The sequence below is a fragment of the Colwellia sp. BRX9-1 genome, from assembly GCF_014077195.1.
GTDB lineage: Bacteria > Pseudomonadota > Gammaproteobacteria > Enterobacterales > Alteromonadaceae > Colwellia_A.
Map to the genome: position 1 here is coordinate 1 of NZ_JACGVM010000011.1, position 57,671 is coordinate 57,671.

Here is a 57,671-nt window from a genome sequence, read left to right on the forward strand (position 1 = left end):
ATTTTATTCTGCCAAAGCAGAAACGCCCTAATTATCCTAGGGCGGTAAAAATGAGGATGGGGAAGTTCCCGGTGAAGCGTTCACAAAAGCGAAAAGAAATAGCTTAAACGAACAGCATTGGAACTTGTTTCAGGATCTCGTTGTTGACAAAACAAAAACAGATACTGAAATAAATTCAGCATGACGATCTTAAGGGCCAGTATTTATATACTTAAATACAACTCACAAAGACACTGTCATCCTGAACTTGTTTCAGGATCTCGTTGTTGACAAAACAAAAAACAGATACTGAAATAAATTCAGTATGACGATCTCAAGAGCCTGTATTTATATACTGAAATACAACTAACAAAGACACCGTCATCCTGAACTTGTTTCAGGATCTCGTTGTTGACAAAACAAAAACAGATACTGAAATAAATTCAGCATGACGGGATTGAACATCGTCACTCTTTGCCATCCTTGGCACCGTGACATACCGTTCTTCCTGAACATCGTCACTCTTTGCCATCCTTGGCACCGTGACATACCGTTCTTCCTGAACATAAAAAAACCGCAATTAAGCGGTTTTTTATTACTTTTAATAATTACATCGGCTAACTAAAGCCTAAGCTATTATATTAAAGCTTGTCAGCATTGTTAGCTAAGTAAGATGCAACGCCTTCAGGAGAAGCAGTCATACCTTTATCACCTTTGTTCCAGCCAGCTGGACAAACTTCGCCGTGCTCTTGGTGGAATTGTAATGCGTCAACCATACGGATCATTTCGTCAACGTCACGACCTAATGGTAAATCATTAATTACTTGATGACGTACATTGCCTTCTTCATCAATTAAGAAAGAACCACGAAATGCAACACCCGCTTCAGGATGTTCAACATCGTACGCTTTACAGATTTCATGCTTTGTATCAGCAACTAAAGTATATTGTACTGGGCCAATACCGCCTTCGTTTACTGGAGTGTTACGCCATGCGTTATGAGAAAATTGTGAATCGATAGAAACACCAATAACTTCAACACCACGGCTTTTGAATTCTTCCATACGGTGATCAAAAGCTAATAACTCAGACGGACAAACAAAAGTAAAATCTAGAGGGTAGAAAAACACTACGGCTTTTTTACCTTTAATTGCTGTCGATAACGTAAAACTATCAACAATTTCGCCACTACCTAAAACTGCTGCTGCAGTAAAATCTGGTGCTGCACGGCCAACTAATACACTCATTCTTTTCTCCAATATTTTTATTAAATTGATTTAAATCATAAAACTGACGTACATCTATTATTGAGACGATAAGGTGATTTTCAACTTACTTTTCATCTTTTTTAATAAATAATTTAGCTAACGTCAGTTTCTAAAATGATATTAAGCTTTTTCTTCAGAATTATTTTTTTCTGCAGCTTCTTTGATCAAGGTTTGTAATTCACCTTGTTGGAACATTTCCATAATAATGTCACAACCACCGACTAATTCACCGTCAACCCATAATTGTGGGAATGTTGGCCAATCAGCATACTTTGGTAATTCGGCACGAATATCAGGATTTTGTAAAATATCAACATAAGCAAATTTTTCACCACACTGCATTAGTGCTTGTGATGCTTGTGAAGAAAAGCCACAGCTAGGCAATTTAGGAGAACCTTTCATATAAAGCAAAATAGTGTTTTCAGAAAGTTGTTCTTTGATACGTTCAATAGTTTCCATGGGATACCTCTAATTACGACCGAAAAAACCTCGATCTTTACAATATAAAATTTAATGTTTATTACTTTAATTAATGGAGTCTGACACTAAAATAATCAAGGTAATAAAGACTAAAAAGCACTTATTTAGTAGAATAAACAATAACAGGCTTGATATTTACACTGGCAAAACCTATATAAATGGGTACACTAGTCAGGCTTTAATAATACTTGACTAGTTTACTAGGTTTTAACTGGTTTTTAAATAAAAGCACACAACTTCTTTATTTTTGCGCAAAAATAAATTTGTATAACCCATTTCTGGAGAAACTAATGGCTATTGAATTACCCGCATTACCCTATGCACAAGATGCACTTGTACCACATATTTCAGCTGAAACACTTGAGTTTCACTACGGTAAGCATCACAACACTTATGTTGTAAAGCTTAATGGATTAATTGAAGGTACTGATTTTGAAGGCAAGTCTTTAGAAGACATCGTGAAGACTTCATCAGCAGGCATTTTCAATAATGCAGCACAAATTTGGAATCACACATTCTACTGGAACAGCTTAAGCCCTAACGGCGGCGGTGAACCAACAGGCGCTTTAGCTGACGCAATCAATGCAAGCTTTGGTTCTTTCGCTGAATTTAAAACAAAATTTACTGAAAGTGCAATCAACAACTTTGGTTCAAGCTGGACATGGTTAGTGAAAAAAGCAGATGGTAGCCTTGCTATCGTTAACACTTCAAATGCTGCAACACCATTAACTGATGAGAGCGTTACACCGTTATTAACAGTAGATTTATGGGAACATGCTTACTACATTGATTACCGTAATCTTCGTCCAAGCTACATGGCTGGTTTTTGGGCATTAGCTAACTGGGATTTTGCTGCGGCAAACTTCGCTTAATTTATATTCATTAAAGATTAATTTATTAACCTTTAAGTAAGAATTTTATTGAAAACCAGAGTACCTACTCTGGTTTTTTTATGCTTAAAATTCAATAAAAGTGTCCTTTCTCTTTTTAATTCAATATAAAAGATTTTTATATTTTCCTCTTTGCTTACAAAAAACTTACAAAAAAATCTCTATTTATTCTCAACCTTAAAAAATACCGTCTAGACTTAATGGTAGACATATTCGTTTCAATGCAAAGTTTAGTGTCTTGTTGGGGCGAATATCGATAGTTTCTCGGTCTTATTTGAATGAGTTAAACAATATCGACTTTGTACTACGGTAAGTTTTTACTCATCTGCAAATTTTTTCCTTATGGAGGCAGTTATGAGTATTTTTCAGCATTATCAATCACGTTACGATGAAGCTAAAGAAGAGAACTTTAGTATTCAAGCATTTTTAGCTATTTGTCAAAAAGACAAACTTGCTTACGCCACCGCTTCTGAGCGCTTATTGAAGGCCATTGGCGAGCCTGAAATGATAGACACCTCAAATGAACCTACCTTAAGCCGTATATTTTCTAATCGGGTAATTGCTCGCTATCCTGCATTTAAGGAATTTTATGGCATGGAAGAAGCTATAGAGCAGATTGTTGCCTACCTTAAGCATGCTTCACAAGGACTGGAAGAACAGAAACAAATACTCTATTTATTAGGGCCTGTGGGTGGAGGAAAATCATCATTAGCTGAAAAATTAAAAGCATTAATGCAGCAAGAGCCTATCTATGTGCTCAGTGCTAATGGCATAAGAAGCCCGGTAAATGACCACCCTTTTTGTTTATTCGACGCAAATGCAGATGGTAAGATATTAAAAAAAGAATATAAAATACCAGAACGTTATTTAAAGACCATTATGTCGCCTTGGGTGGCTAAAAGGCTGCATGAATATCAAGGTGATATTGCAAAATTTGAGGTCGTTAAGTTATATCCTTCAATTCTTGATCAAATAGCCATTGCAAAAACAGAGCCTGGCGACGATAACAATCAAGATATTTCAGCCCTGGTTGGTAAAGTTGATATTCGACAGTTAGAGCACTTTTCACAAAATGATCCTGATGCCTATAGCTATTCAGGCGCATTGTGTCGAGCGAATCAAGGCATGATGGAATTTGTCGAAATGTTCAAAGCCCCCATTAAAGTATTACATCCGTTGTTAACAGCAACACAAGAAGGTAACTATAATCCAACAGAAGGATTATCAGCCCTGCCCTTTAATGGCATTTTGCTTGCGCATTCTAATGAGTCAGAATGGCAAACCTTTAGAAATAACAAAAACAACGAAGCCTTTTTAGACCGCGTTTATATGGTCAAAGTCCCTTACTGCATGCGTGTTTCTGAAGAAGTAAAAATTTATAAAAAATTACTCGAAAACAGTGAATTAAAAAATGCACATTGTGCGCCAGATACGTTAGAAACCTTAGCGCAGTTTTCTGTACTATCACGTTTAAAAGATCCCGAGAACTCTAGTATTTATTCTAAAATGCGCGTTTATGACGGCGAAAGCTTAAAAGACACCGACCCAAAAGCTAAGTCGTATCAAGAATACCGTGATTATGCGGGCATGGATGAAGGTATGTCTGGGCTATCAACACGTTTTGCTTTTAAAATATTATCACGCGTTTTTAATTTTGATCATTTAGAAGTTGCCGCAAATCCAGTACATTTATTTTATGTACTCGAGCAACAAATTGAACGAGAGCAATTACCCCAAGAAACAGCCGAGCGATATTTAGAGTTCATTAAAGGTTACTTGTCAGCTCAATACATAGAATTTATTGGCAAGGAAATTCAAACGGCTTATTTAGAGTCTTATTCTGAATATGGACAAAATATCTTTGATCGCTATGTCACTTATGCTGATTTTTGGATACAAGACCAAGAGTATCGCGATGCTGAAACTGGACAGCTTTTCGACCGAGAAGCCTTAAATAATGAATTAGAAAAAGTAGAAAAGCCTGCTGGCATTAGTAACCCTAAAGATTTTCGTAATGAAATTGTCAATTTTGTATTACGTGCTAAAGCCAATAACAACGGTAAGAACCCCAACTGGACAAGTTACGAAAAACTGCGCACGGTTATTGAGAAAAAAATGTTCTCGAATACTGAAGATTTATTACCCGTTATTTCGTTTAACACTAAAACATCAAATGACGACCAGCAAAAACATGACGATTTTATAGAACGCATGATGAGTAAAGGTTATACAAAAAAACAAGTGCGGTTACTGTCAGAGTGGTATTTACGGGTAAGAAAGTCTTCTTAACTTGTACTTTATTGTTTTAAAAAGCCAATAAAGTAGGAGGATAATATGGCGAATTTTATTGATAGACGTTTAAATAGCAAAAACAAAAGCACGGTTAATCGCCAGCGCTTTATTAAACGCTATAAAAGCCAAATAAAGAAATCCGTTGAACAAGCGATTAATAAACGCAGTGTTACTGATGTTGATCGTGGTGAAGACATTACCATCACCAAAAAAGATTTATCTGAACCTGTTTTTCATCAGGGCAAAGGGGGTGTTAAAGATAGAGTTCACCCGGGTAATGACCAATTTTCAACCGGCGATCAAATCAAACGCCCTCCACAACAGCAAGGACAAGGTAGCGGTAAAGGTGATGCCAGTAACACTGGTGAGGGAGATGATGATTTTATTTTTTCTATTTCTAAAGATGAATATTTGAACTTACTTTTTGAAGATCTTGAATTGCCAAATTTAGAAAAGAACCAATTGGATACGTTAATTGATTATAAAACTGTTCGCTCGGGTTATTGTGCTGAAGGCGTCCCCTCAAATATAGATATTGTAAAATCGCTACAGGGATCAATAGCAAGACGTATTGCTATGACATCAACCAAGCGTAAAGAGTTAAAACTCCTTGAACTCGCCTTAGCGGCATTAATGGCTGATAAACATGATCATGTCCAAAAAATTAAAGACCTAAACAATCAGATCGACATGCTTAAAGGTAAAATCAGTAAAGTCCCTTTCATTGACACCTTTGATTTACGTTTTAGAAACTATGCAAAACAAGCCCTACCTACATCAAAGGCGGTGATGTTCTGTTTAATGGATGTTTCTGGCTCTATGGACCAAGCCACTAAAGATATTGCCAAACGATTTTATCTCTTATTGTATTTATTTCTCACCCGCACCTATAAAACGATTGATGTGGTCTATATTCGACACCACACGCAAGCAAAAGAGGTTGATGAAGAAGAGTTTTTTTATTCGCAAGAAACCGGCGGCACTATTGCTTCAAGTGCATTAGATTTAATGATTAAAATAATGGATGAGCGTTATAAGGAAAGCGAATGGAATATTTACGCCGCGCAGGCCTCTGATGGAGATAACTGGGCCGATGATTCTCCTCGTTGTCAAAAATTACTCACAGAGCATATTCTACCTAAAGCACGCTACTTTAGTTACATTGAAATATCACAACGACCTCATCAAACACTTTGGCAGCAATATCAAGAAATTGCAGCATATACAGAACATTTTGCAATACAACATATTAAAAGCATTGAAGATATTTATCCTGTTTTTAGAAAGCTTTTCAAGAAAAATCAGAGTAAAGCAGCCTAAGTTAATAACGGCAAAGGAGGCAAATAATGGACAAACGTAACCCCTTAAGTGACCAGTGTGACTGGAACTTTGATTTACTTGATCAATATCAAACTGAAATTGCACGGGTTGCAAAGCATTATCGATTGGAGACTTACGCCAACCAAATTGAAGTGATCACCGCAGAGCAAATGATGGATGCTTACGCTAGTGTCGGTATGCCTATTGGATATAACCATTGGACATTTGGTAAAAAATTTATTCAAACAGAGCAAAACTATAAACGTGGTCAAATGGGATTAGCCTACGAAATTGTTATCAATTCTGATCCTTGTATTTCATATTTAATGGAAGAGAATTCTATGACCATGCAAGCACTCGTTATGGCACATGCTTGTTACGGACATAATTCTTTTTTTAAAGGTAATTATTTATTCCAAACCTGGACTGATGCGAGCTCAATAATTGACTACTTATTGTTTGCTAAAAACTACATTAGCGAATGTGAACAAAAATTTGGCATTAGTGAGGTTGAATCATGCTTAGATGCTTGTCATGCATTAATGAATCACGGTGTTGACCGCTATAAACGTCCACAAAAGATATCATTAGAGGAAGAGTTACAACGTCAAAAGGACCGTGAAGCATATTTACAATCGCAGGTGAATACATTATGGCGAACATTACCCAAAAACAAAGATGATGCTAAGGATAAGAAACCGACATTTCCAAATGAACCGCAAGAAAACATTTTATATTTCATTGAAAAATATGCGCCCTTACTAAAACCATGGCAAAGAGAAATTGTACGCATTGTGCGAAAAATCTCGCAATACTTTTATCCGCAAAAACAAACACAAGTCATGAACGAGGGCTGGGCCTGCTTTTGGCATTACACACTGCTCAACCATTTATATGATGAAGGCTTAGTTACCGATAAGTTCATGATGGAATTTTTACATAACCATACCAATGTTGTCGCTCAACCCAATTACAACAGTCCTCATTATTCTGGTATTAATCCTTATGCGTTAGGCTTTAATATGTTTATAGATATTAGAAGAATATGTGAACAACCAACAGAAGAAGATAAACGATGGTTTCCAGAAATAGCCAATAGTAATTGGTTAGATACTTTACATTTTGCCATGAAAAATTTCAAAGATGAAAGCTTCATTAGTCAATATTTATCACCAAAACTAATGCGCGATTTCAAGTTATTTTATTTACACGATGATGAAAAAGAAAATTTTATTGACGTGGCGGCTATTCACAATGAAAGTGGCTACAAAAAAGTAAGAAGCGCGTTATCTGAACAGTATAATTTGAGTAATCTGGAGGTTAATATTCAGGTAACAAATGCTGATGTTGATGGTGACCGATCGCTAACATTGAAATATACACCACACCAAAATGTTCCGCTAGACGATTCAAAAGATGAAGTGATGAAACATTTATATACCTTATGGCAATTTGACGTGCGGTTAGTACAGAACAATGAAGAGGGGGATGAAGAAGTTATTGCACAATATCCAGAATGAGAGAGCAGTGAAGATAATTAAAAGGCAAGTTAACTCTTGCCTTTTAATCACTATAGATAATTTATTCAGATAGCTCTTTTAATACGTCATCTTTAAGTTCTAGCCAAAGCTTACCTGACTCGATACCATATTTACGTACGGCAAATATAGACTCATCAAACTTATCTTCGCTAGCTAATTCAATTAATTTCTTATAATAGACTCGAGATATCTCACGACCTTTAGGATGAGAAAAATATAAAGTACCTAGACGAGAATATAAGCCTCTAAAGCCATTTAAGATTAATAAATAGATAGAATTTCCAGAGGCAACCACCAACTCTTTATTTAATCGATAATCAAACTCGGCAAAGGCTTCTCCGTTATCTTCTACATCTTCATAAGCTTTAATGAGCTCAATCACCTTTTCAGCATTATTTTTAATCGCGCCACGAATATAAATGGCGCTAATATTTGTCCGAGCTGACATTAAATTGTCAACCAGATCAGGTATGCCTTCTTGATCGAGTTGAGCCAAGGTTTCAAGAATATTTAAACTAGAGGTTTCCCAAAAGTTATTCACTTTGGTGGGTTTACCGTGCTTAATAGTCAACCAGCCATCTCGTGCTAAGCGCTGTAAAACTTCACGTAATGTTGTACGCGTAACGCCAATGAGTTCAGATAACTCTCGTTCAGCCGGAAGTATAGAACCGGGGGGGAAACCACCGTTCCAAATAGACTCAACAATATATTGCTCTGCAAACCCTGCTGGGCTATGTGCTTTGATAACCATACTGCTCCACACAATATCTTAATCTTAAAATTTTAACTGATTGTACCAGAACATCTATTTGGCACAAGCGGATAAATTCGACGTTACTGTCAACGTTGGTCACTTATGTGGATACTCAGTGGCAACCTCACACTATATTTTGTGAAAAACAACAGAGTTAACCCCTGTTTATTAGCGGCTGTAGAGAGATAAGCCTTTAATTTATGAATAATAAATAATTTTATTTGTAGATAAAGTCAGTAAGTCAAAATGAAATTTACTATTTTATTTTTAAGTCAATACTGAACTAGCGTCTAAAAAACTATTAATATTTAAAGCTAATGCCTGATAAGAAGCGATGAGTTAAGTCACGAAAGCACCCGCTAATAAATTTTTATCTTATTAAAGTACTTATTATGCATAAATATCGATTAACTCAATAATTTAGCAATATTAACATGCTATATTCTGCGAAATAGCATGATAAATCTAGAATTAGCTTACTCATTGTGAATTTATAGCTCAATCGATGGTGTTTAACGCGGGGCTAAAGTGTGTATTTATAAAGGCAATATTTAATTTAATACTGCAGAGTCGAAGCATTTCAAGCAAAACGGCAATTCAATAAATATCACTGCGGCTAAGTTATTAAATAATATAAAGGACTCATGCCTTATATTCTCAGAAGAAAAGGCCACGATTACGCTATAAAGATGGATTATTTACAAGCTTTTCAATGGTACTTAAACTACTATGCATTTTTTATCAAAATAACAGAAACAAGATCCATTCAAGGCGAGACACAATTCGTCATATACTTAAAATAAACAGGTCAATTATGCAACAATCCTTCATGAGTGCATTTTATAAAAACTTTCTTGGCAACTCGCCTGAGTGGTACAAGCTGGCAATTATCTCATTCTTAGTGATTAACCCTATCCTCTTTTTCTATGTTGACCCCTATATTGCAGGTTGGGCATTAGTCATAGAGTTTATATTCACTTTAGCAATGGCATTAAAATGTTACCCGCTGCAACCCGGCGGTTTATTAACGATTGAAGCTATTGCCATAGGTATGACTTCACCCGCTCATGTAAAACATGAATTAATGATTAACTTCGAAGTACTTCTGCTGCTGATTTTTATGGTTGCTGGAATATATTTCATGAAGAGTTTGTTGCTCTTTTTGTTCACGAAAATAGTCACTAAGATCCGTTCAAAAATAGTGGTGTCATTATTATTCTGTTTTTCAGGGGCATTTTTATCAGCCTTTTTAGATGCATTAACCGTCATTGCGGTAATTATCAGCGTTGGCCTAGGTTTTTATTCTGTCTATCATAAAGCTGCCTCTATAGGTGAAGACCATCCACATGACAATCCCGATGATGATGATATAAAAAGCGATTTACAAAGCTTTAGAGGATATTTACGTAACCTATTGATGCACGCGGGTGTTGGTACCGCTTTAGGTGGTGTATGTACTATCGTGGGCGAACCACAAAATTTGATTATTGGTCAGCAAGCCGGTTGGGATTTCATTGAATTCACCATTCGGATGTCACCCGTTACTATTCCTGTATTTGTTTCAGGTTTAATCACATGTGCTTTATTAGAAAAGTTCAAATGGTTTGGTTATGGTTTTGCACTGCCAGAAAATGTTTATCAAATATTACGTGACTTCGACATTGAAGAAAGTAAAAAACGCAATAAAAGTGATAATGTAAAATTAGTCGTGCAAGGATTAATCGCGGTTTGGTTGATTGTTGGTTTAGCATTACATTTAGCGCCAGTTGGCTTAATTGGTTTATCCGTTATTATACTTGCAACCGTTTTCACAGGTGTAACTGAAGAACATCAAATTGGTCATGCTTTTGAAGAAGCATTACCTTTTACCGCGCTATTAGTGGTGTTTTTGTCCATCGTTGCCGTTATTGTTGACCAACAATTATTTACGCCCGTCATCACTTGGGTATTAACTTTTGAAGGTAACATGCAATTAGTCATGTTTTATTTAGCTAATGGCCTATTATCTATGGTCAGTGACAACGTATTTGTTGGCACGGTATACATTACTGAAATTGAAAAAGCACTTTCTTCAGGAATAATAAGCCGTGACCAATTTGATTTACTTGCTGTTGCTATTAACACAGGCACTAACTTGCCGAGTGTTGCTACGCCAAATGGCCAAGCTGCGTTTTTATTCCTATTAACTTCAGCGCTTGCTCCCTTAGTTAGATTGTCATATGGCCGTATGGTTATTATGGCTTTCCCTTATACTATCGTATTGACCATTATTGGTTTACTTGCTATTTCTTCAGGTCATTTGGAGCAATCAACACAAGATTTTTATGACTCGGGGTTAATTCAGCATCACATGACTGAAGGTGGGACTTCATCTTCACAAGAGCACTAAAGTTAACATCTAGTAGTTTTACTGTTAAATTTTATCAATAAAGCGCCCTTATGGCGCTTTATTGATACTAATGATAAAAGTCATTTTTGTGCAACAAACTAAGTGCTAGCAACTATCACGCTAATGTCACTATCACACCAATTTAAGTGTCAATATGTGATGATGCCTATAGTTAACTAGATAACAATCTAAAATAACAATCTAAAATAACAATCTAAAATAACAACATTGAACATGATTAAGGAAAACTTTTGAAATTTTTAAGTGATTTATCGGTAAACACTCGCGCTTGGCAATTACTTAGCCTAACCGTTTTTGGTTTAGAATTATCGGCTCTTTATTTTCAATACGTAATGGGCTTAGCTCCTTGCATTATGTGTATTTACCAACGTACAGCACTATGGGGAATATTCTTTGCTGGCATAGTTGGCAGCATGGGCAATAAAAATACTGTCTTACGCTCAGTCGCATTTACACTCTGGGGTGTTAGCGCTATATGGGGGTTATTGATTGCCATTGAGCACGTTGAAATTCAATCAGCTACATTATCATTTCTCTATAGTTGTGAGTTTGTACCTAACTTCCCAAGTTGGGCCCCTTTACACGAATGGTTACCTTCTTTGTTTGAAGCAACAGGAGATTGTGGTGATATTAATTGGCAATTCTTCGGTTATACTATGCCACAAATGATGATTGTTGTTTTTGGTGGTTTTACTGCTGCGCTAGTGGTTATTGTATTAGCTCAACTGATCAATAAAAAATCACTGTGATCATTTAAAATGTCGATTTACTCGCTGCTTTTAATAAAGGGTCACAGAACACAGTATTCAAATTATAAGGCCTTTAACGGCCTAACTAATCTCATTGTATTAAACAATAGCCTCACAATGGGGCCCTTACTGCTTAAGTGATAAAAATCATGTCTATATTACTCACTGTTATCGTATCAACATTTCTTGCTGGTTTGGCTATGCCACTTGGTGCTGCCCTTGCCTGCTTCGAAAAAATTGGCAATGACTGGCTTGAACAAGAGCTCAGACATAGCGTTATGGCTTTTGGTGGCGGAGCGCTGTTGTCGGCAGTTGCCTTAGTGTTAGTACCTGAAGGAATGGGAAATCTTGATATATTACCCGCATGCATTTGGTTTATTGTTGGCGGGCTTAGCTTTATGGCACTAGATATTTATCTTAAAAAAATAGATACACCTGCCAGTCAACTAGCAGCAATGCTTGCTGATTTCATTCCAGAATCAATAGCACTTGGAGCAGCATTCGCAACAGGAAGTAGTAGTGCATATTTGCTAGCTGGTTTAATTGCCTTACAAAACTTACCTGAAGGATTTAGCGCTTATCGTGAGTTAAGTGCATCTTCAAGTTATAAACCGCGAAAAATCATCATGGTCTTTGCTTTAATGGCAATACTTGGGCCTATCGCCGCAGTTTCTGGCTATTTATGGCTATCTGAGTCCCCCAAGATTATTGGCGCGGTTATGCTTTTCGCTTCAGGCGGAATTCTTTATTCAATATTTCAAGATTTGGCACCACAAGTAAAATTAGAAAATCATTGGGCTCCACCGATGGGCGCTGTGTTAGGCTTTACTCTCGGCATGTTGGGGCTAATGTTAACGGCAACATAAATCATAATGGCGTTATAATAGAAGCATAATTTGCCATTACATTTATGCTAGGTAATTAAGATAAAGGGGCTAAAATTTAGCCCCTTACTTTTGTTATAACAAAAGTAAATAGCAAACAATTGCTATTAAACAAGACAAGATAAAACTTAATATTGCCCCTTCTTTCACCATATCTTTAATTTCAAGTTCACCGGTACCATAAGCAATTGCATTAGGCGCAGTAGCAACAGGCAGCATAAAAGCGCAACTCGCGCACATAGCGGCGGGCACCATTAATACCATAGGATCGTAACCAGCAGAGGTGGCAACGACAGCCAAAATAGGCATAAGTAAGGTTGCTGTCGCGGTGTTACTGGTAATTTCTGTGAGGTAAGTAACCACTAAACAAATTGTCAGTATCATCACAATTACCGGTAAATTAGCCAACGAAGACAGCCATTCGCCTAGTATCTGGCTTAAACCTGATTCAACAAACCCTTTAGCAATGGCAATACCGCCAGCAAATAACAGCAACATTCCCCAGGGTATTGATTTAGCAGTGTCCCAATCAAGCAGGCGCGAGCCCTTACCATTAGGGATTAAAAACATTAACACCACGGCAAATAAAGCGACGGTGCTGTCACCCGCAATTTGAACATTTAATAGGTCACTCCAGCCACCAAAGGGCTCTGAGCGAGTGATCCATGCGAGTGCTGTAAGGCCAAAAACCCACAGTGTTCTTTTTTCTTCACTTCGCCATTCGCCTTGCGCGGGTAACTTTATTTCATGGTCGAGTTTTACCTTTCTTGTTAGCCAGAATGCCATAATAGGTAAAGCGATTAACACTATCGGGACGCCTATTTTCATCCATGATAAAAACCCAAATTCTCGGCCAGTATTTTCTTCATATATGCCCATAAAAATAACATTGGGTGGTGTACCAATAGGGGTACCAATACCGCCAACCGACGCAGCATAGGCAATACCTAAAATTAAAGCGACTTTAAGTTCTTTGTTATCTACATGAGTAAGTATAGCTAATGCAATCGGCAGCATAATTAAAGTCGTTGCGGTATTTGAAATCCACATACTTAATAAAGCAGACGCTAACATAAAACCAAAGACTAATCGCCGCCCACTTGATACGCCAACTAACTTAACCATGTAAACAGCAAGTCTTTGGTGTGCTCCACTTTTCTCTATCGCTTTAGAGAGCATAAATGCCCCCATTAACAATAAAATAACGTGACTACCTAATGATGAAGCTACTGTTTTATGATCAACAACCCCCAGTAGTGGCAGCAAAGCAAAAGGGACTAAAGATGTTGCAGGAATGGGGATCGCTTCACTAACCCACCAAATAACGGTGAGTAATGTTATTGCCGCCGCAGTTGCGGGTTTTTCTGCTAAGCCTAACCAAAGTAGCAAAAAGTAAAAACCAAAGGCTAGTGCGGGTGCTAAGACAATAAAACTTTGTTTAGTTAACTTCATTTAACTCTCTATTTTTATTATTTTTAAGAGGACGATAAAATTATTTTATAAGTATTCGGCTAATGCTTGTCGAGCATGTTGCCAATGAGTATTCGCCTTTAACTCACTGAGCCCACTCGTAGACGTTTTCAATAAACGTAATAAGCGCTGATTACTTTTTTCATCAATAGTGATATTGGCATGGTCAATGACATCTATACAGCTATCTCGGTTATTACACAGTAATAGCATGTCGCAACCTGCTTGTTGAGCTGCTTCAGCACGTTCAACATAACCACCAACACATGCAGCACCTTCCATCGATAAATCATCACTGAAAATAACGCCACTAAAACCAAGTTGCTTACGCAAAATATCTTTGAGCCAGTAAGGAGAAAAACCGACAGCTTCGCGGTCAACGTCAGGGAAAATAACGTGGGCAGGCATTAATGCATCGACCTTATTGCTATTAATTAACGTTTTAAAAGGTAACATATCAACAGCGAATATTTCATCACGTGAACGAGAGTCAATAGGTAAAGCAAGGTGAGAATCAGCTTCAACACTGCCATGACCAGGAAAATGCTTACCCGTAGCTTTCATACCAACCAAATGTAAGCCATCGACAAAAGCACTAGCGAGTTGACAAACAATTTCTGGATTTTTATGAAAAGCTCTATCGCCAATAACAGCACTAATATCGTTAATATCAAGAATAGGTGCAAAACTGATATCAATACCGACGGCTTGAACTTCTAATGCCATTAATATTGCACTTTGTTTAGCCAGCTCTTGCGCCACACTAATATTTTCTTCGGCAAAGTGCCAAATCTTACCCATTGCCGGAATAAGAGAGAAGCCATCACGAAATCGCTGAACTCGACCACCTTCATGGTCAACGGCAATAATCAATGGCTTTTTAGCGGCACGGCGGATATCAGCAGTCAATTCTGCTATTTGTTCAGGGGATTCATAATTACGAGTAAATAAAATTAACCCGCCAACAAGAGGATGTTGCAGAAGCTCTTTGTCTTCTGCCGTTAAAGATGTGCCAAGCACATCTAGCATAATAGGACCCATATACACACTTTGAAGATGATAAGTTTTTGATGTTGCTACTTTACCTAAATCAATAGTAATTACAAAGGCTGATATTGATATATAACGGTGATACCTGAAAATTATCGCTGACAGATCGAAGTATCACGGATATATCATATCAAAATGATAAAAGAGTAAGATTAAAGTAAAGGAGCAGCAACACCTGCGGCGACATAAGGGATAACTTGTTTAATCACGCCGGCAATGTCCATATTACGATCAAAATCACTTTTAGCGATATCAATTAAAGCATCACTCGAAGACATGGTAAAAACCACTGTGCCCATAGTGAAGTGCAAACGCCAAAACATTTCTTCAGCAGTAAGCTCTGGATAAGCTTTTTGCACCGCTTTAACAAAGTTATTAATAACGCCGGGGTATTGTGTCGTTAAGAACCAACGCAAAAAGCCTTGGCTATCGCTATAACCTCGTCCTAATAATTGTAAAAAATTACTGGTACCATTTTCTTTAAATTCATTTAATGATAACAAGGGTTCAATAAAAGCTGAAAACACTTCAAGTAAGGTTAAATCATCTTGTTCGCATATATTCACTAGCGATAATTCTAAACGAGGTGAAAGCTCGTTCATATAACGAGACATTACTGATTTTATTAACTCTTTTTTAGAGCCAAAATGGTAATTTACTGCGGCTAAATTAACTTCTGCTTGGCTAGTAATTTCTCTTAATGATGTACCATTAAAACCTTGCGTTGCGAATAATTTTTCTGCTGCATCTAAAATTTTGTTTTTTGTACTCATGTGCCAACGGTACCTCTTACCTGCGCCCTAAATGAAAATATTCATCATTAATTAAGCCTAGTTTAAACAAGCGTTTGAAATAACGCAACAATGAATATACAAATCAATAAATTTACATTTAAATTCAACAAGATAGCCTTTGTTTTGGTATAGCCACCTCCTCTATTACCTATTCACAGCCAGATGAATATGGCAACGATCACAATACAGACCAAACGTTGTTATATTCGTAAAAAACGCAACGTAGGCCTTTACGTTTTATTGAAGAGAATATTGAAGCGCACAAAGTACTGGAGATGACGATCAGTTCAGTCCAAGAATAAAAGTTAAGCCCTAGCATTAAATTCTACGCTTATAAGCCTAATTTAACCTTAATCACATTCGCTAAGGTTAAGTTTACACACTGAAAGTAAAGAGCATAATATGGCGATATAAAGCACTCAACGTAAAAGTGTTTAGTGCTTTTTATCGAAACAACTAAAACGTTTAGATACGTTGATACTTCCCTACTGGTTTATCTGATTTAATCTACATCGGTTATCTTTAATCTCGACTTTTATTTAACGTTAATCGCGTTAACGTTTGCCCGTTAATTACCTAGTAAGATAATGGTCAAACTTACTTAATCACAGAGTATTGTAAAAGTTTGATCAGTTTTTGCGGTCAAAGCTTTAAGCTGACTAGACAATTTTATATACTGGCGATTCATTATCTATTAATAATAAAAATATAAGACTGTTATGATAAAACTATTCAAACAAACAAGCGTAGCCTTGTGTGTATTGGCCTCACTTACTGCATGTAATGATGAAAATTCTACACAAACTGAGCAAGCACAAACGCAAGTAGCTCCAGCATTAACAGCAAAAGATGCGAATGTATTTCTTAACGCTACCGAAAAAGAATTAATCGCTCTAGGTATTGAGGGGAGCCGCGCCGAATGGATTTATTCAAATTTTATTACCGATGATACAGCCGCCCTATCTGCGGCAGCAAACCAAAAATCAACAGAAGCTGGCGTTCGTTTCGCTATGGCAGCGGCTAAATTTGACGATGTCGATGTTACAGAGACACAACGTAGAAAATTAAATACCTTAAAACAAAGCTTAGTTATGCCAGCGCCACAAGATTCTGAAAAGTCAGCTGAACTGGCAAAAATTGGCTCTGAACTTGGCGGCATGTACGGTAAAGGAACATACACGACCCAAGCTGGAAAAAAATTAAGCTTGGGTGAAATGACTTCGACGATGGCAACATCACGTGATTACGACGAATTGCTAGAAATGTGGCAAGGCTGGCGAACAATTAGTCCAGAGATGAAACCTTTATTTGTTCGTCAATCTGAATTAGGCAATGAGGGTGCACAAGGGCTAGGCTACAAAGACTTAGGCGCCATGTGGCGTTCAAACTACGATATGCCTGCTGACGATTTCGCTAAAGAACTTGACCGTTTATGGGGACAAGTAAAGCCCTTGTACGATGACCTTCACTGCTATGTTCGCAGCGAACTAGGCAAAACCTATGGAGAAGATAAGGTAGCACAAGACCAACCTATTCCCGCTCATTTGTTGGGTAATATGTGGGCACAATCATGGGGGAATATCTATGAGTTAGTTGCTCCTGAAAATGCAGATCCAGGTTATGATGTTACCGAGCAGTTAGCTGCAAATAACTATGACGAAATTAAAATGGTTGCAGGGGCTGAAACCTTTTTTACATCTTTAGGGTTCGAAGCATTACCTGAAACATTCTGGACGCGATCATTATTTACTAAACCAGCAGACCGCGATGTTGTTTGTCATGCTTCCGCTTGGGATCTTGATGCAAAAGATGATATTCGCATTAAAATGTGTATTCAAAAAACCGGCGAAGAGTTCAACGTTATTCACCACGAACTTGGTCATAATTTCTATCAGCGCGCTTACCAAGATCAACCCGTTTATTTTCAAAATAGTGCCAACGATGGTTTTCATGAAGCGATTGGTGACACCATTGCACTTTCAGTAACACCTAAATACTTGAAAGAAATTGGCTTAATCGACACTATCCCTGACGAATCAAAAGATATTGGTTTATTAATGAAAATGGCGTTAGAGAAAATAGCCTTTATCCCCTTTGGCTTAATGGTTGATCAATGGCGTTGGAAAGTCTATTCAGGAGAAATTACACCAGAGAATTACAATACAGCTTGGTGGGAATTACGTCAAAAGTATCAAGGCATTGCTGCACCCGTAGCTCGTGAAGTTGATGCATTTGACCCCGGTGCGAAATACCATGTGCCTGGTGGCGTACCTTACAGTCGATATTTCTTAGCGCATATTCAACAATTTGAGTTTCATAAAGCGCTTTGTGAAATATCAGGTAATACCGATCCCATTCATCGCTGTTCAATTTACAACTCTAAGGCTGCCGGTAAAGCACTTAATACCGTGTTAGAAATGGGCTCTAGTCAGCCTTGGCAAGAAGCTTATAAAGTGTTGACTGGGAGTAAACAAATGGACGCAACCGCAGTACTCGATTACTTTGCTCCTTTACAAGTCTGGTTAAAAGAGAAGAACAAAGGCAAGCAATGTGGTTTCTAATCTTTTAATGCCATTATAATTTTTTATGACAAAAGCCTGATAATTGACTTATCAGGCTTTTTTATTGGGGAGAATGGGAACTAAAATAATTACTTAAAGTATTGGATGACTTCATAGGTAACATTTAACAACGTCGCTTGCTTGATTTTTATTTCAGCGCCTTTGAAATTAAATAGGATATGCGCACCTTGTTTATTTTCTATAGAAAAATCTTGGCTAAAAGTCGCTTTAGCCATGTTTGCTGAGTATTCAGCATAGTTAAAGTTAATTTTACCGTTTGATAATCCTTTATAAGAGAGTGTTTTTCTGAAATAGCCTTTCTCAGGGGTCTTACTGTTATCGCTAAAAATATTATAAGGGATATTTAAAGTAACACCTTCATCGCCAGCAAAAGTTCCCAATTCAAAATACCCATCTTTGTTTTCATCAAATAAACAAAATTTAACCAAACCATCATCATATTCAGCGTCATTAAAACAAGCGGCATTGCCCCCTGAGCGACTCATGCCTAACAGGGTGGTTTTTCCTTTGCTTAATCCTGGGTGTTCATCGTAAATAAATTTAATATGAGTAAGTAAACTAACAGACTGCGTTTTTTTTTCTAAGTAGCTACCTGACACTTTAGTTAATAAGTTATCACCTATGTCTACTGTAAATTCATCGGCTAACTCAGGGCTGTTTTTTTTAGCATTAACCACTATCGCGTCACTAGACAAGTTCTGATAAACAGGTAAAGAAGAACAAGCACTCACTATTACACTACCAGCAACCCAACAAACAACAGGTAAAAAACGCCTCTTTATTCTATTCATCCATAACCCTTTATCCAAAAATAATAATATGATGAGTAAGGTAGCTTAAACCTAAACTTTACGTCAACCAATCTGTACAAGTAATTGCCTTAGATATATTTTATCAACACAGAAAGTAATATTTCAACCGACAGGTCTAAACTTAATAAAGGGAAGGTTTAATTGTATTAACAAAAACTAAAAAAAAGCGCTAATAATGAATAGCATTGAAAATTTTATCTGGAGTTGAGTTATCACAAAGAAATAACCGCACTAGTGCACGGTTATTTAACAAGTTATCGCTTACTTTTAAGTATTGGTTAATACTTTTATTATTGCCCTTCAGGTCTTAAATAAGCCAAATCATCTTCATCGTCAGCATGAAAGTCATAGCCACCGTCAAAGTCGCCATTGAGCTCATTAGCAACAGTGATAGGCAATTCTAATATCTCCTGAATATAAATAGAGAGATTTTCCTGTTGATCAATAATGCCCTTAAGTTCAGTGAACGTTAATAACTTTATATCTTGCAGGTAACCTTTAGTTAAAACTGATAATTGTTCAGTAAAACTGGCAATACAAGTATCGACTTTAGTCAGTAGGGCCTGTTTATCTGTTTTGGTCAGGTAAGTATTCAACTGCTCGTACAAACTTGTAGTAAAAACTTTTTTATCACTATCAATAAGTAATAATGCAATGGCGGTGTTTAGAAATTTTTGTAATTCAAACAACAATACCTCTTCATCATCGTCAACAAGTAAACTGGTTGCACAATAATCTGTGGCAATGCTTTTATAAACTTGTAATAACTTGGCACTTTTATACCCTTCATTAACTAACGCTGTATGCATTACTCTGATATCAGTTGTATCATTGATGGCTAAAGCGTAACGGCGAATAGATATTTCTTCGAAGTATGAAGGGGATATTGTTTTTAATTGAGCATACTTCGCCCAGCCTGCCCGAAAGCAATAAACAACACCTTGGCTTTTTAAAATTTCTTTTGCCTTATCTGTGTCGTTATCACAAAGGTCTAACAAACCTAAATTACTCATTCCCAGAACAATTTCACAGCCTTTTTTAATTTGATCAGCATAAATTATTGATAGATTATCAGACGCTATTCTCAAAGACATATCAGATAACTGTTGCTTGGTTTTATGCATAAATTCAGGCGTAAAAAAACCTTCACTTTCGCCGTCTCTTAATACTAAAAGTAAAAACGGATAATTTCTTAACTCTGCAATGTTCATTGATGAATTCCAATCAATTAAAGCGGTTATTATAAGCTAAATAAATACGGTGGCAGTTTAGCGTTAAAGAGGCGCAAACATATCGTCGGTATCCATTTCTACAGCAGTCACTCTTTGTTTATTTGCATTTTGCTTTAATGCATTCTCTATATTATCGAGTGTGCCATTGGTACTAACCGTCATTACTTCACGATAAGCTTCTTCGCTTAAGGATTTTATTTTCATTAATAATTCTTCAATACTACCAGAGGTTTGTTCTTCATCTTCTTCAATTTCTGAAAAATCATGGCCGATGAATGGTAAAGACAAGTATAAAAGACCAAAGTCGTCTTCAACTATCGCCGTTAATACTTCTCGTTGTTTTTCTTCATCATCAGAAGAAAGAAATATTTGCGTTAACAAACTATGCGCTTCTGTTTGTGCACAAAAGACGTGGTCTTCATCAATATTTTGCCAGTAAGATGGTTCAACATTTAAGAGTTGTTTTATTGACTCAGCATCCATTAACCATGTGGCAATAGAGGGAATGGTGGCATCGTGCTCTCTGACAATTTTTGCTACCGTTAAAATATCCATCTCGGTTAACACTGCCAGCATTTTTTCGTCGCCGTGCTCAGAGGCAATAGCCTCTAATGAAGTGCCTGCACGTCTACCGCTGTGTTGTGCTTGTTCTATAATATCGCTAGCTAGAATTAATGCATTTTTTGTCAAGTTGATTCCTTAAAACTTATATTTATTTGTCGATTATTTCGGTTTTTAATGGTGAGTTAAACTTAATTACACTCTTATTGATTAAGCTTAGTAGTTCTCATCATAATCATTAGATTCATCGTCATCATCGACTTGAGCGTAATCATCTTCTTCGGCTTTTAAGGGCGTTGCATCATAACCATTATAGAAATGAATCAGCAAAACAGCTTTTTTCAAGTCGTCTTCAGCATGCGCCATTATTTCAGTAATACATGCTCGAGCATCAGCATGAACGCCGACAAAAGGCTTAACGTCAGCCCACTCTGGTTCATCGTTAAGCTCGATTGTCGATAAATTTTTACTATCGATTCTTACCTTAGTTGAGATAGCCATCGCCAACTGATCAACCATGCCATTAAATAATAAAGGCATTTGCTTTAATTGTTCAAACAAATTTGATAAATAATTTGATAATAGATCAGGATTTTCTGGATCCGATAATGAATTCATATTCTCTAAATACATAGAGAAATCATCCGTTAAATATTCTGGTAAGTTAGTTTGGGATTGCATACAAATCTCCTAGTAAAAAGGCTAATTCTGCGCTTGATTAAAAGCACTTTGCCAAAAAGAATCAGCAATTTCTCGCGGATCGGTTATTACCGTATAGTTACTTTTTAAATATAATGACCGTTTTTTTGGATCAGAAATAACATCATATGCTTTTTGAATAAGTTGAAACTTTTCTTTGGCTTCAACATTATCATTTCTATCTGGGTGATATTTATTGGCAAGTTTTCGATAAGCTTTTTTAATTTCGATGGTGGTTGACACCCTACTCACGCCTAACTGTTCAAAATAATCCATAAAATTTCAACTACCTTTAGCAAGACAACATAAAAATGACTGTTGACACAATTGGCGCAATTTTACCTTCGCTATTACATAATTAACATCATTATGTTTGCTTATTTTTCGTTTATATTAAGGTATAGAGGTAATCGATTAAAACTAAACGCAAATAATGTTGTTAGGGCTAACTTAAGCAACAGATAGAAACAGTTGCCGACTTTACATTTTTATTATCTCTGGTCTCAAAACAGCTAATTTAACCAATATTTTATTTTGGGACTGATAAGAGATATCAACATCTTCCATCGCCTCTATTAACAACTCTACCACACGATTAAAATCAGCTTCATTGATATTCATGCCGGTATGAATATCAATCATGCTATCGCCATTATATTTACAGGGACCATTAACCACACCACACAGATGGTTGATAAAACCGTGCTTGAAATGTTTGACGCTCGACTTGGCAAAATAAGGCAGTATTGCTTTATCCTTGACAATTCTTTTTACAAAAGCATCAACAAGTTGTTCTATCCCTTGATGACCGCCAATATCTTGATAAAGTTCATCACTTGGTATTAAATTCTTACTACTACAGCCAAGGCAAAGTTGCAGGACTAGGACAATAAAAAAACCGTTAACATATTTAATCATTAATAAGATCCCGACAAAGATAAATACCAACCCTTTTGATCGGCTAATGCAGCTATAGTGCCTAAATTAAGATAGGCGAGAGTAACGTTCAAATGTTTGTTTGGGAACCAAGCAACAAAAACATCTTGCCAGTCGTCTTCTCCAAGACCTAAATTGTCTGGTTTATGGCGATATTCAGTGCCAATCGCCAAGTGTTTATTCATTAATACGGCTACTGACATTTCGGTTTGTAATGCACCATTACCTTTTGGGCCACTAAAACCGAGTAACCCCATTTCATTTGCTTTTGTGTAACGAGCAGTGGCATTCCATAACACGTTATAGCCGGCCAACAAACCTAAATGAAGCTTGCTCGCTGCTAAATAAATATCGGTACCTGTGTCATCTTTCGCGCCTAATGAAAAAGCGATATCGGCAGTTGATAGTGATTTGTGCTGTATACCTACTGATAATTGTGGCCAAGTGCTATAAACCAAGTCACCGTACAAACGTACTTTAAGACCTAAAATTTTTTGAGATAAGGTTAATGATAATGGGTCGACCTGAAAATTTTGCTTAGCAAATGAAAACTCGACACGGTCATAAAAATTAATTTGCCCTCCGCAGCTATTTAATTGAAAGTCTTTCACGTTAGCCTGCGAACAAAAGGCAGAAAAGGCTATTTCGTCTTCCGTTGCATAACCCGCTAATTGCGCCCAAGGCACTAGACCACCGCCTCCTGAGCCCTCGATTTGAGAAACACCAGGGGTTGCTAATATTTTACCATTAGCGAAGCTAGTCAAAGGTAAAAGGAGTAATATAAGGCTAAAGAGGCGATTCATAAGTTTTATACCATTCTATAAATTTTTCAGCGCTAACAGGTCTTGATAAATAGTAACCTTGTGCATAGTCACACTGAAAGTCATTTAATAACATTAAGCTTTCTTTGTTTTCAACACCTTCAGCGACCACACTCAGCCCAAGTTTATGACCAAGAGAGATAGTTGAGGCAACAATATCTTGATCTTTCTGGCATTGTTCTAACTTTAAAATGAAGGTTTTGTCAATTTTCAGTTCATCGACGGGTAAACTTTTTAACTTAGCTAATGAAGATTGACCAATACCATAATCGTCGACTGAAATCAGAAAACCTAATGATTTTAGGTGAGATAAACGCGCAACGACTAATGCTTCGTTTTCGGCAATATCTCTCTCTGTTAATTCCAAAGTGATTTGCGATGTTGACACTTCGTGATTATTTACTGTGTTAAGTAAATAATCAACAAATTGCTCATTTTGAATATCTTGTGCGGATAAGTTAATCGCTACCTTAAAACGGTAGCCCATCTTATTCCATTGTTCAGTTTGTTGAATAACTTGTAGGATCACCCAGCGTGTTAAGGATACAATCAAACCGGCCTTTTCAGCTAAATCAATAAACAATTCTGGGTTTACAAAGTTACCTTCTTTATTTATCCAACGAATTAACGCTTCAAGTTTATCAATTTTACCGGTATTCATATTTAATTTTGGCTGATAATTCATGAAAAGTGGACTTACTTCACACTCAAGTGCCTCTTTTAACTCTTCTATTAAGCGCAACTTATAAAGGTAAGCCTCGTCTTCTCCATCTTGATAAAATCGCAATAAGACCTGGTCTTGATAAGCTGAAGCAACTGCCATGGTTGATCGCCTGATCAATCGCTCCGCATCGACACCATGCTCTATAGAGTTGGCGACACCAAAATAAAGTGATAAATTAATTTTAATGTCATCAAGCCAAAAAGGACGATTAAGTTCACTCTGCAGCAATTCGATAAAATGTTTTATTTCATTGGTTTTCTGTATAGGAACAGCCAATAAAAATTCATCTGAATTAGTGCGCGCAGCAATAATATCGTGCTCTAAGTTATGATTTGATTTTTCAATATAGACTAAAATACGGGCAGCAATTTCTTTTAAAATATTATCACCATTAGTCAATCCTATGGTGTCATTAAGTGCCTTAAAGGCTTTAATATTAAAAGTAATCACCACTAAGTGAATATCTTTATTAAAGTAGTCAGCTACTTTCGTTAATGTTTTATGACGGTTGTATAAGCCGGTTAATATATCGCGCTCTGCCTGATAAACAATTGACTGCTCACGATTCTCAATAGCCGCGCCCATCAATGAAAATCCTTGATAAAGTTCGCTAAATTCAACAGGCAAACGGTTGGCCAATTTAGGCACATTAAGTTCACCGCGGCCAATTTTTTTCGTAACTTCCATTAAAATATGTAACGGCGTAGATAAGCCTCGAGATAACAGGCGAGAAAAGGTGATAGCAATAACGATGACAATCACCGCTATTATTAACATAGAAAAAATCAGCCGATTAAAATCACTTTGAATTTGTGTTAAAGGCACAGACAAGGTTGCTTTTATATCTTTAGAACCACCGAAGTTGATGGTTTTGTGGAAGTAATCTGCTCGTGTTAGCAATAAGTTTGGCGACTGTTGTTTAGTGCCTTGTAACAATTGTTTTATAATGTCTTCACGTTCGATACTTGACTCAATCAGTTGATTGTTTTGCACTAATGTTAAGTCTAAAGCGATGAGATCTTTCAGTTTTAATAGTGCAACTTGGTCAAATTCAAAGCCAATCACGGTGTAAGCAATAACTCTTGGCGCCTTAACCGGGACAACAATAACTTGGTAAACTTTATTTTCGATACTCAGAATTTGAGCATGAACCTCCCTAAAAGGAAGTTTAGTAATATTTGCTTGAATTGTTTTTTCATCGAATGAGTGTAATGAACTGGTCGTCGATAACTTACCTTCTAAGTCTAGAATCAACATCAAATCAGCATTGATACGTTTACCGTGATTAAAGAGAACACTCTCCACCGTGTTTTTGTCGCGAGTCGCTACCGCTTGTTTAAAACCAAAGTCTGCGGCTAAAACACTGGCGGTAGTCGTTAACACACGCTCTTGCGACCTTAATGTTTGGTCGAGTACGTTTTGAGCAAAATACATTTGGCGTTCGATTTGGTTTTCTGCATAATCAGCAAACCTAAACCAATTACTCCCCGTTAAAATAATTACGGTTAATAAAATTAAACTGGTTAATAGCCAAGTAATTTGTGCTTTAAAACTAAACCTAGTGTTCATGGAAAGCTAACTCTTCAAAACTGCCTCTTGCTTGAGGTGCATTTACGCTTATGGTGATAAAAATTTCATTGTTATCAATCATTTTTTGATCAACGGTTAACAGGGTATGTTTTGTTAAACCTACAGTGCTATTAGGATGCCAAATTTTTAACTGGGTATTTAACGCTAATGGTTGCGTTAACAAGACCTCTCCGTTGGTATCACTTAAGTAGGCATTATTTTCATCTGAAACATAAATATAGCCGACCATAGCATCATGGATATTGCAGCCCATGACGACAAGACCTTTATCTTCGAAACGAACCGGACTTTTAGGCTTACCTGAATACAATTTTAATTCAAATGTTTTAGCTAGCGAAAAAGAATAAACATGATGTCTAATATCATCTTTATTGGGAAAGCTAACCTGACTATTAACCGGCACAACTAAAACATGAGGGGAAAATTGTTTGTTTATTTGATCCATCACGTAGATACGATCATCGATTGATTGATTTATAACGGGTTGAGGTATGACATACTCAATAACAGCATCGGGCAGAGGGTCGTTATTTTGATCAACAATTTTTATAAGTGTTTGGCTAAAAGCAGTTTCAAGGAATACCACTGAACAGAAAGATATAACCATAAACAATCGAAACGTAAACATTATCATGATGACCTTAAATGATTTTTTTTCGGTTTTAAATAATACCTGTACATATGACAAGAGTCTAATTTTATTAAAGTAATATTCAATCCCACTCCATTGTTAACGGTGTAATAACTTATATTTAACGATAATAGTAAAGTTAAAAGACTTAGCGCTTTACCTGCTAAGCATCAGTAAAAAGAATCGTTGCCAATAGTTTAATGAGTCGATGTAAAAATGAACAATATCCTTTGCACAAGTATAAATATAAGTAAAAGAGCATTAGGGGATCACTTGGGGAGTAATCATAAGCTATAGCAAAATAAGGGGATCACTTGGGGGAGTAACCATAAGCTATAGCAAAATAAGGGGATCTCTTGGGGGAGTAATCATAAGCTATAGCAAAATAAGCGAGTTACTTAGCTATAGCTTGTCTGGTGATTTTTACTTACACAGTTGCAACACAAACGTCTAAAGATTATTGGCCGTTTAAAATGACTTAATTATCAATTAAACCCAGCAAACCTTTTTTGACAAAGCTAGGTAAGGCGAAGGCAGCAGAGTGAAGCGGTGCATTATAATAATCAAAACTTAAGCCTGATTTTTCAACCCGTTCAGCGTTAAAATCATTAATAGGATGGTATTGCTTAGACGCAAAAGTAAAACTCCATAAGCCGCCTGGATAAGTTAAATTACTGAAACTATATAAGTAAGTTTTAGGAAAGACATTGTTTAATACTTTCAATAGCGATTGTTGAATATCCATGGCATACCAAGAAGATTCTCCCTGAGCAACAACGATACCGTCATCGGCTAAACAGTTAAAAACATCTTTATAAAATGCTTCGCCAAATAAAGGTTGAGCAGGTCCAATCGGATCAGTGCTGTCGACAATAATAACATCAAACTTCTCAGTGGTTTCTTTAACAAATTGCACACCATCACCAATAATAAGATCTATACGTTCATCATCGAGGGCTGAAGCTGTTTGTGGAATGTGCTCTTTACAGGCGTCGACAACCATCACGTCGATTTCAACCATAGTACATTTTTTTACTGATAGATGACGAATGACTTCTCTTGCCGTTCCACCATCACCACCACCAATCACTAAAACATTTTTAGGGTTAGGATGCACAAACAAGGGCACATGGCTTATCATATCGTGATAAGCAAATTCGTCTCGCTCAGTAACCATAATCAAACCGTCATTTAGTAACATTTTACCATGACCTTTAGTTTCAACAACATCTACGGTTTGAAATTCACTTTTCCCAGAGAAAAGTACTTTTTCTACTTTAAATTTAATCCCCAAAAAGTCTTCAAACTTTTCTTCTACCCATAAATTAGAGTGCATGGTTTTCTCCTGAAATATCAATCATAATTGGCTCAGCAAAGACTGTCTGTGGCAGAATATAGTTGGCAAAGTTTACTAAATAGCCATTATCAAGCTTTTTACAAACACGTGATTTACTCACATATTGTGTTGGAATTAACACCCTTAATTTTTGCTCAAAAGCTTGTTCATTAAAGCTCATTAAATCAAAAGATTTTGGTGCCAGTATCTCTAAAAGTTTTGGCGCAAGCAAAAGTAAATATATATTCGATTCAAAGCTAATATAACTACTGTCCATTTGAGGCGTCACATGAATGGTTAAATATTGCTGTTCGTTAATCGCATTGAGAGATAAAGAATCAGCCCAATGGGTTAAAGTAAAATTACTCTTTATTCGCTCAATAAACGAGAATAAGCAGCAGACAAGTAAGCATGATTGGGCGTTTTTTTTAACGACAGATAGTCAGCTAGATGATGAAAAAATACTAGCGGTTTATGCCTTACGTTGGGGTATTGAAGTTTACTTCAAAGAAGCGAAACAAAAACTCAGTTTTTTAAAAGAGCAAAGTCTTCATTACAGTGTTTACATCGCCTCAATTAATCTAACAGGATTAAGGTTTTGTCTCTTATTATCAGCCAAACATGAAGAAGGGGTGGCAAGGATTAGTGAGGTAATAAATTATTTTGAAGAGAGTCTAAGTTGTTTGAACTTTGCCAGTAAACTATTGCGATTATTTAAAGCATTAATGACTTTAGCAGTAAATAAATGGTTAATTTAACAAGCGTTGATAAATCTGATGTACTAGCGAAAATTGAGCAAACGGTGATTGATTTTTTAAGCAAGTCATGCAAATGGATAGTTTCACCTTACGTCAAGAAGGGATAGAGTGATGTAGAGTTCACTTTTATTAGATATAAGTGCCCCCCTAAACTTGAGTTAAATAATTAAACTAACCAGTATCAGTAAAAAAGAAATTCGATAGCGTGAGAATGAGAAACTTTCCGCGCTATAAAGTAACTTATAACTACCATCCCCTAGCAGTATTAAATTCAGACAAATACGTCCTTGTATAAACAGAATATTGTTGCTACTTTTTATGTGTACAGAAGTACAAAAAATAATAATATACAGGGATAAAATAATGGATAGTTTTTCATTAATAGGAAATAAAAGGCTACTACTTAGTGCTAGCTTGTCGTTTTTACTAATTTCATGTGGCGGTGGAGGAAGTGAATCAAAATCAGATGTTACTATAACCCCACCAGCTCCAATACCCACTGCAACACATCAAGATATTACCGTTATCGATGGATATATTCGTGGTGCTATCGCTTATATTGATCTTAATAATAATAAAACTTTAGATGATGGGGAACCATGGATTGAAACAGGACCTAGCGGTTTTGGTCAAATAGATACAACATCACTAGGACTTCCACCTGAAGATATAAAAGTGATTGTAATTGTTCCTCCAGGGGCGATAGATGAAAATACTATTAGTGATGAGAATCCCGATGGTATTCCTATTACAGAAGAAACAGCTTTTCAAATGCTTTCTCTACCAGGAGAAAACATTGCTACTCCTTTAACAACTCTTGTTTCGATCTCTGCTGAAAACAATGGTGATCTTAAAGCGGCTAAAACAGCAGTAGCGGAAAGTTTAGGCATATCTATAGCAGACCTTTCAACTGATTATTTAGAAACGGGAAGTCAAGAGCTAACGGTGTTATCTGAGCTTATGATTAAAAACCAAGTTATCCCTAAAGACTTAACCAATGCCGTTACTGCAGGTGAATTATTAGTTGCGAAAACTGTCTCTTCTCAAATATCCTCTATTATACAACAAGCGAATGAAAGTGGAGTATTAGTTCAAAATACAGAAGCAATTGGCGCGCTTGCAAATGCTACCGCATCATCTGTTATTAGTTTTGTTGAAGAAAATGCAGAATCATTAACGACTGAAACTAGCAAGAACTTTTCCGCTGTTATCGAATTAATTAATGAAACAACTTATAACTCTTTTGAAGCAATTATAACCTCTACCGAAGCAGTTTCAGCTGAAGTCATCGCTCAAACTAGCCAACAGGCAAGCGTAATGGGAGATGTCATTATTGATTTAATGGTAGATAATATCAATTCAGCTGATGGAATTACAGCAGAAGAAATTGCTGATGCTACCGTTATTGCCAATGTTATAAGTGAAGTTATTGAAGCTATGATTGCTGAAGATTTGGACGGTACTCTAGATATAAACGTATTAACTGAGATTGCTATAATTACAGCGGAGACTACTTTACAACAATTAACTCAACTTGAAAATAGTGGCTTAACTGACGAAGAAATCGCTGAAGCACTTGCTGTTGCCGCCGCTGAAACTGCAGCTAATTTAGAAGAAGCAGCAGAAGTTGGTATTGAACTTGATGATTTTGATGGCGATGGTATTGCAAATGATATTGACACTGATATTGATGGTGATGGCGTTTTAAATGACAACGATGCTTTTGATTATGATGCAACAGAATCTATTGATACAGATCTCGACGGTTTAGGAAATAATTCTGATCCAGATATTGATGGTGACAGCTATTTAAATATTAATGATGCTTTTGTTTTAGATGCTACAGAGTGGGTTGATAGTGATAACGACAATGTAGGAAATAATGCTGATACCGATGATAATGGTGATGGGCACAATGACACAGCATATAAAACTATTGCTCAAGAAAATGATGGTTTAATTGAGTGGGCTCAAGACTTTGTAGTAAGTCCTGATAGTAAGTTTATGTATATCGGTAGTGAAAATGGTCTATTGATTGTAACCTTAGATGAAAATGGCAAAGCGACTGATAGAACAGAACTTGTTACCCCGTCTGATTTAGGTTCTCGTTGGAGAACTTCGAGCTTTTATATAGATTTTTCTCCTAATGGTAAGTTGTATTGGGGAACGCAAGTAGAAATTAACTATGTTCAAGCTAATGTCATGATGGTTTTTGATGTCAACGAAGAAACAGGTAGTGTTGTAAAAGCACAAACCATTTCCTTTGAACAATCATCAGGTATTGCAGCCAATCAACCGGAAATATTCAAGTTTTCATCGGACGGCCAATTTCTTTACACAACTATGCATTATGGCGATGCCGGAAATGAATTACTTATCTATAAAATTGATGCTGACACTGGTCATTTAAGTTATGTAAGCAATTACGATTTAGATACTTTTGGTAATCCAGATTATGAACATAACTTTGATATTTCTTTTGATAATAAATATTTATATTACGGTTATACCAATTACGACACCTCCCCTTCATCCGCCGCCTTAGCTGTAATGATGCTTGATACTGACAAGGGATTTGTCATAGATTCTTGGGTACAGGAATTTGATATAGAATCAACGGGTTTATCTTTTGTGACATCTAAAACAAGTGATCGAGCATTTATGACTGCCGGTGGCGACTTTATGGTGCTAGATGTAGAAGCTAATGGTGGTTTTTCTGTTGAAAGCTCAATTGCTTATGACTCAACAAAACCAGCGTCTATGGCACTTAGCATCAATGAAGCTGAAAATTCAGCAATTGTTTTTAGCTCTGACTATGACACAAGCCTTAATCGAGTTGACCATATAACTATTGATGAAAGTTTTATTCCTGAACTTCAATATTCAAAAGTTGGTCTTAAAGAGTTTTCGTTATCAATAAGTTTTTCAGGCGATGGTAATCAAGCTAATTGGCTTGGATATTATAACGATATTTTATACACCTTAAATCTAGCCGATGAAACAATTAATGAAACACTATTTGGTGCGAAATACCTTGGTGGATTACAAAGTACAGTATTAACAGAAAACAGTACGTTATCATTGGATCGTCAAGCGAACTCGGTAAAAATTACTGATTCCGGTAGTGACCAAGGTTTAGTCACTAACCACTACGACAAGCCTGATTTAATAGGTACGCTAAGAAGTAGAGTTGCCCTAGATGTATCGACATTGCTTTTTATTACCAATGATTATGATACGGGGAACTCAAGAACTACTTATGTAACCGCAACTATTCCTGAAGAAGGTACCAGTTTATTAACTCCTATTACGCGTTATTTAGGTAATGGTGAAGAACTATATCGTATTTATACTGGCGTTAAAGTGCCACGGAAAAATCAACTTTTAGCTTATGAAAGAAGTGTTAATACCAGCCAAACAATTGGTTACTCGCTTTATAACATCGAATCAGATAATAGTTTGACCTTTGTAAGTGCTTTCGTTGCTGATGATGGTTATGTATCTAATTTCAATAGCCTGGTTTTTGATGGTGATAACTTTTATGTTGATGGTCAATCGTTTAGTTTGACTAACGATGAGATAACATCAATAGGTACTTTACCTAATGATCTGCACAAGTTTGTTTATGCTAAAGATAAAACGTTTGTTTATAGCCTTGTTGAAGAACAGTTAATCAGTTATGCAATTAATGCTGATACTGGCGAATTAACGCAAATGGCGATAGAAGAAATGCCGGGCACTTGGCGAATGACTAAAGTTTCAGAGCAGAATTTTTTAATCACCTCGTTAAACAAAAACCAAAACATTACCTTGAAATCAGTACAAGTAAATGATGATGGCAGTTTAACTCACGTGTCTACTTCTTCAGTTACCACTGAAAGTAATACAGAGTTCCTTGTTAATACCTACCCTGTTGAAAATAGCGATGTTGTATGGCTATTTGTGCAAGGTGGTTACTACGACGTGATTAAAGTTGAGATAGCATCTGATAGTGATTCTGATGGTGATGGCGTATTTGATAATGCCGATCTATTTGACTTAGATGCAACAGAAACAACAGACCTAGATAAAGATGGAGTTGGTGATAATTCTGACACTGATATAGATGGTGACGGCATAATAAATGATGAAGATGCTTTTCCATTAAATCGCTTTGAGTGGCTAGATACCGATGAGGACGGTCTTGGTAATAATTCTGACTATGATATCGATGGCGATGGTTACTTAAATCAAGACGACGCCTTTCCTTTAGATAGTACAGAATGGATTGACAGTGACGATGATGGCACTGGAGATAACGCTGATACTGACGATAATGGCGATGGGGTTGTAGATTCTGCGATTACTGTTATGGCACAAGATAAAGACGGCTTGATTGATAATGCGCAAGACTTTGTATTTAGTGCGGATGGCCGATTTATGTATGTTGGTGGTACTAATGGTTTACTTATCATTACTATGGGCGATGATGGACAAGTAACTGAAACGTCACAACTAGTAACACCTAGCGAACTTGGCTTAGTAAAGGTATCTAATAGCACTTATCTAGAGTTTTCACCGGACGGTAATCTCTATTGGGCGTTAAATGCAAAAAAAGATGACACTGATGGGGGGGCGTTAATGGTACTAAATGTTGACAGCACTGAAGGTACGGTTACTAACTCACAGTTTAGTTATTTGTCAGAAATTACTGATCTATCCTTAAATTTAGTTGAAATGTTTAAAATTTCTTCTGATGGTCGTTTCTTATATGCAACTGCGCATTATGGTACTAGCGATGATAACTTACTTGTTTATGGTATTAACGCTGATACTGGACATCTAACTTATATTTCTGCTTCTCCACTTGACCAATATCCTGATTATGAGCATAACTTTGATATTTCTAGCGATGATCAATATTTGTATTACGGCTATTCATCAGGCATAGCAAAAGTGCAAACTTTAACATTAGATCAAAATACAGGTGAAGTGTCTAGCTCGACAACTCAAGAGTTTCCCGACTATAACTCTAATGGCATGTCATTATTAACGTCTAAAACATCAAATAAAGCCTATATAGCGGCTGATGAATATTTCATGACGTTAGATATAGCAAGTGATGGTAGCTTAACGGTTGATGACACCATTAATTATAACATTCCTGGATCTATTGTTATGGCTATGGATATTAATGCCGAAGGCAACAAAGTGGTTATTAACAGTCAGAATAGTGGTAACCATAAAATTGATTACCTAACCATTAGTGATTCAGCGATTACTCATCATTTTGGTAATTCAAATCTAGATGATATGACCCTTGATATTCATCTTAATAATGATGGAAATAGAGTCACCTGGATTGGCTGGTATAATGATATCGTCAATAATATCGATTTAATTGAAGAAGAAACGATTAATCAACATAAATTTGGAGCTAAAGGGTTTGATAACTTAGCTAGCTTTGCGGTTAATAATGATTCAGTTGTAGCGATGAATAATCGTGGCAACGTTACAAGCATTGAAGACTTAGGTAATGGCTTAGGTTTAGCTACGAATATATTTCATAATTTACAATTAAGCAGTGAAAGCATTCGTTCGTCTTTATTGTTTAATGATAATAAAGTGATGTTTTTTGCCGATGACTTTTCAGTTGAACAGAGAAGAACACAATATACCGTGGCAGAAATACCAACTGCTGGCAGTGAACTTATTAATGTGGAAACATATTATTTAGGTGATGGTAGTGAACGATATAGTGTTTATAAAAGTATATTACTTTCAAATAATCGTATTCTTACTTTTGAGCGTAGTCTAAATACTTTACCTAACGGAGAGTCTTTTGATTCAGCCCTTTATGCCGAGTCTTTTGGTTTAGCACTTTATTTAATCGAAGATGATAATACCTTAACCCTACTTAGCGCAATTTCAACAGATGTTTCTCAATTTGGGCAATGGGATTTGATAAAAGTTAATGGATCTGATATTCACCTAGCTGGCAGTACTTATAGCTATAATAGCGATGTCTTATCTGTAAAAGAGAGTGCATTTCCAAGTTTAACTCAGTTTGTTTTCTCTGCCGATAATTTCTATGTGTATAGTATTGAAGCTGCTGATGATACTACTGATGTAACTAACGATAAAATTGTAACCTATGCTCATGATATGGATACAGGGGCTTTGGTAGAGATTGCTGCAGAGTCGCTAGTGGGACATTGGGATATTTCTTTGTTAAATAACCAACAAATACTACTTGTATCAAAGAATATTGATAAAGCTATTTCGGTTAATTTAATGGATATAACAATAGGCGATAGCATAACAAGTGTCGCAACTGCAAAAATTACGACATCAACCGATATTGAATCTAAAGTCAATGTTCGTAGCTTCGAAAATACCGTTTGGTTGTTTGGTGCAAATGGTTATTATGACGTTATTAAGTTAAGAATCGATTAAATAACTCAGCTTAGATATAACTACAAAAGGGACTTAACAGTCTAATGCCGATCAATTAAACAATTTATAGCTTGATTAATTTGCTAATGAGATCAAAATCCAGTGATTGATATCACTGGATTTTTTTTATGCAACTTTCTACCGCGCTTTCTTTAGTTAATTCAAATAACGTCACCGAGTTCCAAAACTTAGCAGAAATTTTGTCTCCAGAAATTATTAGTGCGGGACTAAAAGAACACGGAATATCTACCATTCGAAAGCGTAAGCTGCCTATGGAAAATATGGTGTGGGCTGTCATTGGCATGGCATTGTTTCGCAAGTTCCCAATGCGTCAAATGCTTAATCAGTTGGATATTATTTTACCCAGCGGTATCCCCTATGTTGCATCTAGTGCGGTCACGCAAGCGAGAAAAAAACTCGGTAGCAAAGTTATAGAAACAGTCTTTCAACAAACGCAACAACAATGGAACCATGATGCTAATCATGGTCAGTGGTGTGGTTTAAACCTTTTAGGTGTCGATGGTGTTGTGTAGCGAGTGCCCGATACCGATGAAAATAATGAAGAGTTTGCCAAAACAGGGACGCAACATGGCAAAGCCAGTTACCCTCAAGTACGTATGGTGTGTCAGATGGAGTTAACGAGCCATTTATTGACTAACAGTGTCTTTGATAGTGTTGAAGTTAACGAGATGAATCTTGCGTTAGGGTTAATTGATAAAACACCTGATAATAGTTTAACGCTGTTCGACCGTGGATTTTATTCATTAGGCTTGTTACATCGCTGGCAAAGTACAGGCAACACAAGGCATTGGTTAATGCCACTCAAAAAAAACACACAATATGAAGTTATCAATAGTATTGGAAGACAAGATAAATTAATCCAATTAACCACAACGCCTCAGTCACGAAAAAAGTTTCCAGAATTACCTAAAACGATGCAAGCACGGCTCATCACCAAAAAAGTGAAAGGAAAAGACCTTCAAATACTCACTTCAATGACAGATCCTATGCGCTTTCCACCCGCTGACATTGTTGATTTATATGCCCACCGATGGGAAATTGAGTTGGGATTTAGGGAAATGAAACAGTCGCTATTGGACAATCGATTCACATTACGAAGTAATCAACCAGAGCTTATTAGGCAAGAGCTGTGGGGGATATTATTGGCTTATAATTTAATCCGTTATCAAATGGTATTAATGGCTAAATCGCTAGACGGTGTCCACCCCAATCAACTGAGTTTTAATGGCGCTTCAATGCATATTATTTACGAATTAACCCAGTTGTCATTCTGCACGCCAGGTAACATTCCCAAATACACAATGAATATTACAAAGTCGGCTAAGCAATTCGTTTTACCCGGTAGGCGAGAACGGCAATATCCGAGAATGTTGAAATGTTCAAAGAATAGGTACCCTGTTAAAAGTAAAAATGCCGTTCACCTTAAGTGAACGGCATTACTTAACAGTCCCTTTTTATTTTCAAACGAAGCGCTAAATTCTATATGCTGAAGTGACTATAAAAGTCAATAAATACCGCGACCATAACGTGTATCACCAGTATTATTGAAAAACCCAAATAGTACTACAGCTTAGATTTAATCAGGCTCGTACATTCTATTAATGTATATGATTCCAGATCTACTCCTCTAATAGTAGATCTGTTCAAACCATACTGGCATTATTCTAGAGTGTTGTGTATCTAGATTTGTTGATTCATAACTAGCTCTATTCCCCCCATCTAAAGTATTATTAACAACAATAAATAAACTCTTAGTATAAAAACTAATCTAACGCCGACAGTAAATAATGTGTTTCGATGCAATAGCATAATATTTCATTAGCTTACCCTACGCGCGTAAACGTATATAGCCTCATTAATATTTATCCAAAGACTAAAAACAGCAATAAAAACATGACAGATTCATCGACACACACCTATGGTGCGAAGATGTAAACTCTATATTTATCAATAGATTAACTTTCTGCAAAAATGCTAACCGTAAATTATTTGATAAAGCTAGACGAGAGTTGCACGCAAGATTTCAAGCTGAAGATCATACCCTGTTAAGCATCAGTAAAAAGAATCGTTGTCATTAGTTTAATGAGTCACTGTAAAAAGTGAACAATATCCTTTGTACAAGTATAAATATAACCAAAAGAGCATTAGGGGATCACTTGGGGAGTAATCATAAGCTATAGCAAAATAAGCGAGTTACTTAGCTATAGCTTGTCTGGTGATTTTTACTTACACAGTTACAACACAAACGTCTAAAAATCATTGGCCGTTTAAAATGACTTAATTATCAATTAAACCCAGCAAACCTTTTTTGACAAAGCTAGGTAAGGCGAAGGCAGCAGAGTGTAGCGGAGCATTATAATAATCAAAACTTAAGGCTGACTTTTCAACCCGTTCAGCGTTAAAATCATTAATAGGATGGTATTGCTTAGACGCAAAAGTAAAACTCCATAAGCCGCCTGGATAAGTTAAATTACTAAAACTATACAAATAAGTTTTAGGAAAGACATTGTTTAATACTTTCAATAGCGATTGTTGAATATCCATGGCATACCAAGAAGACTCTCCCTGGGCAACAACAATACCGTCATCGGCTAAACAGTTAAAAACATCTTTATAAAATGCTTCGCCAAATAAAGGTTGAGCAGGTCCAATCGGATCAGTGCTGTCGACAATAATAACGTCAAACTTCTCAGTGGTTTCTTTAACAAATTGCACACCATCACCGATAATAAGATCTATGCGTTCATCATCGAGTGCTGAAGCGGTTTGTGGAATATGCTTTTTACAGGCGTCAACAACCATCTCGTCGATTTCAACCATAGTACATTTTTTTACTGATAGATGACGAATGACTTCTCTTGCCGTTCCACCATCACCACCACCAATCACTAAAACATTTTTAGGGTTAGGATGCACAAACAAGGGCACATGGCTTATCATATCGTGATAAGCAAATTCGTCTCGCTCAGTAACCATAATCAAACCGTCATTTAGTAACATTTTACCATGACCTTTAGTTTCAACAACATCTACGGTTTGAAATTCACTTTTCCCAGAGAAAAGTACTTTTTCTACTTTAAATTTAATCCCCAAAAAGTCTTCAAACTTTTCTTCTACCCATAAATTAGAGTGCATGGTTTTCTCCTGAAATATCAATCATAATTGGCTCAGCAAAGACTGTCTGTGGCAGAATATAGTTGGCAAAGTTTACTAAATAGCCATTATCAAGCTTTTTACAAACACGTGATTTACTCACATATTGTGTTGGAATTAACACCCTTAATTTTTGCTCAAAAGCTTGTTCATTAAAGCTCATTAAATCAAAAGATTTTGGTGCCAGTATCTCTAAAAGTTTTGGCGCAAGCAAAAGTAAATCTATATTCGATTCAAAGCTAATATAACTACTGTCCATTTGAGGCGTCACATGAATGGTTAAATATTGCTGTTCGTTAATCGCATTAAGTGAATAACCGTAAGGAGAAAAGACAAAGTCATCAATAATAAAGCCAGGTAGAATACTATCAATACACAAAAACTGACGAATTTCTTCAGCTGTCAAATTAGCTTGTGTTAAATGTTTCGAAGCCTGCTCACTTATTTGATAGGCGAGTAACTCGTAGGTAATGTCATCAGTATCAGCAGTAAAGTCGTTATCTAAATGAAAAACGTAGTTGTGGTGACTGTCCATTTCACCAAAACGATAAGCCTTACCCGGTAAATATTGATTAATTAATTTGATATCATCACCAAAGCAGCTAGGCTGGGCGTTTGAAAAATATTCGTTCTTACGCTGATAAGTGAGCTGTTTAATCACTTTTGTGCCAAATTTTTGAATAAAAAACTCTACCGCTTTAACTAACTGCGTTTCACCACAAGTTAATATTAATATTCTATCTGACCAGACAAATAAACTCGACTCGGACAGTAAAAAAGCTTTGCAATACTCATTTTCAATCGAAGATAGTATTTGAGCTTGACTACGATTAACTAATGCTGACCAAAATTCGTCGTCAATATCGTTAAGTAAAGAAAGCTGCTTACCATCGATTAAGATTTCAGCTTTTTTTTCTGATCCCTCAAAAAACATAACAACTCCTCATTAAAAAAATAGTGCGTCATTTTACAAATTATTTCATTTTTATCAATAAAATAATGTAGCTAACATCTAAAAAATAAACAACAAGCTTGCCATCCAATAGCCCTACTTTTATTCACAACACTATATTTTATAAATAAAACTATACATTTAGCCTTTATTTTGGATAATTAAGAAAATATTGCCGTTAGGTATCACGACTCGATGAATATGGTTAAAGAAATTAATGTGGGTTTAATATCCCCGCCAACACCTTTTGAAGGAGCTAAAGATAAGCGAGGTATTTTTCAAAATACCAGCCACATCATCGGCTTTGAGTTTGATGGTACCGCATGCTTTAGAAAAGGCACTAAAGCTGGGCCTAACGCACTTCGAGCCGTTTCTGATGGTATTGAATCGTATTCTCCGTATTTAGACGCAGACCTTGAAGATATTTCATTTGTTGATCTAGGTAATTTACCGATTGATTTATCTATTAATGAACAAAGTTGCCAAGCTGATATAGAAAACGCCTATAGTAATGCTAATGATGCTTTTAACACCTTATTTGAAAATGTTGCTTTAAAAGAAAATAATATTCGCATTGTAACCTTAGGCGGCGAACATTCTATTTCTTACGCTCCAATAAAGAAGTATTTGAGCGAATACCCTGACTTAGTCATATTGCATCTCGACGCACATGCTGATTTACGCGATGGTTACTTAGGATATCATTATTCCCATGCTGCTATTATCCGGCGTATTACCGATCATTTTGGTAAAGATAATAAGCTAATACAATACGGTATTCGCTCAGGTACTCGTGAAGAATATCAATGGATGAAAGCACATCAAACACTCAAAAAAAGCAGAGCTGAATTTCTTGCTAGTGTTGACGCTATTGCACAAGATACACCTATTTATTTAACCTTAGATTTAGATTATTTTGATCCAAGCTTTTTTCCAGGTACCGGAACACCTGAACCAGGCGGAGAAGATTTTCATTCACTGATTAGCTTATGCAAAATTTTACGATCTAAATATTTTGTTGGCTGCGATGTAGTCGAGTTAGCGCCTAAAATTGACAGTACAGGAAATAGTGATGTTTTTGCGGCGAAAGTCGTGCGGGAATTATTACTTTGTTTAGCAGGGCCAAGCACAGCCTAATAGCCGATCAATACCCTAAGAGAACACCTTTAATATAACGCAGTTACATTAAAGGTGTTCCAGATTACTTAGCCATTAATCAAAAAATGAACATAGATACTGGCGCTATAGCCTAAAGCGATAGCCCAACTCCATTTAAGGTGGCCAACAAATGAGTATTTGCCTTTCGTTTGCCCCATTAAAGCAACACCCGCCGCAGAGCCAACCGACAGTAAACTTCCCCCTACCCCAGCGGTCATTGTAACTAATAACCATTGCTGTAAATCCATCACGGGGTTCATACTTAAGACAGCAAAAACAACAGGGATATTATCAATAATGGCTGAAAGTACGCCGACAGCAATATTGGCATAGGTCGGATCCCAGTTGGTATATAATAAGTCTGAGACTAAACTTAAATAGCCCATAAAACCGAGGCCACCAACACACATAACAACCCCATAAAAAAACAGTAAGGTATCCCACTCTGCGCGTGCTATTTTTTCAAAAATATCAAAAGGAACGATATTACCTAATCTTTTCAGGGCTTTTTCATCATGACGGATGGTTGCTAAGGTACGTTTTTTATCTAATGAACGAGGAAGGCTTCTTCTTAAATAAAACCCTAAAAACTTGAGGTAACCTAAGCCCATCATCATTCCTAACACGGGTGGCATGTTAACAACACTATGGGTGGCAACTGACGTAGCTATGGTGAGTATAAATAAGAAAATAATTCGCTTCGCGCCACGTTTTAGCATGAAGTCTTCATCGGTTATAGGTGTTGATCTTTCATTAGAGATAAAAAAGCTCATAATAATAGCAGGGACTAAAAAGTTGACCAGGGAAGGTATAAATAGTACGAAAAATTGCTCAAACTTAACTAAGCCTGCCTGCCATATCATTAAAGTGGTTATATCCCCAAATGGACTAAACACCCCGCCAGCATTAGAGGCTACCACTATATTGATACAGGCAATGTTAATAAACTTAAGGTCCTTAGGAGCCACTTTAAGGACAATGGCACACATCAACATTGCCGTCGTTAGATTATTAGCAAATGAAGAAATAGCGAATGCCATCATGCCTGTTACCCAAAACAAACTGCGTAAACTTAACCCTTTAGAAATCATCCAAACCCGTAAGCTATCGAACACCCCTCGCTCTTCCATCGCATTTATATAAGTCATCGCGACTAATAAAAATAATAATAACTGAGCATATTCTAATAAATTATGATTAAAAGCTTCTTCTGCCGCTTTAGGAATGCCGTGTTGGGTGTAAATCCAACCAATAATCAGCCAAATGACACCAGCCGCGACCAATACCGGTTTTGACTTTCTCAGATGAAGAAACTCTTCACTAATAACCAGTAGGTAAGCGATAATAAAAATCGTTAATGCAGTAAATCCTGCAATAGTGTTAGTGAGATCAATTTCACCGGCTCCAGCGGCAAAAGCAGGTGTTGCAAAGAGGAGCAGCAATACAGTCGTTATTAATTTTTTCACGATATTTCTCTGAGTTAATTTAAAATTTGTCAAAAAACGTTTTATCTCAGCGAGCAGCGCTGCATTAGATATTTCTTTGACAGAGTAGGCAAAGATAATACAAGGCAACGGTCACCATCAAAAAAAGCCTGTGGCTAACGCTTTTAAAGGCTGAAAATTAAAAACAGCCATAATATAAGTATGTTGGGGTTTTATCTGCATGTCTTGCTTACATAAAATAAATATGGGTAAATATCATCAATATATAAGCGTAATTTATCGGTTAATATTTCACACGACAGCCAACAAAACGACAATTATATTCCAATTAAAAGACAATACAATTCTAATTAAATGATAATGAAAATAACATGTCGCTATACAAACATTAAAGGTGGTAAAAACAACAGTCAGACTTACGGTATTCATTGATCATAAAAAGGCTAACTTTGAAAAACTGGCTGCATTAGATGGTGTTAATGCGTCTTAGAAAGTGCGACAAATGATCGGGGAATATATTGATAAAAATCAGGAGGAAGTTTGCAAGACGATGTTTTTAAATAACAAAACTTTAAGAGCTTGGTCGTTGTCGACTTTTATAGTCTTTATTGTCCCTATAAAGCGCTTAGCTAGGTAGGCTGGTATCGATAGGACTAGTATCTATATTTTCGACCGCATATAAGGTGAGATTGTAGCCGAAACCTTAGGTGCTTTGTCCTTTTAAAGGGGAATATCTAATAGCTATTCATTATTAAATGACCAAAAATAGCTATTAAATTTTATTATCCCTAGCTTAAATAAACGTTAACATTATTCAGTTTTATAATCTTGAAGGGTCATAACCGCATCATGCAGGCTATCTTGGTTTACTTGGATAATACCGCGCTTAGGTCTGTCTAAATCAATGATAATAAAGACCACCAAGATGATTAAGGTGAATAATAATATCGTGGGAAATGCGGGACGCTTTTTCCCTAACCCGCTATTGTAACCAAGCATGCCGCCAACAGTAACAAAAACACTAAACAACAAAAACAATACTGGTTCGGGCACATGGAGTCTAAGCATAGCCGATCGTTTGTTTTCAATTTGAATCATGCTAGACAATGACTGATAAAAGCCATTTGCAATTAACAGTGATCTTGGACTTTCCAATTCTTGTTGTGCTAATTCAATCAGTTTCGCTTGTGATTTACTGACCTTTTTGTTTACAGCCATACGTTGCTCTGCATTGCTCAAATCTATTTGGCTCAGTGAAATACGTAGTGCTAGATAAGACTCTAATTCATCAAAAACGTCATCTTTTACTTTACCACTCAATAGTTTTGCTTGCATGGCTACTCTTGAAATAGCACCCGCTTCTTCAATAACCGCGCTACTTCGTCCATCGTACCGTTGCAGCGACATATTAAACGTGAAACCCAGCAACAAAGCCAATAAACCCAGAATACCGGCTTGAATAGCCGTCGATTGACTTTTCATCTCGGTGTTTTCTGCGTCTTTATTACGTAAACCGAAGCTGTAGCCTATTTGGTTAATAATTAACATCAAAATAAAAAGGGTAATAATAATGATAATGCTATTTTTGTCGTACATTAGTTCTTGGCTCACTAATTAAATCTCTACATTTGAATAAATTCGTGGGCAAAGAGTGGGTTGAGGGGGGGGATTGGTCAAGGAATATTTGAATAAATATCAGTATCAGCGCTAACCTTGATGAAATATTGTAGCCAAAGCGTTATTTTAAGTAAACAGTTTACTGTGCTAAGCATATTTTAATAAAATTTAAAGAAATCAGTACTGCAGATAATAGTGCGATTAAATTTTTATTATCAATAAAAAAATTGCCAACCTAATAAAAGGTTGGCAATTTTTTAGTGTAATCGCAACAACATAGTTGAGCGTTTAACGGCTGACGTTATGACGATTTTCCTTTACTAACGCCTTTACGTACTAACCAACGCATGTCATTTTTATAACGATCGAAATAGCGTTTGATATCTTCCATAATCAAATAATTTATCGGCACTAAAAACAATGTAATGATTGTCGCAAATAAAATACCAAAGCCAAGACTCACTGCCATCGGAATTAAGAACTGTGCCTGAGTACTCTTTTCAAATAAAAGTGGCATTAAACCAGCAAACGTTGTTAATGATGTCAATAAAACCGGTCTAAAGCGACGACCACCAGCGGCATAAACAGCTTCAAAAACAGCACTTCCCTCAGCACGCTTTTTGTTAATATAGTCGACCAGGACCAGTGAATCGTTAACCACCACCCCCGATAACGCTAAGACCCCCATCAGACTCAGTAAGGTTAAATCCATGCCCATTATCCAGTGACCTATTACCGCACCGACAATGCCAAAAGGAATAACCATCATCACCACTAAAGGCTGAGAATAACTTTTAAACGGAATAGCAAGCAGGATATAAATCACTAATAACAAGCCAAACATACCAAATTTCAGCTCTTGGGAAGACTCTTTTTGATCTCTAGCTTCACCAGCCATTTCATAATTCATGCCTGGATACGTACTTATCGATTGTTGTAAAAACTCTTCTAACTCTTCCTGCACCGCAGACAAATTACCTTGTTCTTTGTTAAAGTCAGCCGTAATAGAAAGTGTTCGCTGTCGATCAATACGTAAAATACTCGAAGGACTTAATCCAGGCACGATATCAGCAATCTGCCATAGCGGAACTTCTTGACCGGCTTCGACTCTTATCATCATCTGCTCTAACGTCTCAATCGACTGTCGAGCAGCAATAGGATAGCGCACCATAACTCGCACTTCTTCGCGCCCACGTTGAATACGCTGAACTTCAAAACCGTAGACTGCTTGACGAACTTGTCTTGCAACCATATTTAAATTAAGTCCAAGTAACGTTGCTTCGGGCTTAAGTTTTAATTGTAGTTCTTCTTTGCCATCAGACATTGAGTCTTCAACATCTGAAACTGCTGAGTACTGCGTTAATTTACTTTTGAATTTATCGCCTAGCTCAGCTAAATCATTAGCATTCTTGCCACGCAATTCGATATTAATAGCGGGTCTATTCCAACCAATCTCAGCTCGATAATTTAATTGCTCAGCGCCAGCGACTTGTCCAACCATTTTACGCCATTCTGCAACTATCTGTTGCGTGCCAATATCTGTGCTGCGGTCTTCTGGAGGGATTGTTTCGACACGAACACGTCCCGTACTTGAATTACGTCCACCACTAATAGAATAAATATTCTTAATAATAGACTCACCAGATTCGGGATCAATATATTTCTCTTGTAATAACTTTGCTTGCGTAGTCATATGTTGAACAATACGATCGGTACTTTCAAAAGCGGTACCTGTTGGCATTGTTAGTGTTGCTGTTGCTACTTCACTTTGCACACGAGGGAAAAATACAAATTTTGTCTGTCCGCTTGAAAGCGCACCAATAACTATAAAAAGTGACGACAACATAATTGCCAGCGTCGCGTAACGCCAGCGCAGCGCTAATGCTAATGTTGGTTGATAAAATTTAGCAATAAACGTCTCTAAAGAGGTAGATATTGCCATTTGAATACGTGTTAGCCGCGATGGCGCGCCTGTTCGCGGTTTAATATGTTTAAGATGCGCGGGTAATACCAATTTAGACTCGATCAATGAAAAGAGTAAAACCGGCACAATAACGTAAGGAATACTCTGGTACCAACTGCCTCGTCCTTCAAGTAAAGCCAGGGGTATAAAGGCTGCAACAGTCGTTAAAATACCAAAGGTAACCGGTACGGCAACTTCTTGAGTACCTCTAATGGCAGCGGTAAGGGGATCAGTACCGCGTTGCATATGTTCGTAAACATTTTCCCCCGTAACAATCGCATCATCGACAACAATACCTAGCACCAAAATAAAAGCAAATAGGCTCATTAAATTCAAAGATATACCAAAAAATGGCATCAATATAAATGCACCCATAAATGACATTGGAATGCCAAGACACACCCAAAATGCAACGGCGGGTCGTAAAAATAAAGCTAAGAGAAGAATAACTAATAGCGCACCTTGCCAAGCGCTTGTAGTAAGCGTAGCTAAACGTGCTTTTATCGACTTACTGCGATCGCGCCAGTAAGTCATCGTTAACCCTACCGGTAATGCTTGTTGTTTACCTGCGATATAATTTTTAACGGCATCGGTTACTTCGATAATACTTTGATCACCAACGCGAAAGACCTCTACCTCTATTGCGGGTATACCGTTAAATCTTGTTCTCAAGGGGGTTTCTTCAAATTCATCACGTAAAACAGCAATATCACCTAAACGGATTAATGTACCATCTTTATCAGTTAATATCGGTAGCTGGCTAAAGTCACTTGCTTTATAAGCTTGACCAATACTGCGGATAAAAATATCTCCGCCTTCAGTTTTCAAATTACCGGCGGATACATCTGTAGAGTTACGTCGTAAAGCGTCGGCAACCTGCTCTAAGGTAATATCATATTTTCTTAATGACCATTCAGGTATTTCAATCGATATTTCAAAACGCAGAGAGTTATCAACACTGACTTGAGTAACCCCAGGCAACGAAGCTATTTCATCTCGAACATCTTCAGCAAAGCGGCGTAATGTTAAGCTGTCATAATCGCCATACATCACCACACCAATGGCGTCACGCATACGCTTAGGCATTGTCACCAAAGGACGTTCAGCTTCAACAGGAAAATTATTAATCGCATCTACGCGAACTTTCATTTCGTCGAGTACTTCTCTAACGTCGAAACCATCTTCTACTTCAACAGTCACGGTTGAACTGCCTTCATTAGAGCGCGAAGTCATTTCACGAATGCCTTCGATATCTTGAATCGCTTCCTCCACTCTTATGGTTAAACCTTCTTCAACCTCTTGTGGTGAAGCGCCAGGTAAAACAGCACTAACTTGTACAGTATTTATTTCAAATTCAGGAAATAAATCTACAGGGATTTTGTTAGACAAACTATAAAGTCCAACGGCAACGATGACCACCATAAGAAGATTAGCAGCGACGTCATTACGAGCAAACCAAGCGATTAAACCATGCATAATGAGTTCCTAGTCCGTAGTCGAAGTGGATGAATTACTTGGGGATTTTTTTAAAGCCGGTAAACCTTCTTGCTTTTCACTATCACTATCTTGTATCTCTTGATTCATTGCAGGTGTTGTCATTTTCTTTTTAGCTAATTCTTCATTGGTTGTCGAATTAATGTCATTCAATGATTTAACTCGGGTACCCGCGGCTAAATTGGCCGTTGGCGTTAAAATAAGCTTATCGGTAGAATCAATAGCGCCAGCATAATTATAAATATCGCCAGCAAGTGAAGAAGCCGAAATAACGACAGACTCAACATCTGTCCATAAAGGTTCAATAGCACGTTTTTGCAATAAACCATCTTCTGCAACCGCAATCATATTATTCTGACTTACTGCTCTTCTTGGAATAGCATAGACATTCTTCAATTGTGTGCCTTCAATCTTTGCTCTTAAAAACTGCCCAACACGTAATGCGGGGAGTTGTGGAGAGCTAACAAAAGGATTATCGAGCTTGGCAACAACGTAAAGCATACGAGTAGATGAATCAAAAGCTCCTTCACTACGTACTAACTTACCTTTCCATGTATAAGTTTTACCACCTAACTCACCTTCAAAAAGAACAACAGATTGATGTTCCTTGTTGTCTGTAGGCTCGTTGCCTGGTGCATTGTATTCATCGGGTAAGTAGATGTGCGCTAGGTCTTGGGCTTTTACCGGTAATCTTACTTCAATATAATCAGTGGAATATATCTCAGCAATAGTTTGAGACGGATTAACAACTTGCCCTAAATCAACCATTTGCTTCAAAATTTTTCCGTCAAAGGGGGCTTTAACTTGAGTTCTCTCAAGGTTGAGTTTGGCTTTCGCCAATTGCGCTTTAGATGCGTCATAAGAAGCGAGTGCAGCCGCAACTTGTGGAATGCGAAGTGCTAAATCGCGACCCGCTTTACTACCGGGTCTAACATTCCAGTCGCGCTCAGCGACATCTGCTTGAGCCAACTCTTCTTTGTATTTTACCCAAGCATTAGCGACCGTTGATTTTGCAACATCAACTTCTATCTGATAATCACGAGGGTCGATCGCCAGTAAAACATCACCCGCTTTAAATGATGCTCCTGCACGAATATTATTAGCGACCTCAATAACACGCCCACTGACATCTGAAACTAATTGCGTTCTAGTTAAAGGCTCAGCTGAGCCGTAAGATTCAATCCAAACAGGGTAATCCGTAGCCGTTAGTTGTACTGTTTCAACACCAACAGAAGCCGGCGGTCCTCCTCCCCATTTACGTGGAGTAGGTTTACTAGCAAACATCGCTGCAATAATTGCAAAAGCAATAGCAAAAATCACGATGGTTACAATCAAATGTATTCCCCAAACAACAGGTTTTTGGGTCACTTCCACCGGTTTTTGTGGTGAATTAATATCGTTCATTTAGCACTCTCTTAAATTATTTTTGCTGGTGTCTGCACGTTAATCGCACTTACTACCGGTGATATGTATAAATTAATATATGTTATACGATAAAACTAAGATTAAGTTTACTTTTCATGTGAAAAAATAGTTTTATTTTCAGGCGGGTACAACCAAGAAGAGATAATTAAAATTAAACACGAGGGAAAATAACAACGTCAACGCAAAGTTGTCTTATATAAGTGCTTTAAAATAAGATTTGGTGCTAAGTGTTTATAGCCAGTTCTTTTAAGTCCTCAATTAAATCATCAAGTTTATTATTAAATCGATTCAATTGTTTATCTGTTAAGCTGTTCATCATAATATGAAATATTTTTACAGAGGTATCACTATTATTTTTAGATAATGTTTTGTGTTGCTCTGACTTTAATGACTCTGGTTCAGAAATAAGTTCAGTAAACATCACTTCATATTCTTGTCTATCTAATCCCATGGCTAATACTTGTTTTAAACCTGAGTGCCATTTTATTCGATAATCCATTCTATGATTAAATGTCGGTGCTAAACTTTTGGTCAGTTGACATACTTCAATTTTTTGACTTTCAGTTAACTTCCCCAACCATTTTTTGAACTGGTCTTGTCGTTCTATACATGTTTCGTTAAGCCATTGCTCTTGAGATAACTCATCATAGTCGTCGAGACGTTCTTCATTATTATTGGCAATTTCATCGACAACTTGTTTTCTTTGGCGACTACTCAGGGTATGAACTAACGATATCAGTGCCGGTTTTGCTTGCTCTCGCACTGCAAGCCAATGCTGTTTGATGATGACTAATTGATCGTCGACTTCTTCTACGGTAATACCGCGATTTACTTGGTCTTTTAGCGTGATAAGTTGCCGACTATATTCACTGAGTTGTGTTCGTCGGTGCCATGTATGCAGCTCATTAAATGTCGTATCAAATGTTTTTTGCTGTTCTTGGCTTAAGGTAACGTAATCATCAAGATACCAATTGCTCCACCAGTCTAAGTGGTTATAAATAAAACTAAAACTACAGGCTGATAGCAAAAATGAACTAAAAATCACCAAAAAACCATTTTTAATTATTAGTGGCATACATAAATCCCATTTTTTATTTATAATTGAAAAACTATTAATGTTCACTACTGTTATTCCTGAGTGTTTTTAGCCCATTCAATATTGAGTTGTTAGACTAAACACCTGATCAAACAATAAAATAAAGCGATACTTTCTAATTCAGTAAAAAGTAAGCATACAACATTGATTAAATTAAACTAAATACGTATGAAATTCACATAAGGTTCAGAAGATACTTATTTTATTGGCTAATATTTTTATAGAACGATTTTAAAACAATAAATATGTCAGTATTTTTTACATTTTATCTTTTTGTCATTTTGCTACACATTACAAACTGTTGTTTTTATAATCAATTAGTAAAAGGGTTTAAACCTTGCATATGACTCATCAACCACTTTAAAAAGGATTACACGGATGCGTAAAGTTCTCAGGTTTTGTTCTATTCTATGTGCTTTTAGTTTAATTGCACCAACAGTTACTGCGGGGTTAATTCCGCTAGATATCTCTATTACCGGTAACGCTGAACTCGATACTACTAATTCAGCTTCTCCCACAGGTAACGCCAGTCAAAGTGCGGATATGTCACTTGTTATTGGTGGCGGCACGACACTCACCTCTATTGCTAATCTCACGCCAACAGGTGCAAACCCTTTAGCAGGGACATTGACTGATTTTGGAGATGGCGTTGGTGTTAGTGCTATAAGCTCTTCTACTGCGGGTGCAATAAGTGAAGTTCCTGATTTTATCTTTGACATGAGGTTTTCCTTATTCAATAGTTCAGCTACCGATACTTATAAAATATTTTTTGAATTAGCATTTTTAAACTTTGCTGATGCAGACGGGCCTGAAGCTTTTATTGATGCTGAAATAAACCTTTTAAATACTTTAATCGGTGAATTATTTGCCTCTGATTTAACCTCAGATACTTTTTATATTGACAAAAAAAATGGTACAGATTTACCGACTAGTGGGGCAGCACTATCTGATAATGGCACCTTTATTTTTGATATTACGTTGGCGGCAGGTGCCTCAGATAACTTCTCAGCATTATTAAAAATGGATGGTAAAGCTTTCGACAATAGCTCTACTTTTAATGCACGCACCAGTGCCTTTATTAGTATTGTTGGTGCAGAAAATTTAACCAACACACAGCCACCGTCACAAGTGCCAGAGCCTAGTACATTTATACTGTTTTTTATGGCGATGGCACTATTACAAGTAAAGCGCAAAATAAATAATTAATGGTTTTTTACAAATTAAGGATAATAGAAATGAATATTGTAAAGGTAATAAAATTAAGCTGCATTTTAGGATTTAGTATCACGGCTATCACGATGCCGATGAAAGCACTGGCCTGCTCTTCTCAACCATATTTGGGTGGGATGTGTGCTTTTGGTGGTAATTTTGCTATTCGAAGTTGGGCAAAAGCTGAAGGGCAATTACTAGCGATTTCAAGTAATAATGCGTTATTTGCTCTTCTTGGTACTACTTATGGTGGCGATGGTCGTTCAACTTTTGGACTACCCGATTTACGTGGGCGCTCACCTATTGGTCAGGGACAAGGACCCGGACTTGGTAATTACCGTTTAGGACAAAGAGGTGGGTCAGAAACTCATGTCTTGAATATTTTACAAATGCCGGCTCATAATCATACCGCAACAACCACAACGAGCAATGTTGTCGATACCAGTGCTACCACAATAGCATTACGTGCATTAGCATCAAGTAGTACAACTAATTCACCGACGGACGCGGCTTTATCAAATAGTCCGAATAGGGAAAATATATATAGTAATGGTGCTCCTAATGTCGATATGAGAGCTGATGCGATTGCACTAAGTTTAGGTGTTGAGGTAAGTTCAACATCTGATACCGTGGTTAATAATAATGGGAGTAGTCAAGACTTTAATATTCGCGGCCCTTACCTTTCGCTCACTTGGTTAATTGCCTTACAAGGTGTTTTCCCGTCGCGTAATTAATATGACTAAATCATCTAAAGGTCAAATAATTCAAGGTCGATTAACTACCGGCCTTGTTTTTTTTATTCTACTAATACTCTTCAAACCACCTGTTTTTGCGAAAAACATTGATGATTGGGCAGGCCCATTAAGTAATGCCCAAGCATTACTGGCAAAGCAGCAATATAAAGCCGCATTAATAGCCTTTAAAGAACAAGCCAATTTAGAAAATGGTCTTGCGCAATTTACTGTCGCGTTATTTTACGATCTAGGCTGGGGGATCACCCCCAACCGTTCAACCGCCTGTCAATGGTATCAAAAAGCAGCAAAAAATAATATGCCAGGCGCTATGCAATCATTGGGGCAATGCTTTTTTGAAGGACAAGGAGTTAAGCAAAACAAAAAATTGGCTTACCATTGGTTTATAAAAGCGTTTGAACAAGGAATACCGTCAGGAGCATGCCAGGCTGGCGAATTATTACTTTCCGGTGATGGTGTTAAAGTTGATTTAATGGCTGGGCAACGGCTTTGCCTTGAGGCCGGTCAGCAAGGCTCGATTAGTGCACAAAACAAGCTTGCTCAGTGGTATTTTTATGGTCAATATTTCCCGCAAGATTATCAACAAGCTTTTAACTGGCTACAGCATGTTGCGAGTGAAAAATCGCCCAGTTCAGCTTATCTGTTAGCACAATTTTATGATAAAGGAATTGGCATGAATGTTGACGAGAAAGAGGCTTTGCACTGGTATGAAATCGCGGCATTAGGAAAATACAAAAAAGCTTATATGCCAACCGCTTTATTGTATTGGCAAGTCTTTAACAAAGCACAAATCAATAAAGATAAGCTTTTAGCAAAAAGCTATTTATGGGCAACAATATTGTCACACTCATCAGAGCAATTAGAAGATAAGGCAGTGGCTAAGCAATTATTAGTGCGAATTATGGAGAAAATGCCAGAAACGTGGCAAGAAAGTTTAGATGAAAAGAGTGTTAATCATTTGGCAGTCCCTTAGCCGTTGTTACCTCGATAAAAAGAGTGTTGTAAAAATGCCTCTATATTTAATGGCATTTTTTATATTTTTAAGAACCTCCTTAACTATGCTCTACTACCTAGCCTCACTATTTTTCTGCACTTTAAAGTAAAGAAATGATCAGCTAAATATGATGATTGGCAAGTAACACTATCATCAATAGACTCGATTAAATGTCCTCATTGATATAATCATTAAGGCTGTCAAAAGCCGTTGTATCGTCTAACACTTTTGCTAAAATCATCATCCCTTCTAAAGTAGCTAATAACTGAATAGCTTTAGTTTTGGCAATGTCTACTGCTAAACCTTTTTCTTCAATATAGACTTGTTGTAACCATGCGATGTTTAATTCAAAAAAGCGTTTTATTTCTATGTTGACTTGCTCTGGCAGTGCATCTGACTGTGCGCCTAACAAGCCACATAAACACATTTGATTGTCTTTTTCTAATGCCGTTTTAAAAGCATTAATATAGAGATTAATCGCACTACGGCCCTTTAATTTTGCTTTTTCAGCATCTAATAACGCTAAAAAATCATCTACGTACTGGTGTGCTAGTGCGGCACCTAAATCAGCTTTTGTACGAAAATAGTAATGAACACTTGAGCTTTTAATGCCAATTTCATCAGCCAGTTCCCTAAAGCTAAAATTACCATAGCCACCAGATCTTACTTTATTTTCAGCTAATTTGAGTATTTGAGATTTTTTATTCATAAATAAATGCTATTTGAAGGTGAAGTAAATGATGAAATTATTAAATAAATTTAATAAATTTAATAAATTTAATAATTTCATCCATTATCAATGACTAGGCTATTTTATTCAAATAGTTAATAATATCTCCAGATTCATACAGCCAAGATTCTTGACCATTTTCTGTAATTTTTAAACAAGGTACCTGTTTCTTTCCCCCTTGTTCGATTAACTCTTTATTAAAGGCTAAATTTTTCTCTGTGTCACGTAATTCAAGCGTAACATTGCTAGTTTTCATTGCGGCAATGACTTGTCGGCAATATGGACAATGAACCTTGTGATATAAAGCATAAGAACTTTTACTCATTATATTTTCTCTCTAGTTAAGGTCATTAAATTCTTTTTTTAATGACCTAATGGTTGTATTTGCGGCAAATAATGCGCCTTCAAGGTAACCGGCTTCTTGCTGAGCAAATTCGCTACCGGCTAAATATAAATTTAATGAGGATAATTCGCCAGCAAACCCCTTCATATTAAAATAAGGATGATTTGGTGGCTCCACTCTGTCTTTTTCAACGGCAACATAATGATCATTACCCCAGCTTTTTAAATAACACTGTGAGTATTGCTGGGCCTCATCACCAAATAATAAGCTCAGTTGATTAATGCACAAAGCTTTAACCCGTTCTACAGATAAACCTTCTATCGCTTGTGACGAAAGCCCAATAAAACCAAATAAAGCGAAATCTTGCTGTACTTGTGCCGAGGCATCATGAATTTCTATCATAGGTCCAACACGGCTAAAGGCTTGCCCTGCTAAGCCTTTCGTTCGCCAAAAAGCCTCTTCATAAGTTGCAATAAACTTAGCTTGGCTTGCCATCCAAGTCGGCACAGCGACAAGGGCTGCGGTTAAAGCTTTGCTTGCCCAATGAACGGGTGTTAAAAATTCATTAATGATCCGCGGCGGTAAAGCTAAAACTAAATGGTCGGTTTCAAAAATAGATGTCGAGTCATCTTTAGTATTTTTTACTGTCACTTGCCAGCTATCGTGCACTTTTGTTAATTGCTCGACTTGACAACTAAGCTGATAGTTATCTTTAGATAGCTTAGCCTGTAAAGCTAAAATGAGCTTGTATAATCCGCCAGCTAAACGATGTAAAAGTGGCCCTTGACCATTTTCAATAATTTGCGGCTGAGTATGCTGATCCGCATGATAAACAACCGCACCTTCAATATGTTGGTCAAATAAATGTGTTTGCAAGTCAGCCACTAGTGCTTTCATCTGGTGATGATGCGGAAATATCCACGTCGGACCTAAATCATGTAATGGTTCATTTTCATCATACACTTTCGGTTGCTCGCTATATATACGGCCACCAAAAACATCTTTTGCTTCAAAAAGAAGATAAGGAATATTCAACTGTTCTAGTTGATAAGCGGTATATAAACCCGCTAATCCCCCACCGACAATAATCACACGTTTATTATTCATATGTAAACTTTAAAAAAAACTATCTACTGATAGATAAATATTAACTAGCTCGACCTGTAAAAGCAACTTTAATTTTTTAGAAGACTTGAGTTTTAAATAAAATTTGACAATATAATTAAAAATACGCAGACTACCTACCAGTAGGTAGTCAAGTAAACAACGATAACCAAATTAATTGGAAATATAAAATGAAAATATATGATATGGAAGGTTTTCCTAACCCATTGCGTGTCCGCATGGCGTTAGCAGAGAAAAACGCCTCTGACAAGGTCACTTTTATTGCTGTTGATGTGATGAACAAAGAACATCGAAGTGACGCTTTCATCGCTATGAACCCCTTAGCCAGCGTACCCGTATTGGCATTAGATGATGGAACTTACATCGCTGAATGTTCTGCTATTATTGAATATATCGACCACACTTTTGAGGGGATATCGTTAACAGGGTCAACGGCAAAATCGCGTGCCGTTATTAGCATGATGCAACGAAGAGCTGAATTAATGGTACTTGATGCTGTCGCTACTTATTTTCATCATGCTACCGACGGCCTAGGACCTGAACTTGAAACATATCAAAATAAAGAATGGGGTAAGAAACAAGGCGAGAAAGCACTTGCTGGTTTTAAATACTTTAACACTGTTTTAAGCAACCAGACTTATGTCGCAGGTGAAGCTTTTACTGTCGCTGATATTACCCTGTTTGCCGGTCTTGGTTTTGCTGACTTTGCAAAAATAGCCGTACCCGACGAATACACACATTTACTCAATTGGCGTGCTAAGGTTGCTGAACGTCCAAGCGTTAAATAAAAAATGACTGTTAGTCATTTTACATGAAGGTTTTTACTAAATGTAAAATGACTCACTTTCACCCTTACTGTTTTAAAATAGGATTGATTATGGAAATTTTAGCTAACTTTGAACAAAGAGCTATCGTGCACAGTACCTCATTAGCATGGTTAGCTTCACCTATGCCTGGCGTAGACAGAAGACCGTTAGACCGAGTAGGCGGTGAAGTGGCCAGAGCAACATCAATAGTAAGATATGCAAAAGGGAGTAAGTTTTCTGCCCACGTTCACACCGGTGGTGAAGAATTTATTGTACTTGAAGGTGTATTTCAAGATGAACACGGCGACTACCCTGTCGGCTCATATATTAGAAACCCACCACAATCTTCTCATACACCACGTTCTGATGAAGGCTGTATTATTTTTGTAAAACTTTGGCAATTTCAGCCAGAAGATAGAAGCCATGTTTGTTTACAAACACAGCAAATGTCTGCAACACCGACAGAAATACTAGGCGTTTCAATTATCCCACTACACCAAGATACAATCGAAGAGGTCGCTATTTTATCTTTTGAACCGAGCGCAGTAATGAATATTGTCGCGACTCAAGGGGCTGAAGTTTTAGTGTTATCAGGGGAATTACAAACAGCCAGTGATTTATTACAAAAGCATAGTTGGGTACGTTTGCCATTAGGCGATACTTTAACGGTAACCGCTGGTAGCGCTGGCGCAAGAATTTGGCTTAAGACAGGTAATTTAACTGAGGTAAACAAGCAAATAAAACGAGTAAAATTGGCGGGTTAATATTTAATAGCACAGACAAATATCTACCGGGTATATAACTGTTCAAAGTTAGGAATAGCCCGTTCCCAAATAGGTATTTCTTTTCCTAAATACTCACGAACCGCATCAAAAAATAATCGCGTTCTAACGGGTAGATCGCGATGTGGATATACTGCATAGATAGCGCCATACTCCATTAATCTAACGTCGGTCAATAAAGGTACTAAACGACCATCTTTCACTTCGTTATCAAGTACGAAAGCTGGCGCAACAAAAAACGCGCTACCTGATAATGTTTTCATCAATAAAACTTCGGCATCGTTTGCCCTAAAAATACTATTGAGTTTTTGTTCCTTGGCTTCACCATTTTTATCATAATAGCGAACACCTTCGACTTTAAACGAGGTGCTAGCGTAACTTGCTGCCGGTAATTGCGTTAAATCTTCGATAGTTTGAGGTAAACCATAATTAGCAATAAATGTCGGGGTCGCTAAAATTAACAAACGATTACGCGCTATTTTACGAGCAATTAACGACGAATCTTTGGGCTCACCGATACGAAACGCAAGGTCAAACCCTTCTGAGACAATATCAATAACACGATCATCTAAACGCAATTCTACTTCAACCTGCGGAAAGCGCATTTGAAAATCGTTAATGACTGGCTGTAAGTAACGTTTCCCAAATAAGGTAGAAGACGTTATTTTGAGGACTCCTTGGGGCTCCAAATGATAATTTTCAGCCATTCGTACTGTTTCGCCCAGTAACTCTCTAAGTTCAGCTGCTTTTTTAACCATCTCAGCGCCAGCAGCCGTTAAGGAAAATGAACGTGTAGTGCGATTAAGTAATCTAACGCCTAATTGTTCCTCAAGGCGGCTGAGCTGTTTAGAAATAACCGAACGGTCAATATTACGTACTTCAGCCGCTTTAATAAAAGAACCTTGTTCAACCACTTCAAGCAACATCAATAATCGGCTAGTCGTATCCATACTTTATTACCATCACAATTCAATTGATGCCATTTTGGCACTAATCAAATGCAAAATCTATGGTTTTTATCAACAGGTTTGTTACGTAAAATTGCGCTCAAATTAAAAGAGGTCTTATTATGAATAAACATTTAATCGCAGTAGCTATTGCTATGGCAAGCTTAACTTTATTAGGTTGCTCAGAAGCGCCTAGTCAAAAAACACAGCAGCAACAACTACAGTCGATTGATGTGGCAGAAGTGCTAGTCAAATCTGTACAAAATTGGCATACCTATACCACCCACTTAGAAGCTCCTGAGCAAGTTGCTTTGAAACCACGTGTTTCAGGGGTAATAGAGTCGATTGCTTTTGATGAGGGTCAGCAAATTAAAACGGGCGACCTACTGTTTAAACTAGATGATCGACCCTTTTTAGCTATTGTTGCTAGCCTTCAAGCACAAGTTAACAGTGCAAAAGCTGCATTTGATCAAGCAAAAAGTGAAGAAGAACGTGCAATACGTTTAACTCAACGAAAAGCGATATCCACTGAACAAGCAGAGTCTCGCACGTCAACATTACGTCAGCGCGAAGCACAACTCGCTGCATTACAAGCACAATTAACAGCAGCACAACTTGATTTAGAATTTACCGCTATTCGTTCACCTATCGACGGTATTAT

The 57,671-nt window shown here is 37.0% G+C and carries 45 protein-coding genes and 1 pseudogene (1 of these 46 running past the window's edge); 18 read left to right on the forward strand and 28 right to left on the reverse strand.

Annotated features, from left to right (window positions below; all coding sequences use genetic code 11):
- Positions 1-620: 620 nt before the first annotated feature.
- Together H4J76_RS11300 and H4J76_RS11305 are read right to left on the reverse strand one after the other, a co-directional pair.
- Positions 621-1,226, reverse strand: coding sequence for a peroxiredoxin (locus tag H4J76_RS11300; RefSeq protein WP_070376460.1), 606 nt, complete (start codon positions 1,224-1,226; stop codon positions 621-623).
- Positions 1,227-1,367: 141 nt separating this feature from the next.
- On the reverse strand, positions 1,368-1,706 hold the full coding sequence (locus H4J76_RS11305; RefSeq protein ID WP_070376459.1) for a Grx4 family monothiol glutaredoxin: 339 nt from the start codon (positions 1,704-1,706) through the stop codon (positions 1,368-1,370).
- Between the two features lie 311 nt (positions 1,707-2,017).
- Between H4J76_RS11305 and sodB the strand changes: the two genes are divergently transcribed.
- The 4 genes from sodB (at position 2,018) to H4J76_RS11325 (ending at position 7,749) form a co-directional block, all read left to right on the forward strand.
- A complete protein-coding gene (gene sodB / locus H4J76_RS11310; RefSeq protein WP_070376458.1) occupies positions 2,018-2,599 on the forward strand; it encodes a superoxide dismutase [Fe] in 582 nt (193 codons plus the stop codon).
- Positions 2,600-2,971: 372 nt separating this feature from the next.
- On the forward strand, positions 2,972-4,906 hold the full coding sequence (locus tag H4J76_RS11315) for a PrkA family serine protein kinase (RefSeq protein WP_182216320.1): 1,935 nt from the start codon (positions 2,972-2,974) through the stop codon (positions 4,904-4,906).
- A 45-nt stretch (positions 4,907-4,951) separates the two neighbouring features.
- A complete protein-coding gene (locus tag H4J76_RS11320; protein WP_182216322.1) occupies positions 4,952-6,229 on the forward strand; it encodes a YeaH/YhbH family protein in 1,278 nt (425 codons plus the stop codon).
- A 26-nt stretch (positions 6,230-6,255) separates the two neighbouring features.
- Complete coding sequence (locus tag H4J76_RS11325; RefSeq protein ID WP_182230615.1) at positions 6,256-7,749, forward strand: SpoVR family protein; 1,494 nt, start codon at positions 6,256-6,258, stop codon at positions 7,747-7,749.
- Between the two features lie 61 nt (positions 7,750-7,810).
- Here the strand turns inward: H4J76_RS11325 and fadR are convergent, their stop codons facing one another.
- Positions 7,811-8,521 carry a fatty acid metabolism transcriptional regulator FadR gene (gene fadR, locus H4J76_RS11330; RefSeq protein ID WP_182216326.1) on the reverse strand — a complete coding sequence of 237 codons (711 nt, stop codon included), beginning with the start codon at positions 8,519-8,521 and terminating at the stop codon, positions 7,811-7,813.
- A gap of 817 nt (positions 8,522-9,338) precedes the next feature.
- Here fadR and nhaB point away from each other — a divergent pair.
- The 3 genes from nhaB to H4J76_RS11345 all read left to right on the forward strand — a co-directional run bounded on the left by nhaB (position 9,339) and on the right by H4J76_RS11345 (position 12,549).
- The gene (gene nhaB / locus H4J76_RS11335; protein WP_182230616.1) at positions 9,339-10,913 is read left to right on the forward strand and encodes a sodium/proton antiporter NhaB; all 1,575 of its coding nucleotides are present in this window, start codon (positions 9,339-9,341) and stop codon (positions 10,911-10,913) included.
- A 251-nt stretch (positions 10,914-11,164) separates the two neighbouring features.
- Positions 11,165-11,683 (forward strand): disulfide bond formation protein DsbB, encoded by a 519-nt coding sequence (gene dsbB, locus H4J76_RS11340; protein ID WP_182230617.1) that lies wholly within the window; start codon positions 11,165-11,167, stop codon positions 11,681-11,683.
- Positions 11,684-11,832: 149 nt separating this feature from the next.
- Positions 11,833-12,549 (forward strand): ZIP family metal transporter, encoded by a 717-nt coding sequence (locus H4J76_RS11345; protein ID WP_182230618.1) that lies wholly within the window; start codon positions 11,833-11,835, stop codon positions 12,547-12,549.
- A 93-nt stretch (positions 12,550-12,642) separates the two neighbouring features.
- Here H4J76_RS11345 and H4J76_RS11350 read toward each other — a convergent pair whose 3' ends face one another.
- The 3 genes from H4J76_RS11350 to H4J76_RS11360 form a co-directional block, all read right to left on the reverse strand.
- Positions 12,643-14,019 carry a DASS family sodium-coupled anion symporter gene (locus H4J76_RS11350; RefSeq protein ID WP_182230619.1) on the reverse strand — a complete coding sequence of 459 codons (1,377 nt, stop codon included), beginning with the start codon at positions 14,017-14,019 and terminating at the stop codon, positions 12,643-12,645.
- Between the two features lie 45 nt (positions 14,020-14,064).
- Positions 14,065-15,078: a beta-N-acetylhexosaminidase gene (gene nagZ, locus H4J76_RS11355; protein WP_182216335.1), complete on the reverse strand. Its 1,014-nt coding sequence runs from the start codon at positions 15,076-15,078 to the stop codon at positions 14,065-14,067.
- Between the two features lie 161 nt (positions 15,079-15,239).
- Positions 15,240-15,860 carry a TetR/AcrR family transcriptional regulator gene (locus H4J76_RS11360; protein WP_070376448.1) on the reverse strand — a complete coding sequence of 207 codons (621 nt, stop codon included), beginning with the start codon at positions 15,858-15,860 and terminating at the stop codon, positions 15,240-15,242.
- A 740-nt stretch (positions 15,861-16,600) separates the two neighbouring features.
- Here H4J76_RS11360 and H4J76_RS11365 point away from each other — a divergent pair.
- Positions 16,601-18,442 carry a M2 family metallopeptidase gene (locus H4J76_RS11365; RefSeq protein WP_182216336.1) on the forward strand — a complete coding sequence of 614 codons (1,842 nt, stop codon included), beginning with the start codon at positions 16,601-16,603 and terminating at the stop codon, positions 18,440-18,442.
- Between the two features lie 89 nt (positions 18,443-18,531).
- Here the strand turns inward: H4J76_RS11365 and H4J76_RS11370 are convergent, their stop codons facing one another.
- The 11 genes from H4J76_RS11370 to H4J76_RS11420 form a co-directional block, all read right to left on the reverse strand.
- Positions 18,532-19,254, reverse strand: coding sequence for a hypothetical protein (locus tag H4J76_RS11370; RefSeq protein ID WP_182216338.1), 723 nt, complete (start codon positions 19,252-19,254; stop codon positions 18,532-18,534).
- 311 nt (positions 19,255-19,565) lie between these two features.
- Positions 19,566-20,486 (reverse strand): hypothetical protein, encoded by a 921-nt coding sequence (locus tag H4J76_RS11375; protein WP_070376445.1) that lies wholly within the window; start codon positions 20,484-20,486, stop codon positions 19,566-19,568.
- Positions 20,487-20,549: 63 nt separating this feature from the next.
- Positions 20,550-21,197, reverse strand: coding sequence for a hypothetical protein (locus tag H4J76_RS11380; protein WP_070376444.1), 648 nt, complete (start codon positions 21,195-21,197; stop codon positions 20,550-20,552).
- A gap of 87 nt (positions 21,198-21,284) precedes the next feature.
- A complete protein-coding gene (locus H4J76_RS11385) occupies positions 21,285-21,749 on the reverse strand; it encodes a hypothetical protein (protein ID WP_070376443.1) in 465 nt (154 codons plus the stop codon).
- 21 nt (positions 21,750-21,770) lie between these two features.
- Positions 21,771-22,043 (reverse strand): DnaJ domain-containing protein, encoded by a 273-nt coding sequence (locus tag H4J76_RS11390; RefSeq protein ID WP_070376442.1) that lies wholly within the window; start codon positions 22,041-22,043, stop codon positions 21,771-21,773.
- 204 nt (positions 22,044-22,247) lie between these two features.
- Entirely contained in the window at positions 22,248-22,685 is a 438-nt protein-coding gene (locus tag H4J76_RS11395) for a group 1 truncated hemoglobin (RefSeq protein WP_182216343.1), read from the reverse strand.
- Positions 22,685-23,506 carry a DUF3034 family protein gene (locus tag H4J76_RS11400; protein WP_182230620.1) on the reverse strand — a complete coding sequence of 274 codons (822 nt, stop codon included), beginning with the start codon at positions 23,504-23,506 and terminating at the stop codon, positions 22,685-22,687. The genes H4J76_RS11395 and H4J76_RS11400 overlap by 1 nt, the downstream gene beginning before the upstream one ends.
- Positions 23,490-25,817, reverse strand: coding sequence for an EAL domain-containing protein (locus H4J76_RS11405; protein WP_182230621.1), 2,328 nt, complete (start codon positions 25,815-25,817; stop codon positions 23,490-23,492). The genes H4J76_RS11400 and H4J76_RS11405 overlap by 17 nt, the downstream gene beginning before the upstream one ends.
- Entirely contained in the window at positions 25,807-26,466 is a 660-nt protein-coding gene (locus H4J76_RS11410) for a methylamine utilization protein (protein WP_182230622.1), read from the reverse strand. Before H4J76_RS11410 ends, H4J76_RS11405 begins: the two co-directional genes overlap by 11 nt.
- Before the next feature lie 481 nt (positions 26,467-26,947).
- Positions 26,948-27,805 (reverse strand): polyamine aminopropyltransferase, encoded by an 858-nt coding sequence (gene speE / locus H4J76_RS11415; protein WP_182203490.1) that lies wholly within the window; start codon positions 27,803-27,805, stop codon positions 26,948-26,950.
- Entirely contained in the window at positions 27,795-28,082 is a 288-nt protein-coding gene (locus H4J76_RS11420) for a hypothetical protein (RefSeq protein ID WP_259377139.1), read from the reverse strand. The genes speE (H4J76_RS11415) and H4J76_RS11420 overlap by 11 nt, the downstream gene beginning before the upstream one ends.
- A 16-nt stretch (positions 28,083-28,098) precedes the next feature.
- On the opposite strand from H4J76_RS11420, the gene H4J76_RS11425 reads away from it, so the two are divergent.
- The 3 genes and pseudogenes from H4J76_RS11425 to H4J76_RS11435 all read left to right on the forward strand — a co-directional run bounded on the left by H4J76_RS11425 (position 28,099) and on the right by H4J76_RS11435 (position 36,449).
- On the forward strand, positions 28,099-28,563 hold the full coding sequence (locus H4J76_RS11425; RefSeq protein WP_182218640.1) for a transposase: 465 nt from the start codon (positions 28,099-28,101) through the stop codon (positions 28,561-28,563).
- Positions 28,564-28,926: 363 nt separating this feature from the next.
- Entirely contained in the window at positions 28,927-34,998 is a 6,072-nt protein-coding gene (locus H4J76_RS11430; RefSeq protein WP_182230623.1) for a beta-propeller fold lactonase family protein, read from the forward strand.
- Between the two features lie 128 nt (positions 34,999-35,126).
- A pseudogene (locus H4J76_RS11435) lies at positions 35,127-36,449 on the forward strand (IS4 family transposase).
- A gap of 847 nt (positions 36,450-37,296) precedes the next feature.
- On the opposite strand, the gene speE (H4J76_RS11440) reads toward H4J76_RS11435, so the two are convergent.
- A complete protein-coding gene (speE, locus tag H4J76_RS11440) occupies positions 37,297-38,154 on the reverse strand; it encodes a polyamine aminopropyltransferase (RefSeq protein WP_182230624.1) in 858 nt (285 codons plus the stop codon).
- Positions 38,144-39,106 (reverse strand): adenosylmethionine decarboxylase, encoded by a 963-nt coding sequence (locus H4J76_RS11445; protein WP_182230625.1) that lies wholly within the window; start codon positions 39,104-39,106, stop codon positions 38,144-38,146. The genes speE (H4J76_RS11440) and H4J76_RS11445 overlap by 11 nt, the downstream gene beginning before the upstream one ends.
- A gap of 213 nt (positions 39,107-39,319) precedes the next feature.
- Here H4J76_RS11445 and speB point away from each other — a divergent pair, with 213 nt between their 5' ends.
- Entirely contained in the window at positions 39,320-40,261 is a 942-nt protein-coding gene (gene speB, locus H4J76_RS11450) for an agmatinase (protein ID WP_259377140.1), read from the forward strand.
- Between the two features lie 68 nt (positions 40,262-40,329).
- Here speB and nhaD read toward each other — a convergent pair whose 3' ends face one another.
- The 5 genes from nhaD to H4J76_RS11475 form a co-directional block, all read right to left on the reverse strand.
- Positions 40,330-41,751 (reverse strand): sodium:proton antiporter NhaD, encoded by a 1,422-nt coding sequence (nhaD, locus tag H4J76_RS11455; RefSeq protein WP_310733699.1) that lies wholly within the window; start codon positions 41,749-41,751, stop codon positions 40,330-40,332.
- A 786-nt stretch (positions 41,752-42,537) separates the two neighbouring features.
- Positions 42,538-43,338, reverse strand: a complete 801-nt coding sequence (locus tag H4J76_RS11460) for a hypothetical protein (protein ID WP_182230627.1) — start codon at positions 43,336-43,338, stop codon at positions 42,538-42,540.
- Positions 43,339-43,645: 307 nt separating this feature from the next.
- Positions 43,646-46,783 carry an efflux RND transporter permease subunit gene (locus H4J76_RS11465; protein ID WP_182230628.1) on the reverse strand — a complete coding sequence of 1,046 codons (3,138 nt, stop codon included), beginning with the start codon at positions 46,781-46,783 and terminating at the stop codon, positions 43,646-43,648.
- A 9-nt stretch (positions 46,784-46,792) separates the two neighbouring features.
- The gene (locus H4J76_RS11470) at positions 46,793-48,205 is read right to left on the reverse strand and encodes an efflux RND transporter periplasmic adaptor subunit (protein ID WP_182222379.1); all 1,413 of its coding nucleotides are present in this window, start codon (positions 48,203-48,205) and stop codon (positions 46,793-46,795) included.
- A 244-nt stretch (positions 48,206-48,449) separates the two neighbouring features.
- Positions 48,450-49,301: a DUF6279 family lipoprotein gene (locus H4J76_RS11475; protein ID WP_182230629.1), complete on the reverse strand. Its 852-nt coding sequence runs from the start codon at positions 49,299-49,301 to the stop codon at positions 48,450-48,452.
- A 399-nt stretch (positions 49,302-49,700) separates the two neighbouring features.
- Between H4J76_RS11475 and H4J76_RS11480 the strand changes: the two genes are divergently transcribed.
- Genes H4J76_RS11480 through H4J76_RS11490 form a run of 3 tightly spaced genes read left to right on the forward strand, consistent with a single transcriptional unit; the run spans position 49,701 to position 52,256 of the window.
- Positions 49,701-50,528, forward strand: a complete 828-nt coding sequence (locus tag H4J76_RS11480; RefSeq protein WP_182230630.1) for a PEP-CTERM sorting domain-containing protein — start codon at positions 49,701-49,703, stop codon at positions 50,526-50,528.
- A 29-nt stretch (positions 50,529-50,557) separates the two neighbouring features.
- The gene (locus tag H4J76_RS11485; RefSeq protein WP_220466023.1) at positions 50,558-51,265 is read left to right on the forward strand and encodes a phage tail protein; all 708 of its coding nucleotides are present in this window, start codon (positions 50,558-50,560) and stop codon (positions 51,263-51,265) included.
- Position 51,266: 1 nt separating this feature from the next.
- Positions 51,267-52,256, forward strand: a complete 990-nt coding sequence (locus H4J76_RS11490; protein WP_182230631.1) for a tetratricopeptide repeat protein — start codon at positions 51,267-51,269, stop codon at positions 52,254-52,256.
- A 187-nt stretch (positions 52,257-52,443) separates the two neighbouring features.
- Here the strand turns inward: H4J76_RS11490 and H4J76_RS11495 are convergent, their stop codons facing one another.
- From H4J76_RS11495 to H4J76_RS11505, 3 genes are all read right to left on the reverse strand, one after another.
- Positions 52,444-52,986, reverse strand: coding sequence for a TetR/AcrR family transcriptional regulator (locus H4J76_RS11495; RefSeq protein WP_182230632.1), 543 nt, complete (start codon positions 52,984-52,986; stop codon positions 52,444-52,446).
- A gap of 94 nt (positions 52,987-53,080) precedes the next feature.
- Complete coding sequence (locus tag H4J76_RS11500) at positions 53,081-53,332, reverse strand: glutathione S-transferase N-terminal domain-containing protein (protein ID WP_182218245.1); 252 nt, start codon at positions 53,330-53,332, stop codon at positions 53,081-53,083.
- A gap of 12 nt (positions 53,333-53,344) precedes the next feature.
- Positions 53,345-54,457, reverse strand: coding sequence for an FAD-dependent oxidoreductase (locus tag H4J76_RS11505; protein ID WP_182230633.1), 1,113 nt, complete (start codon positions 54,455-54,457; stop codon positions 53,345-53,347).
- Between the two features lie 188 nt (positions 54,458-54,645).
- On the opposite strand from H4J76_RS11505, the gene H4J76_RS11510 reads away from it, so the two are divergent.
- Together H4J76_RS11510 and H4J76_RS11515 are read left to right on the forward strand one after the other, a co-directional pair.
- On the forward strand, positions 54,646-55,263 hold the full coding sequence (locus tag H4J76_RS11510; RefSeq protein ID WP_182230634.1) for a glutathione S-transferase: 618 nt from the start codon (positions 54,646-54,648) through the stop codon (positions 55,261-55,263).
- A gap of 89 nt (positions 55,264-55,352) precedes the next feature.
- Positions 55,353-56,045 (forward strand): cupin domain-containing protein, encoded by a 693-nt coding sequence (locus H4J76_RS11515; protein ID WP_182222384.1) that lies wholly within the window; start codon positions 55,353-55,355, stop codon positions 56,043-56,045.
- A gap of 23 nt (positions 56,046-56,068) precedes the next feature.
- Here H4J76_RS11515 and H4J76_RS11520 read toward each other — a convergent pair whose 3' ends face one another.
- Entirely contained in the window at positions 56,069-57,013 is a 945-nt protein-coding gene (locus H4J76_RS11520; protein ID WP_182218253.1) for a LysR family transcriptional regulator, read from the reverse strand.
- A 119-nt stretch (positions 57,014-57,132) separates the two neighbouring features.
- Here H4J76_RS11520 and H4J76_RS11525 point away from each other — a divergent pair, with 119 nt between their 5' ends.
- Positions 57,133-57,671 carry the 5' portion of an efflux RND transporter periplasmic adaptor subunit gene (locus H4J76_RS11525; protein WP_182175705.1) on the forward strand. The gene runs 643 nt beyond the window's last position, so the window shows 539 of its 1,182 coding nt (coding positions 1-539); it begins with the start codon at positions 57,133-57,135; the stop codon falls past the right edge of the window.

What these genes read in the sequence shown, in the direction of transcription:
- H4J76_RS11475 (WP_182230629.1), bottom strand. Translation starts at nt 49,301, where the DNA reads ATGCCACTAATAATTAAAAATGGTTTTTTGGTGATTTTTAGTTCATTT.
- H4J76_RS11395 (WP_182216343.1), bottom strand. Translation starts at nt 22,685, where the DNA reads ATGATTAAATATGTTAACGGTTTTTTTATTGTCCTAGTCCTGCAACTT.
- speE (WP_182230624.1), bottom strand. Translation starts at nt 38,154, where the DNA reads ATGCACTCTAATTTATGGGTAGAAGAAAAGTTTGAAGACTTTTTGGGG.
- H4J76_RS11445 (WP_182230625.1), bottom strand. Translation starts at nt 39,106, where the DNA reads ATGTTTTTTGAGGGATCAGAAAAAAAAGCTGAAATCTTAATCGATGGT.
- H4J76_RS11385 (WP_070376443.1), bottom strand. Translation starts at nt 21,749, where the DNA reads ATGCAATCCCAAACTAACTTACCAGAATATTTAACGGATGATTTCTCT.
- H4J76_RS11510 (WP_182230634.1), top strand. Translation starts at nt 54,646, where the DNA reads ATGAAAATATATGATATGGAAGGTTTTCCTAACCCATTGCGTGTCCGC.
- H4J76_RS11360 (WP_070376448.1), bottom strand. Translation starts at nt 15,860, where the DNA reads ATGAGTACAAAAAACAAAATTTTAGATGCAGCAGAAAAATTATTCGCA.
- H4J76_RS11500 (WP_182218245.1), bottom strand. Translation starts at nt 53,332, where the DNA reads ATGAGTAAAAGTTCTTATGCTTTATATCACAAGGTTCATTGTCCATAT.
- H4J76_RS11365 (WP_182216336.1), top strand. Translation starts at nt 16,601, where the DNA reads ATGATAAAACTATTCAAACAAACAAGCGTAGCCTTGTGTGTATTGGCC.
- H4J76_RS11405 (WP_182230621.1), bottom strand. Translation starts at nt 25,817, where the DNA reads ATGAACACTAGGTTTAGTTTTAAAGCACAAATTACTTGGCTATTAACC.
- H4J76_RS11400 (WP_182230620.1), bottom strand. Translation starts at nt 23,506, where the DNA reads ATGAATCGCCTCTTTAGCCTTATATTACTCCTTTTACCTTTGACTAGC.
- nagZ (WP_182216335.1), bottom strand. Translation starts at nt 15,078, where the DNA reads ATGGGTCCTATTATGCTAGATGTGCTTGGCACATCTTTAACGGCAGAA.
- H4J76_RS11420 (WP_259377139.1), bottom strand. Translation starts at nt 28,082, where the DNA reads ATGGACAGTAGTTATATTAGCTTTGAATCGAATATATATTTACTTTTG.
- H4J76_RS11465 (WP_182230628.1), bottom strand. Translation starts at nt 46,783, where the DNA reads ATGCATGGTTTAATCGCTTGGTTTGCTCGTAATGACGTCGCTGCTAAT.
- speE (WP_182203490.1), bottom strand. Translation starts at nt 27,805, where the DNA reads ATGCACTCTAATTTATGGGTAGAAGAAAAGTTTGAAGACTTTTTGGGG.
- H4J76_RS11410 (WP_182230622.1), bottom strand. Translation starts at nt 26,466, where the DNA reads ATGTTTACGTTTCGATTGTTTATGGTTATATCTTTCTGTTCAGTGGTA.
- H4J76_RS11425 (WP_182218640.1), top strand. Translation starts at nt 28,099, where the DNA reads ATGGTTAAATATTGCTGTTCGTTAATCGCATTGAGAGATAAAGAATCA.
- H4J76_RS11300 (WP_070376460.1), bottom strand. Translation starts at nt 1,226, where the DNA reads ATGAGTGTATTAGTTGGCCGTGCAGCACCAGATTTTACTGCAGCAGCA.
- H4J76_RS11345 (WP_182230618.1), top strand. Translation starts at nt 11,833, where the DNA reads ATGTCTATATTACTCACTGTTATCGTATCAACATTTCTTGCTGGTTTG.
- fadR (WP_182216326.1), bottom strand. Translation starts at nt 8,521, where the DNA reads ATGGTTATCAAAGCACATAGCCCAGCAGGGTTTGCAGAGCAATATATT.
- H4J76_RS11375 (WP_070376445.1), bottom strand. Translation starts at nt 20,486, where the DNA reads ATGAACATTGCAGAGTTAAGAAATTATCCGTTTTTACTTTTAGTATTA.
- H4J76_RS11390 (WP_070376442.1), bottom strand. Translation starts at nt 22,043, where the DNA reads ATGGATTATTTTGAACAGTTAGGCGTGAGTAGGGTGTCAACCACCATC.
- H4J76_RS11520 (WP_182218253.1), bottom strand. Translation starts at nt 57,013, where the DNA reads ATGGATACGACTAGCCGATTATTGATGTTGCTTGAAGTGGTTGAACAA.
- H4J76_RS11495 (WP_182230632.1), bottom strand. Translation starts at nt 52,986, where the DNA reads ATGAATAAAAAATCTCAAATACTCAAATTAGCTGAAAATAAAGTAAGA.
- sodB (WP_070376458.1), top strand. Translation starts at nt 2,018, where the DNA reads ATGGCTATTGAATTACCCGCATTACCCTATGCACAAGATGCACTTGTA.
- H4J76_RS11480 (WP_182230630.1), top strand. Translation starts at nt 49,701, where the DNA reads ATGCGTAAAGTTCTCAGGTTTTGTTCTATTCTATGTGCTTTTAGTTTA.
- H4J76_RS11515 (WP_182222384.1), top strand. Translation starts at nt 55,353, where the DNA reads ATGGAAATTTTAGCTAACTTTGAACAAAGAGCTATCGTGCACAGTACC.
- H4J76_RS11470 (WP_182222379.1), bottom strand. Translation starts at nt 48,205, where the DNA reads ATGAACGATATTAATTCACCACAAAAACCGGTGGAAGTGACCCAAAAA.
- nhaB (WP_182230616.1), top strand. Translation starts at nt 9,339, where the DNA reads ATGCAACAATCCTTCATGAGTGCATTTTATAAAAACTTTCTTGGCAAC.
- H4J76_RS11370 (WP_182216338.1), bottom strand. Translation starts at nt 19,254, where the DNA reads ATGAATAGAATAAAGAGGCGTTTTTTACCTGTTGTTTGTTGGGTTGCT.
- H4J76_RS11305 (WP_070376459.1), bottom strand. Translation starts at nt 1,706, where the DNA reads ATGGAAACTATTGAACGTATCAAAGAACAACTTTCTGAAAACACTATT.
- H4J76_RS11485 (WP_220466023.1), top strand. Translation starts at nt 50,558, where the DNA reads ATGAATATTGTAAAGGTAATAAAATTAAGCTGCATTTTAGGATTTAGT.
- H4J76_RS11315 (WP_182216320.1), top strand. Translation starts at nt 2,972, where the DNA reads ATGAGTATTTTTCAGCATTATCAATCACGTTACGATGAAGCTAAAGAA.
- H4J76_RS11320 (WP_182216322.1), top strand. Translation starts at nt 4,952, where the DNA reads ATGGCGAATTTTATTGATAGACGTTTAAATAGCAAAAACAAAAGCACG.
- H4J76_RS11490 (WP_182230631.1), top strand. Translation starts at nt 51,267, where the DNA reads ATGACTAAATCATCTAAAGGTCAAATAATTCAAGGTCGATTAACTACC.
- H4J76_RS11505 (WP_182230633.1), bottom strand. Translation starts at nt 54,457, where the DNA reads ATGAATAATAAACGTGTGATTATTGTCGGTGGGGGATTAGCGGGTTTA.
- speB (WP_259377140.1), top strand. Translation starts at nt 39,320, where the DNA reads ATGAATATGGTTAAAGAAATTAATGTGGGTTTAATATCCCCGCCAACA.
- H4J76_RS11325 (WP_182230615.1), top strand. Translation starts at nt 6,256, where the DNA reads ATGGACAAACGTAACCCCTTAAGTGACCAGTGTGACTGGAACTTTGAT.
- H4J76_RS11430 (WP_182230623.1), top strand. Translation starts at nt 28,927, where the DNA reads ATGGATAGTTTTTCATTAATAGGAAATAAAAGGCTACTACTTAGTGCT.
- H4J76_RS11350 (WP_182230619.1), bottom strand. Translation starts at nt 14,019, where the DNA reads ATGAAGTTAACTAAACAAAGTTTTATTGTCTTAGCACCCGCACTAGCC.